A 56,073-nucleotide genomic window follows, 5' to 3' on the forward strand; every position below is an offset into this window, starting at 1 on the left:
GCGGGATCATCGCCTTCCGCGACCGCTGGGTCGAACAGCTCTACGTGCTTCCGGTCGCACAAGGCCGCGGCGTCGGCACGGACCTCCTCGACATCGCCAAAGGCGCTTGCGATCGGCTGGAGCTCTGGGCCTTCCAGCGCAACGCGCCGGCGCGACGCTTCTATGAGGCGCGCGGGTTCAAGCTGGTCGAGGAAACCGACGGGGCGCGGAATGAGGAGCTTGAGCCCGACGCCCGCTACCTCTGGACGCGCCAGTAGGCGTTCACTCCACCCCATACCAGCGCACCAGACGTGGTGCGGCCCAATCGGTCACAACCGACTCGATCAGCCATCGCCCGGGCGCGGTCGCTGCAAACGCGATGCGCTGGGTCTGGCCGGGCTCGATCGCGAGCGTGTCGAGCCAATAGGGCTTCCAGCCGTCGTCGAGCGTGTCGAGCAGGCGGAAATGGTGGCCGTGCAGATTGAAGATGGTGGCGATCGGACCGGCGTTCTTCAGCGTCAGCACGACGGTGCGGCCGGTCTTGGCGGGGAAGATGGGGGCGGAGGCCGTGGAGAAATTCGCGGGCCGCGTCCAGGCGGCGTCGGCCGCGCCAAGCGCGACATCGAACCGCAGGGCGCCTCTCAGATCGAGCTTCTCGGGAAGGTCGTTTGAAGGCAGCGGCTGCGGCGGCAACAGCGGCGCGCGCTCCAGCTTCCCGGAGATGGCGAGGCTTCCGACCTGGCGCGCCTCCTTGCCGTCATGGAGCAGGAATGGGGCCGATGTCGCCGCATCCACGAATGCGTCGGCTCGCGCCCCCGGGGCCAGCACCAGGGCGCCATTGCGGGCGGGGAACGGCTCGGCCGGCTGGCCGTCCAGGGCCATCACGCGGACCTCGTGGCTTCCCAATTTGATTGCCAGAACAGTACGTTGGGAGCCATTGATGAAGCGTAGCCGCAGCCGCTCATTGGCCGCGGCTGAGAGTTCGAATGAAGTTCTGCCATTGACCGTGTAGAGCGGCGTCGCGTCCTTCGGGGCCTGGCCCGGCGGGACCGCGGTGCCATCCGGCCGCAGACGCCATTCTTCGATCAACAGGACCTCGTCACGGTCGGCGGCAACCCGGCCGGTCTCGGCCACGATGATCGGGAGCGGGCGGGCAGGCTGCTTCAGGCTGCCCTCGAAGAGACGGAAGTCCGCCAGTAGGGTTCCCGCGTTTGGCGTTGAAATAATTGATGTTTCGGTCGTGTCGGGTGCGGCGGGCGCGCGCCCTCGCAGCGGGTCTGCGGCAGTCGGGCCATTGAGGCCGTACCAGACCGGCGCAAGTGGCACAGGCAGGTCGTTGCGAAACACCACTTCGCAGCGGTCGCCGCGCTTGAGACGGACGGTCCCGAGATGGCTTATGGCGGCCAGCTCCCAGATTGCTGTAGCTGGCTGTCCCGCCGTCGAAGCCAGGGTTGCCGGCCTTGCCTGAAGCGCAAGCTGCGCGGTCACATGCGGCCCTGCGCCGCCGGACATCAACCCGGCCGCCGAGGCCCCGAGACCGGCCAAAACCTCACGTCGGGTCGGGTCGAGAATCCGCGGTTTCATGGGTCGATCCGGATCATGCCGCGCTGGATAAGTCCAGCCATCGTGCCTACTTGAAGCATGCCTCCAACCAGCCATTTTTTTGCTGCGAACAGTCAGGCACATGCTATAAGCCCGGCCGCCCGCGGCATCGCGGCCGGTCTTGATGCAAATTCACGCGGGCGTGGCGGAACTGGTAGACGCGCTGGATTTAGGTTCCAGTGACGAAAGTTGTGGGGGTTCGAGTCCCTCCGCCCGCACCAAGCGCTTATCGCGTTTGCACGGATTACGAGACCTGCTCCTCGCGGATGATCATCCGTCTGGAGCCGGTCCGATGAACACCGGTGGTGAGGCGTTTGCCTCGCGCCGGATCGATTAATGACAGCGTCCCGACGCGCGACGTGCCGGGACCGAACGAGAAGAAGATTGGACGCCATGCAGGTCACAGAAACCCTCTCGGAAGGCTTGAAGCACGAGTTCAAGATCAGCGTTCCCGCGTCCGATCTCGATGCCAAGGCCGGCGCCAAGCTCGTCGACCTCAAGGACAAGGTCCGCATCAACGGCTTCCGTCCGGGCAAGGTGCCGGTTGCGCACCTGAAGAAGGTCTATGGCCGCTCCGTGATGGCCGAAACCATCGACCAGACCATTCGCGACACCAACACGCAGCTGTTCTCCGAACGCGGCTTCCGTCTCGCGACCGAGCCGAAGATCACCATGCCGACGGAGCAGAAGGATGTCGAGGAGCTGCTGAGCGGCAAGACCGATCTGACCTACACGGTCGCGATCGAAGTGGTGCCGGCGATCGCGCTCGCTGACTTCAAGACCTTCCAGGTCGAGAAGCCGGTCGCCGACGTCACCGACACCGATGTCGATGAAGCGATCAAGCGCATCGCCGATTCCAACCGCACCTTTGCCGACAAGGGCGAGGGTGCCAAGGCTGCCTCGGGCGACCGCGTCACCATCAACTTCAAGGGCAGCATCAACGGCGAAGTCTTCGAGGGCGGTACCGGCGAAGGCATCCAGGTCGTGATCGGCTCCAACACCTTCATCCCGGGCTTCGAGGAGCAGCTGATCGGCATCGGCGCGAACGAGACCCGCACGCTGAAGGTGTCGTTCCCCAAGAACTACATGAACGACAAGCTCGCCGGCCAGCCGGCCGAGTTCGAGACCACCGCGACCCTGATCGAGGCGCCGCAGGACCTTGCGATCGACGACGAATTCGCCAAGTCGCTCGGCCTGGAATCGCTGGACAAGCTCAAGGAAGCCGCGCGCGAGCGCCTTTCCGCCGAGTTCGCGACGGCGACGCGCCAGCGCGTCAAGCGCGCGCTGCTCGACCGTCTCGACGAGGCGCATCGCTTCGAGGCGCCGCCCTCGCTGATCGACGAGGAGTTCAATCTGATGTGGAACTCGGTCAAGGCCGAGATGGATTCCGCCGGCAAGACCTTCGCCGACGAGGACACCACGGAGGACGCCGCCAAGGAGGAGTACCGCAAGATCGCCGATCGCCGCGTGCGGCTTGGCCTCGTGCTCTCCGAGATCGGCGAGAAGAACAAGATCACCGTGACCGACGACGAGGTCGGCCGCGCCGTGATCGAGCGCGCGCGCTCGATGCCCGGCCGCGAGAAGGAGGTCTGGGACTATTATCGCAACAACGCCCAGGCGCTGGCCCAGCTTCGTGCCCCGATCTACGAGGACAAGGTCGTCGACTTCATCCTCGAGCTCGCCAACGTGACCGAGAAGAAGGTCTCGCGCGAGGACCTCTACAAGGACGACGACGCGGAAAAGACCGCAGCCTGAGGGGTTTGAGGCAGCCATCTATTAATGATGATCAACGAAGAGGCCCAGCTAGCCAGGTGGCCGGCTGGGCCTCTTTGTGCGAATCAGCTTCAACTGCCCCTACGGATTAAGCCTTAATGCGCTGCGCACTTGTCAGAAGCGAAATGGGCTATATCTGTCGCTACGCCTTCTACTTCTTACCAAGTTCCTGCATCACAGGACGTCCATTCGCCTCCCGGCAAATCCAGCCAAACTTTGGCAAGCCTGCCCGGCGATGTCCGTCTCCGAAACACTAGGTGACTCATGCGCGATCCGGTTGAAACCTACATGAACCTCGTGCCCATGGTGGTTGAGCAGACCAACCGTGGCGAGCGCGCCTACGACATCTTCTCGCGCCTCCTGAAGGAGCGGATCATCTTCGTGACCGGCCCGGTCGAGGACGGCATGTCGACGCTGATCGTCGCACAGCTCCTGTTCCTCGAGGCGGAAAATCCGAAGAAGGAAATCTCGATGTACATCAATTCGCCGGGCGGCGTGGTGACGTCGGGCCTTGCGATCTACGACACCATGCAGTTCATCCGCCCGCCGGTCTCGACGCTGTGCACCGGGCAGGCGGCTTCGATGGGCTCGCTGCTGCTCTGCGCCGGCGAGAAGGACATGCGCTTCTCGCTGCCGAACGCGCGCATCATGGTGCACCAGCCCTCCGGCGGCTTCCAGGGCCAGGCGACCGACATCATGCTGCACGCCCAGGAGATCCTGAACCTGAAGAAGCGGCTCAACGAGATTTACGTGAAGCACACCGGACAGACCTACAAGTCGATCGAGGATGCGCTGGAACGCGACAAGTTCCTGACCGCGAACGACGCCAAGGAGTTCGGCCTTGTCGACAAGGTCATCGACAAGCGCGCCGAGGAGCCGGCGCAGGCAAAGACTCCGTAGCACTACGGGGTCGTCACGGCGGTCCCTCAGATCGCCGTGGACCCGTCGGGGTGCGTCCACGTTAGGTGCGGGTGCGCGCGGCGCAAAACGGGGTTTTGCGCGCTGCGACATGCAGAAAGTTCCGCTTTCGTGCTCTTTTCGTGGCAATCCAGCAACGCCGGGGTGATTTCGATCACTTCGTCCGTGCCAAGACCGGAAATCACGGTATTGTCACGGGTAGCCGGCGGCGTCCGATTAGCGAATTCTTGATAGTCGGGTGACAGCATGGTTGGCTACGACTGATCGGCTATGATCGCGGGAGAATCGAGTGACCGTGATTCGCACGGGATGTAATGCGTAGGGTCTTTTTTGGTACGGAATTTGCTCTACTTAAGCTTCATGCCGGCCATCGTGTCGGAATGGAGCGATCGAGCGGAACGGGATCGAACCGCGGACGGAGACAGGAATGAGTAAGGTCGGCACGAGCGACTCCAAGAACACGCTATATTGCTCGTTCTGCGGCAAGAGCCAGCACGAAGTCCGCAAACTGATCGCGGGTCCCACGGTCTTCATCTGCGACGAGTGCGTCGAGCTCTGCATGGACATCATCCGCGAGGAGAACAAGTCCTCGCTGGTCAAGTCGCGCGACGGGATTCCGACGCCGAAGGAAATCTGCAAGGTGCTGGACGATTACGTGATCGGCCAGAGCCATGCGAAGAAGGTCCTGTCGGTCGCGGTGCACAACCACTACAAGCGCCTCAACCATCAGACCAAGCACAACGACGTCGAGCTCGCGAAGTCGAACATCCTGCTGATCGGTCCGACCGGCTCGGGCAAGACGCTGCTCGCGCAGACGCTCGCCCGCATCCTGGACGTGCCGTTCACGATGGCGGATGCGACGACATTGACCGAAGCCGGCTATGTCGGCGAGGACGTCGAGAATATCATCCTGAAGCTGCTCCAGGCCGCCGACTATAATGTCGAGCGCGCCCAGCGCGGCATCGTCTATATCGACGAAATCGACAAGATCAGCCGCAAGTCCGACAATCCCTCGATCACGCGCGATGTGTCGGGTGAGGGCGTGCAGCAGGCGCTGCTCAAGATCATGGAAGGCACGGTGGCTTCGGTCCCGCCGCAGGGCGGCCGTAAGCATCCGCAGCAGGAGTTCCTGCAAGTGGATACCACCAACATCCTCTTCATCTGCGGCGGCGCTTTCGCCGGCCTTGAGAAGATCATCTCGGCACGCGGACGGTCGACCTCGATCGGCTTCGGTGCCCAGGTGCTGGCGCCGGAGGATCGCCGTACCGGCGAGATCTTCCGTCACGTCGAGCCTGAGGACCTCCTGAAGTACGGCCTCATCCCCGAGTTCGTCGGCCGTCTGCCGGTCGTGGCGACGCTCGAGGACCTCGACGAGACCTCGCTGAAGAAGATCCTGACCGAGCCGAAGAACGCGCTGGTGAAACAATACCAGCGGCTGTTCGAGATGGAGAACATCGAGCTGACCTTCGCCGACGAGGCGCTTGGCGCGGTTGCCCGCAAGGCGATCGAGCGCAAGACCGGCGCGCGTGGGTTGCGCTCGATCCTCGAGGCGATCCTGCTCGAGACCATGTTCGACCTGCCGGGCCTGGAAGGTGTGGAAGAAGTCGTGATTTCCCGCGAAGTGGTGGAAGGAACGGCGCGTCCGCTCTACATCTATGCCGATCGATCCGATCGCGCCGTCGAGAACGCCAGCGCCTGATCTGGCGGCGCTGGAGCGCTCCAATCCTCCCCTCAAGATGGGCTGCGGAACTGTATCTCCGCAGCCGGTGTTGCGTCGCTTGTTTGCGTGCGTAAGCGCCTGATGGCGCGCGTTTTTCAATGACTTGACACCCCCCGGGTCGATAGCCACCTAATGTCGGCGGCGAGCGAAAATTCTCTTCAAGATTCGCCTCAGTCCATCCGGCGAGCCGGTCCAACTCGTAGAGGACCGATCGGTTCTGCGGATCACCTCGGCACCTTGTGGCGGTTGCGCATCATCAGCGGGCTGCGTGCAAGGGGGCAAAGCAAAAGGAAAAGGCCATGACCAATCCCAAACCCCGGCCAACCATCGTCCATGGCGAAACGCACGCCTATCCCGTGCTGCCGCTGCGCGACATCGTCGTCTTCCCGCACATGATCGTGCCGCTCTTCGTCGGCCGCGAGAAGTCGATCCGCGCGCTCGAAGAGGTCATGAAGAACGATGCGCTGATCATGCTCGCGACGCAGAAGAACGCGTCCGACGATGATCCGGCGCCGGATGCCATCTACGAGACCGGGACGCTTGCCAGCGTGCTCCAGCTCTTGAAGCTTCCGGACGGCACCGTGAAGGTGCTGGTCGAAGGGCTCGAGCGTGCGCGCGTGGCGAAGTACACCGATCGCGCCGACTATTACGAGGCGACCGCGGTCGCGCTCGCCGACACCGATGCGAAGTCGGTCGAGGCGGAAGCGCTGGCGCGCTCGGTCGTGTCCGATTTCGAGAGCTATGTGAAGCTCAACAAGAAGATCTCGGCCGAGGTCGTCGGCGTCGTGCAGGCGATCACCGACTTCGCCAAGCTCGCCGACACCGTTGCCTCGCATCTCGCAGTCAAGATCGCCGACCGCCAGGGCATCCTGGAGACGCTGTCCGTCACCACGCGCCTGGAGAAGGTGCTGGGCCTGATGGAGAGCGAGATCTCGGTGCTGCAGGTCGAGAAGCGCATCCGCTCGCGCGTCAAGCGCCAGATGGAGAAGACCCAGCGCGAGTATTATCTCAACGAGCAGATGAAGGCGATCCAGAAGGAACTCGGCGACGACGATGGTCGCGACGAGCTCGCCGATCTCGAAGAGAAGATCTCCAAGACCAAGCTCTCCAAGGAAGCGCGCGAGCGGGCGCAGCATGAATTGAAGAAGCTGCGCCAGATGTCGCCGATGTCCGCGGAAGCGACCGTCGTGCGCAACTATCTGGATTGGCTGCTGTCGATTCCGTGGAACAAGAAGTCCAAGGTGAAGAAGGACCTGGAGGCTGCGCAGGCCATCCTGGATTCGGATCACTATGGGCTCGAGAAGGTCAAGGAACGCATCGTCGAGTATCTCGCGGTGCAGTCGCGCGCCAACAAGCTGACGGGCCCGATCCTGTGCCTCGTCGGACCTCCCGGCGTCGGCAAGACCTCGCTCGGCAAGTCGATCGCGAAGGCGACTGGGCGCGAATTCGTGCGCGTCTCGCTCGGCGGCGTGCGCGACGAGGCCGAGATCCGCGGTCACCGCCGCACCTATATCGGCTCGATGCCCGGCAAGATCATCCAGTCGATGCGCAAGGCGAAGTCGTCAAATCCGCTGTTCCTGCTGGACGAGATCGACAAGATGGGTGCCGATTTCCGCGGCGATCCGTCCTCGGCCTTGCTCGAGGTGCTCGACCCCGAGCAGAACGCGACGTTCAACGACCACTATCTCGAGGTCGACTACGATCTGTCCAACGTGATGTTCATCACGACCGCGAATACGCTGAATATTCCCGGCCCGCTGATGGACCGCATGGAGATCATCCGGATCGCGGGCTACACCGAGAACGAGAAGGTCGAGATCGCGCGCAAGCACCTTATCCCGAACGCGGTGTCCAAGCATGGCCTGGACTCCAAGGAGTTCTCGATCGACGACGACGCGCTGCTGCTTCTGATCCGCCGCTACACCCGCGAAGCGGGCGTGCGCAACCTGGAGCGTGAGCTCTCGACACTCGCCCGCAAGGCGGTGAAGGAGCTGATGATCTCCAAGAAGAAGTCGGTCAAGGTCACCGAGAAGACTCTGGAAGAGCTGCTCGGCGTGCCGAAGTACCGCTTCGGCGAGATCGAGAGCGAGCCGCAGGTCGGCATCGTCACCGGCCTTGCCTGGACCGATGTCGGCGGCGAGCTGCTGACGATCGAAGGCGTCATGATGCCCGGCAAAGGCAAGATGACGGTCACGGGCAATCTGCGTGACGTGATGAAGGAGTCGATCTCGGCGGCGGCGTCCTACGTCCGCTCGCGCGCGATCAACTACGGCGTCGAGCCGCCTCTGTTCGACCGGCGCGACATCCACGTGCACGTGCCGGAGGGCGCGACGCCGAAGGACGGCCCGTCCGCCGGTGTCGCCATGGCCACCGCGATCATCTCGGTCATGACCGGCATTCCGGTCCGCCACGATGTCGCGATGACCGGCGAGATCACGCTGCGCGGTCGCGTGCTGCCGATCGGCGGCCTGAAGGAGAAGCTGCTGGCGGCGGCCCGCGGCGGCATCAAGACGGTGCTGATCCCCGAGGACAACGCCAAGGATCTCACGGAGATTTCCGATGCGATCAAGGGCGGCATGGAGATCATCCCGGTCTCGCGCCTCGACGACGTCATCGCCAAGGCGCTGGTGAGGAAGCCCGTGCCGATCGTCTGGGAAGAGGACACCAAGGTGACGGTGAAGTCGGACGGCGACGAGGCCGCCGGCGGCCTGACCGCGCACTGAGGTTCGGCGAAAGATGATAAAACGGCGCCTTCGGGCGCCGTTTTTGTTTTGGGGGAAGGGGAGGAGACGATGCACATCGACGGGCAATGCCATTGCGGGCAGATCACCTTTGAAGCCGAGATCGACCCCGAGACCGTCTCGGTCTGCCATTGCCGGGACTGTCAGACGCTGACGGGCTCGCCGTTCCGGGTCACCGCGATCTGTTCCGCGGCCGATGTCCGCCTGACCGCCGGCACGCCAAAGATCTACGGCAAGCGCGGCGACAACGGCCGGATGCGCTTCCAGCACTTCTGCGCCGACTGCGGTTCCCCGCTGTTCACGAGCGGCGAGGGCGACCAGGCCGACGATTGGGGCATCCGCTGGGGCTCAATCCGCCAGCGCGACCAATTGCGCCCCGCCCGGCAGATCTGGTGCCAGTCGGCGGCGGTGTGGATCGACGCCGTGCCAATGCTGCCGGGAAGGCCGGGGGATTGAGGTCGGGCTTGCCGAGCCGTAGCAGCGGACGAAGAGGGAAGCCTGGTGGGCGGTCACGGATTCGAACCGCGGACCCTCTCGGTGTAAACGAGATGCTCTAACCAGCTGAGCTAACCGCCCCACGGCGCCTCTTTAGCCTTGCCACGGGTGTTGGAGCAAGGGGGCGGTGACATTGCGCCCCGACCTCAGTTGACCGCCTGACCTGTTTCCGGCGTGGTATGACCTCGCAGCGCAGCGATGGAGGCCCCCAATGCAACAGCCTAGCGGACACGAGCAAAACGCCGACCAGATCGCCTATTGGAACGGGCCGAGCGGGCAGCGCTGGGCCGACCGCCATGCGGCGCAGGAGAACCTGCTCGGCCCCATTGCCGACGTGCTGATCGACCGCGCCAGGCCGAGGCCCGGCGAGCGCGTTCTCGACGTCGGCTGCGGCGCCGGCGCGACGACTTTTGCCTTCGCGAAGGCGGTGGCGCCCGATGGCTTTGCGCTCGGCCTCGACGTGTCCGAACCGATGCTGTCGCAGGCGCGTGCGTTTGCGCCGAAGGGCCTGCCGCTCGATTTCGTGCTGGCGGATGCGACCGTCTATCCGTTCGAGCCCGCGAGCTTCGATCTGCTCGCGTCGCGCTTCGGCGTGATGTTCTTCGCCGATCCCATTGCGTCCTTCGCCAATCTCCGCCGTGCGCTGAAGCCATCCGGGCGGCTCGCCTTCGCCTGCTGGCGCGAGCCCAAGGAGAATCCCTGGATGATGGCGCCGCTGATGGCGGTCTACAAGCACGTGCCGAAAATGCCGCCGGTCGGGCCGGAGGAGCCGGGCCCGTTCGCCTTCGCCTCGGAGGAGCGCGTGATGCGCATCCTGAAAGGCGCAGGCTTCGTGGACGTGGCGATGGAGCCGCACAATTTCGCAATGGACATTGCGATCGGCGGCGGCCTCGACGCGGCGGTCGACGGCTCGCTCCAGATCGGGCCCGCCAGCCGTGCACTCCAGGGCCATCCGCCGGAGACCTATGAGGCCGCCAAGGCGTCGATCCGCGAGATGCTGACGCCGTTCCTGAAGGGGCAGAGCGTGGCATTGCAGGGCTCGATCTGGATCGTGACGGCGAAGGCGGGGTAGCGAATTCGCTGCTCCGTGACGTTGTGGCGTGCACTGTTGCCGCAAACTCGGCGTCGTCCCCGCGCAGCGCCGATCCGGGGCGACAGCGGAGACTGGAGCGGCCACGCATCCCTCTACACCACATCATCCGGCGCCAGAGCGCAGCCGTTGTCGGGATGCGTCTCGACCTGGAGCGTGGTGTGGCCGATGCGGAAGGAGGCCTTCAAGAGCTGCGCCGTCTCCATCAGGAATGCGTCGCCGCTGCCTGCGGGCATGACGAGGTGGCAGGTCAGCGCCGTCTCGGTGGTCGAGATCGGCCAGACGTGGAGATCGTGGATTGCGGACACGCCCGGCCGCGCGAGCAGGAACGCCCTGATCGCGGCGAGGTCGGTGCCTTTGGGCGCTGCCGCCATCGACATGTCGATGGAGCCGCGCAGCAGGCTCGTCGTGCTCCAGAGGATGGTCGCGCAGATGACGAGGCTGGTGATGGGATCGAGCCAGAGCCAGCCCGTCCAGATGATCAGCGCCGCCGAGACCACGACGCCGAGCGAGACGGCGGCGTCGGCCGCCATGTGCAGATACGCGCCTTCGATGTTGATGTCGTCCTTGCGTCCGCCCGCGAACAGCAGGGCGGTGAACCCGTTGATGAGGATGCCGATGCCGGCGACCACCATCACCGTAACGCCTGCGACGGGCTCCGGCTGCTGCAGGCGCAGGATCGCTTCCCAGCCGATCGCGCCGGTTGCGACCAGCAGGAATACCGCGTTCGCAAGGGCCGCGAGAATCGTGGAGGCGCGCAGGCCGTAAGTGAAGCGGCCGCTCGGGGCGCGTCGCGCTGCGATCGAGGCGCCCCAGGCCACCACCAGGCCGAGCACGTCGGAAAGATTGTGACCGGCGTCAGCGAGCAGTGCGGTGGAATTGCCGACATAGCCGTAGATCGCCTCGGCCACGACCAGCGCGGTGTTGAGCGAAATGCCGATCGCGAACGCCTTGCCGAAGCTGGCGGGCGCATGGACATGCGCATGGCCAAGACCATGATCATGGGCGTGGCCGGCATGGTCATGGTGGTGATGACCGTGATGGTCGTGGCTTCCCACCTCTAGCGCTCCCCGGAAGCTGCCATGTCGGGCCCCATTGTAGGCGCTTCCCGCGCTACGTCACGACGGAACAGCACATAGAGCGCGGGCAGCACCAAGAGGGTGAGCATGGTGGAGGAGATGATGCCGCCGATCACCACGGTCGCGAGCGGTCGCTGCACCTCGGCGCCGGCACCGGTGGCGAGCGCCATCGGCACGAAGCCGAGGGAGGCGACGAGGGCCGTCATCAGCACCGGCCGCAGCCGCGTCAGTGCGCCCTCGCGCACGGCCTCCGCAACGGATCGTCCCTCGCTGCGCAGACGCTCGATGAAGGCGATGATCACGAGCCCGTTGAGAACGGCGACGCCCGACAGCGCGATGAAGCCGACGCCGGCGCTGATGGACAAGGGAATGTCGCGGAGCAGCAGCGCCGCGACGCCGCCGGTCAGCGCCAGCGGCACGCCTGAAAACACCAGCGCCGCATCCGCCGCCGATCCCATGCCCATGAACAGCAGCAGAAACACCAGCAGCAACGCCACCGGCACGACGATGGTGAGCCGCTTGGTCGCGGAGACCAGCTGCTCGAACTGTCCGCCCCAGCCGATGAAGTAGCCCGGCGGCAGCTTGACCTTCTCGGCCACGGCCGCCTCGGCCTCGGCCACGAAGGAGCCGAGGTCGCGCGCGCGGACATTTGCGGTGACGACGATCCGCCGCTTGCCGTTTTCGCGGCTGATCTGGTTGGGGCCGGGCGTCGCATCGACGGTTGCGACCGACGACAGCGGCACATAGCGCATCTGGGTGAGGGAAGAGGCGGACAATGCTGTGCGGAGCGGCGCGTTGACCGTGGCCTCCTCACCGGGCGGCAGTGGGATCGGAATCGCCCGGATCGCCTCGAGATTGCCGCGCAGATGCTCGGGCAGGCGAACCACGATGTCGAAGCGGCGGTCGCCCTCGAACAGCTTGCCGGCCGACTTGCCGCCGACCGCGATCTCGACGATGCCCTGCACCTCGGCAACGCTGAGGCCGTAGCGGGCCAGCGCCTGGCGGTCGAGCCGCACGGTGAGGATCGGCAGGCCCGCGACCTGCTCGATCTTGACGTCGCTGGCGCCGCGGATGCCGCGGATCGCGGCCTCCACCTGTCTTGCAGCGCCTTGCAGGATGTCGAGGTCATCACCGAAGACCTTGATGCCGACATCGCTGCGCACGCCGGAAATCAGCTCGTTGACACGGAACTGGATCGGCTGGGAGATCTCATAGGCGCTACCCGGAATCTCGTCAGCAGCATGGTCGATCGCCTCGATCACCTCGGCTTTCGGCTTGTCCGGGTCGGGCCATTCGGCGCGCGGTTTGAGCATGATGTAGCCGTCGGTTTGCGCCGGCGACATCGGGTCGGTCGCGATCTCCGCGGTGCCGATGCGGGTGAAGAACTCCTTCACCTCCGGGATCTGCTTGATGCGCTTCTCCAAGGCCTTCTGCAGGTCCAGCGACTGGGTGAGGCTGGTGCCGGGAATCCGGATCGACGCCAGCGCGACGTCGCCTTCGTCCAGGCTCGGAATGAACTCGCCACCCATGCGCGCGGCGGCGATGCCGCTCGCAACCACGATGACCACGGCCATGACGGCGACCGCGGCCCGGTTGTCGATGGCAAAGCGGAGCAGGGGGAGATAAGCGCGCTTGGCGACCCGCATGAACAGGTTTTCGTGTTCGGACACCTTGCCGGTGACGAAGATGGCAACGGCTGCCGGCACGAAGGTGATGGAGAACAGCACGGCGGCGCCGAGCGCCATCAGCACGGTCAGCGCCATCGGCGTGAACATCTTGCCTTCGACGCCGGTCAGCGTCAGCACGGGCAGGTAGACCACGGCGATGATCAGTGTTCCGAACAGGCTAGGCTTGATGACCTCGCTCGACCCGCGCTGGATCGCCCGCAGCCGCTCCGGGAGCGTGAGCAGGCGGCCTTTCTCGCGCTGGGCCTCGGCCAGCATGCGCAGGCAATTCTCGACAATGATGACGGCGCCGTCGACGATGATGCCGAAGTCGATCGCACCCAGGCTCATCAGGTTCGCGCTGACCTTGGTCTCGACCATGCCGGTGATCGTCATCGCCATCGAGAGCGGAATGACACAGGCGGTGACCAGTGCGGCGCGGATGTTTCCGAGGATCAGGAACAGCACGGCCACCACCAGCGCCGCGCCTTCCAGCAGATTGTTCCTGACCGTGCGGATGGTGGCCTCGACGAGATCGGTGCGATCGTAGACAGTCCGCGTCACGACGCCTTCGGGCAGCGATTTGGCGATGTCCTCGATGCGGGCTGCGACCCGGCGGGCGACGCTGCGGCTGTTCTCGCCGATCAGCAGCATGGCGGTGCCGAGCACGGTTTCCTCGCCGTCTCGCGTCGCCGCGCCCGTGCGCAGATCGCGGCCCTCGACGACGGTCGCGACGTCCCTGATCCTGACGGGATTGCCGCCGCGCGAGCCGATCACGATGTCCTGGATTTCGGCGATGTTGCCGACCTGCCCCGGCGAGCGCACCAGATATTGCTCGCCATTGCGCTCGATATAGCCGGCACCGACATTGGCATTGTTGGCGGCCAGCGCCGTCATGACGTCGCGAAAGCCGAGCCGGTAGGCCATCAGCTTGCCGGGGTCCGGCAGCACGTGGAATTGCCGCTCGAAGCCGCCGATGGTGTTCACCTCGACCACGCCCGGCACGTTGCGGAGCTGCGGCCGGATGATCCAGTCCTGCACGGTGCGCAAATCGGTCAGAGAATAGTCGTGGCCGCCTTGCGTCCTGGCGCCCGCCTTGGCCTCGACGGTGTACATGAAGATTTCGCCGAGGCCGGTCGAGACCGGCCCCATCGCGACCTCGACGCCCGCCGGGAGCTGGTCCTTCACCTGCTGGATGCGTTCGCCGACGAGCTGGCGGGCGAAATAGATGTCGGTGCCGTCCTTGAAGACGATCGTCACCTGGCTGAGGCCGTAGCGCGACAGCGAGCGGGTATAATCGAGCTTCGGCAGCCCGCTCATGGCGGTCTCGACCGGGAAGGTGATGCGCTGTTCAGTCTCGAGCGGTGAATAGCCGGGCGCGCGGGTGTTGATCTGGACCTGGACGTTGGTGATGTCGGGCACGGCGTCGATCGGCAGGCGCTGGAAATTCCAGGCGCCGAAGGCGACGGCGCCGAGCGCGAGCAGGAGGACCAGCCAGCGCTGATGCAGCGAGGCGGCGATGAGACGCTCAATCATGCTCGGCCTCGCCCTTGCCCATCTCCGCCTTCACGACGAAGCTGTTCTCCGCGACGTAGTGCTCGCCGGCCGCGAGCCCGGCCTTGATCTCGACGAACCTCGGATCGGAATCCCCTGTTTCGACCGGGCGCGCCTCGATCTTGTCGCCGTCCTCGCGGACGAACACGATGGTCCTGTTCTCCAGCGTCTGGATCGCGCTGCGGCGCACGGCAACGGCGACGTTGCGGGCCGCGAGGATCAGCCGCGCCGTGACGAACAGGCCGGGACGCAGGCGCCCGTCCGGATTTTGCAGCACCACGCGCGCCAGCGCGGTCTGGGTCTCGCTGCTGCCGATCGGCGCCATGTAGGAGATCGTGCCCTTGATCTCGCCGCGGCCGTCGTCGGGATCGATCAGCACCTCGTCGTTGATGCGGACGCGCCTCAAGTCCTGCCGGTAGATCGACAGATCGACCCAGATGGTGGAGAGGTCGGCGACGACGAAGGCCGGCTTCTGCTCGGAGGCGTATTCGCCGAGCGAGATCTGCCGCTCGATGATGGTGCCGGCGAACGGCGCTTTCAGCTCATAGACGGTGAGACTCTGGTTGCTCTCGATCGTGGCGAGCAGATCGTCCTTGGCGACCTTGTCGCCGATGCGCTTCAGGATGGATTTGACGACGCCCGGAAAGCGCGGCGTCACCTGCACCACGGCTTCCTGGTTGGCGCGCAGGATGCCGTTGAAGGCGAGGGTGTCGGTCAGCGTGGCGCCCGCGGCTTCGGCCAGCGTGACGCCCGCGGCCGCGAGCTTGACGTCGGAGATCCGGATGCGGTCGGCGCCGTGCTCGTCCTGCTCGACATGGTCGTTCGGCTTCTTTTCGGAATGCTCGGCATGCTCGGAGTGTGCGAGCTTGGCCGGGGCGAGCAGGGAATAGCCGTAAGCACCGAGCGCGGCGGCAACGATGGCGACGAGAAGGGTGGAGAAGGTCCTCATCGTGCGCTCTCCCGCGCCAGCGTGAAGGGATTGCCGACGAGGCCCTCGATGATCGCAACGCCGGCATGGAAATTCTGCAGCGCCTCCTGCTCGCGCAGCCGCGCCTGGGTGACGCTGGCCTGGGCGTCGAGCACCTCGAGCAGGGTGAAGCGGCCCTGGCCGTAACCCTGCGAGATCGCCTCGGACGCCTCGACGGCCTTGGGGATCGCGGTCTCACGCAGCACGGCGAGCTCGCGCAGCGAGCCTTGGACCGAGTCATAGGCGCGGCCGGCAATCACGATAAGCGTGTTGCGGTTGGCCTCGCGCTCGGCCCTGGTCTTGGCGAGGCTTTCCTGCGCCGAGAGGATGTTGCCCTGGTTCCGGTCGAACACGGGGATCGGCACGGAGACGGTCAGGCGCGCCGCATCGTCGCCCGTTTCGTTGAAGTGGCGCCAGCCGGCGGCGATCCGCACGTCGGGATAGGGTTTGAGCCGCGCCAGCAGCAGCTCGGCATTGCGCTGCGCGTAAACGGCGGTCCAGCGTACCAGTTGCGGATTGGCATCGATGGCGGCAACCACCGCCTGGAAGGTGGGCGGCCGTCCCGTGGTGTCGAGCCGGCCGGACACCTCGCCGAATTTCGCGGCTGGATCGCCCATCAGCACCGCAAGCTCGCGCCGGGCGCTGGCCAGCGTCGCCTTGAGGCGCTCGCGATCGGCTTTCACCAGAGCGGAGGCGACCTCGGCACGGCCGGTCTCGGCGGGCGAGGAGGCGCCGGCCTCGACGCGGCGGCGCAGCAGCGGCGTCAGGCGGTCGATGGCGGCAATCTGCTCGTCGAGGATCTGAATGCGCCGCTGCGCGCCGAGCACGCTGAGGAAGGCGATCGCGGTCTCCGACAGCACCTCCAGCCTGACGGCCTTGCGCTGGATCGCGGCCACTTCGACGCCGGCGACGCCTGCGGCAATCCGCGCATCGCGCTTGCCGAACAGCTCGAAGGCCTGGCTGATCTGCAGCGTGGTCTCGGCCGATCGCGTCCCGCGATATCTGCCGGAGCCGAAGGAATCGTCCTGTTCGTAGGACAGTTCCGGGTTGAAGAGGGCGCCTGCCTGGATGCGCTGTCCCGTGGCGATGCCGACGTCGCGCTCGGCCGCCGTCAGGCGCGGGCTTGCGGCCAGTGCGCGCGACAACGCGCTCCGCATCGTCAAAGTCTGGGCGTGAGACGGCGCAATTGCGAGTCCGGCAATCAGACACGCCGCCGCGCACGCCAGACGCGCGGCCATTCCTCTGAAAAACATCAAGCCGACCTGTGAAGGATGAACCCAATGGGCGCGGGACGCCCGACCAATCCGTTCAGGCCATATGTTTGGGAGGCGGCGAGTCGGTGTCGAGGACAATTCCGGCGAGCCGGGGTGCACGTTGCGGGCTCGCTGCAGAAACAAGCGCGACCGATGCGGTCGACGGTGCCGGCTGTGTCACCGTGAGCGAAAAGCAGCCATGACAGTGATGGCTTCCGATGACCTTGTGGTCGCTGTGGCCTGCGGGGCAATCAAGGGCCGCCACGATCTCCGAGCCGCCGCCGGGTGTGGTGACGTCGATGTCATGCGAGCCGTGCAGCGCGCTCGCCAGCAGATAGACGGCCGCGATCAGCACGGACAGCAGCCCGCGCCAGTTGCGCGGGCGGCAGTATCCTGAGGGCTGGCGGTTTGCGAGCACGACGTCTCTCTGGTTGCGGTCTGTGCCCGGCCTAGCATGGGCGCGGGAACAGTGTCGACCCGCAACATTGTTACGTCACTGGAACAATTGCCGCAGCGGCCCTTACGTCGCCGGCTATTGGCGGGTCACGACGCGCGGATGCGGGACCATGGCTTGGGGGGCCGCCTCCGGAACGTCGTCTGCCGCCATGGTCGTGACGGCGTGACAGCTCGCTTCCATCGCCCGTTCCAACCATTTGATGGCTTCGTCGATCCATTGGTCGTGGTGCTCGGGATCGGCGAGAGCCTTCTCCCGGAATGCATTCGCCTGATGCAGGCACGCGGTTCTGCGATCCACGCGGTGCTCCTGATCTGGAGGGTCCGCCCCGATCGCATCTTTGATGATCCCGGCTCCTTCGTCGTTAACATAGGACAGGCACGGGCAAGCTGGTTGCAACGCGAAAAGGCCCCAGCCCGAACGGGCTGAGGCCTCGTGTGCTCACAATCTCTATCCTTGGGACTTGAGCCGATAACCATCAATTCCGCAGTTCGTTCCCGCCGCTCTGTCCAATTAGGAACGTTCCTCACACCTCGCGATTAGCGACCGGAAGAAACCGAGGAGGACCAACAATGGACGGACTGATTTACTTGATCGGCTTGATCGTGGTCATCATGGCGATCCTGTCGTTCTTCGGCTTGCGCTGAGAGCGCCGCGATGACGGTCGAAACTCTTGTGCGCGAAGAGATCATGGAAGGCGGGCTGGAGGGCGAGGCTCCCCGAACCATCCAGTGGAGCTCGGTGTTCGCAGGTGCGCTTGCGGCGGGCGCAATGTCGTTCATCCTGCTGAGCTTTGGTGTTGCCATCGGCCTTGGTGTCAGTTCGGCCTCGCCGACTTGGCGCGATGCCTCCGCTGCGCTGGCGCTGCTCTCCGGACTGTATCTGATGATCCAGGCGATCGTCAGCTTCGGCTTCGGCGGCTACATCGCCGGACGAACCACGCGGCCGGCACCCGCGCTGGCGACCATCGAGGACGACGGCGAGCGGCGGGATGGGCTACATGGGCTGACGTCCTGGGCGCTCGCCGTACTGCTCGGAGCGGCTCTGCTCGCGCTGCTCGGCGCATCGGTGGTTGACCGTTCGCCGTTGCGCAGCTCGGCCGGTAACACGTCCGCGGCCGAGCCCCTGTTGAGCTACGAGCTCGACAAGCTGTTCCGCGCCCCGCGTCGCCCGCCCAACACGGACCTTCGTGAACCGCGCGCCGAAGCGGGACGCATCCTGATGACGTCGTCCAGCCACAGCGGCGTCACCACCGACGACAGGGCCTATCTCGTGCAGCAGGTGGCCGCGCTCACGGGTCTTGCGGCGCCCGATTCCGAAAAACGGGTCGATGCGCTGATCGCGGAGTCCAGGACGGCCATCAACCGGGCGCGGCGCAACTCGATCATCGTCGCGTTCTCGGTCGCAGCCGCGACCCTGATCGGAGCGGTGGTGGCTTGGGCGGCGGCCGCCGCCGGTGGGCGGCATCGCGACGGCGCACCGTTGCCGAACTGGATGGCGAGTTCAAGTCGCTTCCACCGCAATCCGCGCGCGATGCCGGTGCCGTAGTCTCAAAGCAAATGGCCGGGCGTGAGCCCGGCCATTTCAATATTGACGACGGTGAGGGGCCCTAGGCCCGTTCCTCCCAGATCATGGCGAGGTGGACGATGGTCTGCACCGCCTTTTCCATGTCCTGCCGGCTGACCCATTCGAGCCGCGAATGAAACGCGTGCTCGCCGGCGAAGATGTTGGGGCAGGGCAGGCCCATGAAGGACAGGCGGGAGCCGTCGGTGCCGCCGCGGATAGCGGTGCGCATCGGACGCAGGCCGGCGCGGCGGATGGCCTCGACGGCGTATTCGACAACGTGCGGGTGACGATCAATCACCTGCTTCATGTTGCGGTACTGCTCCTTGACCTCGAACTTGTAGGTCGAGCGCGGATAGTCCTTCATCACGTCCCTGACGATGCCCTCGAGCAGGGCCTCCTTCTCCTTCAGTCCTTCCTCGGTGAAGTCGCGGACGATGAAGGAGAGCGTCGCCTGTTCCAGCGCGCCCTCGATGCTGATCGGATGCAGGAAGCCCTGCTTGCCCGAGGTCGTCTCCGGTGAGCAGCCTTCCTTCGGCAGCCGCTCGACGATGGCGGCGGCGATCTTGATCGCGTGCTCCATCTTGCCCTTGGCGTAGCCGGGATGGGCGCTGACGCCGTTGATGGTGATGGTGGCGCCGTCAGCCGAGAAGGTCTCATCCTCGACGCAGCCGGCGCTTTCGCCATCCATGGTGTAGCCGAAATCGGCGGCCAGCTTCTTCATGTCGACATTGTCGACGCCGCGGCCGATCTCCTCGTCCGGCGTGAACAGGATCCTGATGGTGCCGTGTTTCACATCGGGGTTGTTGAGGAAGAAATGCGCGGCATCCATGATCTCGGCGACACCGGCCTTGTTGTCTGCCCCCAGCAGCGTGGTGCCGTCGGTAGTGATGATGTCGTTGCCGATCTGGTTCTTCAGCGCCGGGTGCTCGGCAAGGCGGATCACCTGGCTGGTGTCGCCGGGCAGCACGATGTCGCCGCCGCGATAGTTCTTCACCATTTGCGGTTTGACGTCCTTGCCGGTGACGTCGGGCGATGTGTCCATGTGCGAGCAGAAGCAGATCACCGGCAACTTTTTGTCGGTGTTGGCCGGAATGGTGCCGTAGACATAGCCGTAATCGTCGAGATGAGCGTCCTCGACGCCCATGGCCTTCAACTCGGCGGCGAGCACGCGGCCGAGATCCTTCTGCTTCTCGGTCGAGGGGGAGCTGGGGGATTCCGGATCGGATTGGGTGTCGATGGTGACGTAGCGCAGGAAGCGCTCGGTCACGGTGTGCGAAAAGGTGAGGGAGGACATTTCTGGTCGAACCGCCGAACGTGAGGGAAGCAGGCGGTATATCAGAAAAGCCGGCCACGATGCGGCCGAACGAGCTCCGATCAGGCCTAATGAATCGTAAGCGCTAGATCGCCTCTTTCAGTTCCTTCACCGGGCGGAACGCGACCTTCCGGCTGGCCTTGATGTGGATCGCTTGGCCGGTGCCGGGATTGCGGCCGGTGCGGGCGGCGCGCTTGCGGACCTGGAGGATGCCAAGGCCCACGATACGGACACGGTCGCCCTTCTTGAGGTGCTTGGTGATCAGGTCGACCATATCGGTCAGGACGGCTTCGGCGTGCTTTTTCGAGAGGTCCTGGCGCTCCGCGATGTCGGCGGCGAGGTGCTTGAGCGTGATGGTCGCGGGAGCGGCTGCCTTCTTCGCCGAATCCTTCTTAGCCATGACTGGCCTCCTCGATTCCACAGGAAGCCCCGGAAAAGCCGGAAATGCGCGGGGATCCCTCTAAGTCTCGGAAGGCGTAGACGATTCGGACGTGGGCTGACTATGCCGGGAGTTCCCGCCGAACGCCGGCAGACGCGACAGGCGTGGAGAAATTCGGGCTAAGGCTATGAAGGAATTGCCAAAATGGCGCGAGAGACGGGGCTCGAACCCGCGACCTCCGGCGTGACAGGCCGGCGCTCTAACCAACTGAGCTACTCCCGCGTGGTTCGCTCGACGCGCGCGGAACGAGGGGGGACTTAAAGGGGGGACATGGTGAAGTCAAGGACGTTGCGCTTTACCGGCCTGTCTCGGCTAAGCATTGCCCTGGAAAACAAAAAGGCCGCCCGGGGGGCGGCCATTGGTCAGCCCGGAAGAGGGACGTATCAGCGAATCTCCGAGCTCGCCGCACTCGTGACCGCCACCGGCTTGCCGGCCTTGATCACAGGCGTCGACTGGGCCGTCTGGCCGTAATCGGCATGGGTGCGGGCTGCGATCCCGAAGCCGGCCACGACGATACCGGCCACCAGCGCCACCACCACGATTTTCAGGTGGGTCGCACGATCAGCGGAGTGAATTGAGTGGTTCATCTGAGCCTCCCGACGGGCTTTGCCGCCGTCTATGGCTTTGTCTTAAGGACGATCTGTTTCCGGATCGTTTCGCGGGTTCCGCAAAATGGTTTCATCTCTCGGGCCGGCCGGTTTCGTCCGGGGACAGACGCGGGCCCGGACGATCAGCGGCGTCGAGGCCGTCGGCCAGGGCAGGGACAGATCAGCCCAACGTTCGCAGATCCTTGTCGCGCAAGCTGATCGTGAAATCCGAAGTCCGAAGTTGCAGCGAGAGTCTGACCTCCCTGATCGCGGTGGCCTCAGCGCGGCCGAGCTACTTGCAGTGCTGCGACAGGCGGTGAGCTCGCGGTGATCGCCGCCGGGATGTTCGAGAGCGAACAGAAATGCGCGCTGATCTCGCTGCAACAACGAGAAATGTTGGAGCGCTTCTAAGAGTTTCTCTAAGAAGCTTTCAATTAGGGATTCCGCGCGCTCTCACATAAGCGTCACCGCAAGCGCATGCCGTTTCGGGACAGGCGGCATGTTGCATCACACATGCAGCTTTGGGGTGGCGCGTTGAACAGTCTTGGAATGCTGCGGTCTGCCGTGTTGGCGACCGCATCCGCTTGGGTCTTGATGCCGCAGGCATCGCTCGCACAATCTTCCTCGCAGAGTGGCGCGCAGAACCTGCCGGCAGTGACCGTCACCGCGCCGGAAGCGCGTCGCCGTGCGGCCACAACTCCTCAGCGCCGTCTGCCGCGGGCGTCGGAACAGGTCGCCACTCGAAACAGACCACAGCAGCCGCAGCGCAATGTCGGCTTCGTCGAGACGCCGCGCGGCCCGGTGAACGGCTACGTCGCCGGCCGCAGTTCGTCCGGCACCAAGACCAACACGCCGATCATGGAAACACCGCAGTCCGTGTCGGTGATCAGCGCCGAGCAGATCCGCGACCAGAAGCCGATGAAGCTCGACGAAACCTTGCGCTACACCGCCGGCGTGCGGGCAGGGACATTCGGCGCGGACACCCGCAACGACTGGTGGCTGATCCGCGGCTTCAAGTCCGACGACATCGGGCTGTTCCTCGACGGCCTGCAACTGTTCTACACGTCCTATGCGAGCTGGCGGCTGCCGCCGTCCAACATGGAGCGCGTCGAGGTGCTGCGCGGTCCGTCCGCCGTGCTCTATGGCGGATCGAGCCCGAGCGGCATCGTCAACGTCATCAGCAAGATGCCGCCGGCCGAGCCGATCCGTTACATCGAGACCGGCGTCAACAATTTCGGCAACGCCTATGTCGGCTTCGATGTCGGCGGCCCTGTGGCAACGCAGCCCCAGGACGGCAAGCTGTTCTACCGCGTCGTCGGCGAGGTCAGGAACGGCGGCACGCAGGTCGACTTCACGCCTGATAACAACTATTTCATCGCACCGTCATTCACCTGGAAGCCTGATGCCGATACGACCTTCACGGTTCTCGCGTCGGCGTCGAAGACGGACACCCGCGGCATCAACTTCCTGCCCTACCAGGGCACGGTGACCAACGCGCCGTTCGGAAAGATTCCGACCAGCTTCTTCGTCGGGGATCCCAGCGTGGACAAGTTCACGCGCGAGCAGGAGATGCTCGGTTACCAGTTCGAGCGCAATCTCACTGACGATCTCACCTTCCGGCAGAATGCGCGATTTGCGCATATCGACCTGACCTATCGCGGTTACATCGGCAACGGTTGGGACAACGTCAACACGGCGACGATGGGCCGCTATAACTGGTATGCGAAAAACACCGCGAACCAGGCCAATCTCGACAACCAGCTGGAGTATCGTTTCAACACCGGTGCCGTCAGGCACACGATGCTGTTTGGTGTGGATCTCAAGGGCTATCAGATCGACGACTACCAGAGCTTCAATTTTGGCACCGTCCCTTCGATCAATGTGTTCAATCCCGTCTATGGTCTGAACATTCCGCTCACGGGCGCCCCGTTCCGCAACTACCAGATCACGCAGAAGCAGGCGGGCACCTATCTTCAGGACCAGATGAAGCTTGGAAACTTCACGCTGGTGCTGAGCGGTCGCAATGACTGGGTCGAGACGACGCAGGCCGCCCGCGATACCGGCGCGACGCTCGCCAGCCGCGACGATAGCAGGTTCAGCGGACGGGCCGGGCTGATCTACAATTTCGACAACGGCATCGCGCCCTATGTCTCCTATGCAACCAGCTACAATCCGGTCATTGGCCTCAACGCGCAAAATCAGCTGTTCCTGCCGGAAACCGGCCGACAGGTCGAGGTCGGCGTGAAGGTCGCGCCGAAGGGATTTGACGGCTACTTTACCGCCTCGGTGTTCGATCTGAAGCGCCAGAATGTGCCGACCACCGATCCGGTGATCACCACGCTGCAGAACCAGACGGGCGAAGTGACCTCGCGCGGCATCGAGCTCGAAGCGGTGGCCAACGCCACCAAGGAGCTGAAGCTGATCGGCTCCTTTGCAGCCTATCATCTCTTCAACAGCAAGGACCTCGATCCGGCGCTCGTCGGCAAGACGCCGACCAACACGCCTGAACTCCTGGTGTCGGGCTGGGCGGACTACACCTTCAGGGACGGGCCGCTCGCGGGGTTCGGCTTCGGCGGTGGCGTGCGCTACGTCGGCTCGTCCTGGGCGGACACAGCCAATACGCTCGAGGTTCCCGCAGTCGTCCTCGGCGACCTCGCGCTCCACTATGAATGGCAGAACTGGCGCACGGCGCTCAACGTGGTCAACCTGACCGACAAGATCTATGTCGCGAGCTGTGCATCGTCCACGTCCTGCTTCTACGGCGATCGCCGGCGCATCACCGCCAGCGTCTCCTACAAGTGGTGAGGTCAGGCGGGGGCGGGACGTCGTGGCGGCAGGCTCGGAGAATTGGACCAGCCGATCGCGATCGTCCTTCTGCTCCGCCTAGCCGTCCGATCGCCGATCTTCCGTCCCGAGATCGATGAGCCTGCGGGCTATGCCCCCCAGCCCGAAGCTCATCCGGGCGCGGCGCGAGCGACCGACCGGGTCGCCGCCGCCGCGCTCGCGGCCAGTCCGGGACGGGGGCGCGGGCCGACGCATTCGCCAGACGAGACCCGGCCTCGTCGTGACGCATGGCTCTTCCGATCGCGCGCAGCTGTGGATAGTATCTCTGCAGCACCTGTCCTGATCGCGGCGGGCGCCATGATTGGCCCCCTTGATTGGCTCCCTTGGCTGTGCTGCTCGGGAGACCGTTGGCAAAATCTGCCGCTGCGGTGGCAGGAGGGGCGCTGCGGCAGTCATTGCCGGGGTTTGAGTGTACTGCCGCACCAGGAAAACCGAGCGTTTTGGTCGTCAGCGCATCGCGCATGGCTGTCCCGGCCCGAGCGCCGCAATCTCAGAACTGCTGACCTGCGAAACCGTGACTGCCCTTGCTGGGTCAGGCGATCTGCTCCATACCAGCCGCGGGGTGATTCCGGGATTTTCACCGTTCTGGGAGCGGCAAAGGGCCTGAAAAGAGCGTGTCTTGCGCCCATTGGTGCACTGCGCTAAGGCTCAGAATAATTCCAAATCGGACGAATCCGTGGCTGTCCCGAGGCTACGGGAAAAAGGGCTCGTCAATGAGCGGCATTCTTCAGAACTATCTACCACTCGTCGTCTTTATAGGGGTAGCGGGCCTCATTGGCCTGGTGCTGCTGATCGCGCCCTTCATCGTGGCGTTTCAGCAGCCGGACCCGGAAAAGCTGTCGGCGTATGAGTGCGGTTTCAACGCCTTCGACGACGCCCGCATGAAGTTCGACGTCCGCTTCTATCTGGTCGCCATCCTCTTCATCATCTTCGACCTCGAGGTGGCGTTCCTGTTTCCCTGGGCGGTGGCGTTCGGCAAGCTTGGCGCGACCGGCTTCTGGTCCATGGTGGTGTTCCTCGCCGTGCTGACGGTCGGGTTCGCCTATGAGTGGAAGAAGGGAGCACTGGAATGGGATTGAACCCTGCACCGTCCGCCGGTCCGGTTGTTGCGCCGGCCCCGAAAGGCATCCTGGATCCGTCGACCGGCAAGCCGGTCGGGGCCAATGATCCGTTCTTCCTCGAGGTCAATTCCGAGCTGTCCGACAAGGGCTTCTTCGTGGCCGCGACCGACGACCTCATCACCTGGGCGCGCACCGGCTCCCTGATGTGGATGACCTTCGGCCTTGCCTGCTGCGCGGTCGAGATGATGCAAGTGTCGATGCCGCGCTACGACGTCGAGCGCTTCGGCTTCGCGCCGCGCGCTTCGCCGCGCCAGTCCGATGTGATGATCGTCGCGGGAACCCTGACGAACAAGATGGCGCCGGCGCTGCGCAAGGTCTACGACCAGATGCCCGAGCCGCGCTACGTCATCTCGATGGGCTCGTGCGCCAATGGCGGCGGCTACTATCACTATTCTTACTCGGTCGTGCGCGGCTGCGACCGCATCGTGCCGATCGACATCTATGTGCCGGGCTGCCCGCCCACGGCGGAAGCGCTGCTCTACGGCGTGCTGCTGCTGCAGAAGAAGATCCGGCGCACCGGCACCATCGAACGCTAAGGTTTTACGTCATGGACGACGCCAAGCTCGACGCCCTGGGGCAGACGATCGTTAGCGCGCTTCCGGGCGCCGCCACCGGTCATTCGGTGGCCTTCAACCAGCTCACGGTTGATGTCGAGGCCGTCAAGATCGTCGAGGTGGTCAAGTACCTCCGCGACGATCCGAACTGCCGTTTCGTCAACATCACTGACATCACGGCGGTGGACTATCCCGATCGTGAGAAGCGTTTCGACGTGATCTATCACTTCCTGTCGCCGACGCTGAACACGCGGATCAGGCTCCGTGCCCAGGCGGACGAGACCACGCAGGTGCCGTCGCTGATCGACGTATTCCCGGGCGCGGACTGGTTCGAGCGCGAGGCCTACGACCTCTATGGCGTGTTCTTCGTCGGTCATCCCGACATGCGCCGCCTCCTCACCGACTACGGCTTCGAGGGGCATCCGCTGCGCAAGGACTTCCCGCTCACCGGTTTCGTCGAGGTCCGCTACGACGACCAGGAGAAGCGCGTGGTCTACGAGCCCGTGCGGCTCAACCAGGAATTCCGCAAGTTCGATTTCCTCTCGCCGTGGGAAGGCGCGGACTATCCGCTTCCCGGTGACGAGAAGGCGGGACCAAAGGTCTGATCATGACTGAGCAACCTGAAAATCTCCGCAACTTCACCATCAATTTTGGACCGCAGCATCCTGCGGCCCATGGCGTGCTGCGTCTCGTGCTGGAGCTGGACGGCGAGGTGGTCGAGCGCGTCGACCCGCATATCGGCCTGCTTCATCGCGGCACCGAGAAGCTGATCGAGCAGAAGACCTATCTGCAAGCGATCCCGTATTTCGACCGGCTCGACTACGTCGCGCCGATGAACCAGGAGCACGCCTTCTGCCTCGCGGCCGAAAAGCTGCTCGGCATCGAGGTGCCGCGCCGCGGCCAGCTGATCCGCGTGCTCTATTGCGAGATCGGCCGCATCCTGTCGCATCTGCTCAACGTCACCACGCAGGCGATGGACGTTGGCGCGCTGACCCCGCCGCTGTGGGGCTTCGAAGAGCGCGAGAAGCTGATGGTGTTCTACGAGCGGGCCTCGGGCAGCCGCATGCACGCAGCCTTCTTCCGCGTCGGCGGCGTGCACCAGGACCTGCCGCAGAAGCTGGTCGACGACATCGAGGCCTGGTGCGATCCGTTCCTGAAAGTGGTCGACGACCTCGACCGGCTGCTCACCGCCAACCGCATCTTCAAGCAGCGCAACGTCGACATCGGCGTGGTGCCGCTCAAGGAGGCCTGGGAGTGGGGCTTTTCCGGCGTGATGGTGCGCGGCTCCGGCGCGGCGTGGGACCTGCGCAAGTCGCAGCCCTACGAGTGCTACGCCGAGATGGATTTCGACATTCCGATCGGCAAGAACGGCGACTGCTACGACCGCTATCTGATCCGCATGGAAGAGATGCGCCAGTCGGTGCGCATCATGAAGCAGTGCATCCAGAAGCTGAACGCGCCTGAGGGCAAGGGCCCCGTCGTCGTCGAGGACAACAAGGTCGCGCCGCCGCGCCGTGGTGAGATGAAGCGCTCGATGGAGGCGCTGATCCACCACTTCAAGCTCTACACCGAGGGCGTCCACGTGCCGGCCGGCGAAGTCTACGCCGCGGTTGAGGCGCCGAAGGGCGAGTTCGGCGTCTATCTCGTCGCCGATGGCACCAACAAGCCCTATAAGTGCAAGATCCGCGCGCCGGGCTTTGCCCATCTCCAGGCGATGCATCACATCTGCCGCGGCCATCTGCTCGCCGACGTCTCGGCCATTCTCGGCTCGCTCGACATCGTGTTCGGAGAGGTCGATCGGTGATGGGGCAGCAGGCGCCAATCCAGTTTGACCGCGCCTCGGGGGCCCTGGAAGGGGCCAACCTGTGGGAGCGGACGGCTGCCTTGGCGCTGGTGACGGGATCGAAGATCTCCTCGCATTTCTCGCACATGGGCTACATCGCCTGCGCGAATCTGCTGCGCAGGACGCTGCCGGAGCGCAACATCGCGATCAGGCTCAATCCTGACGCCGTGTTCGAATTCCCCTACGGCGACGGCTATTGGAGCAAGCTGCTCAACCGCTCCTACAATTACGAGGACGAGCTCGAGCTGCTGTTCGCCGACTCCATCGACGTCGACTACACGCTGCTCGATTGCGGCGCCAATTACGGCTACTGGTCGGTGCTGGTGTCGAGCAAGCCCTTTGGTTCGCACAAGGCGATCGCGATCGAGCCGTCGGGGCAGAACTATCCGAAGCTCGCCAACAACGCCCGCGTCAACGGCAACCGCTTCGAGACGATGAAATGCGCCATCGGCGCGGCCCGCGGCACCGCGCGGCTGTCCGGCACCAAGCACGAGGCCTTCAGCATTGCCGGCGATCCGTCGGCGGGCGGTGAAGAAGTGTCCGTGATCGCGCTCGACAACCTCATCGACGACGGCAAGGTCGCGGCCACCGGCAAATACCTGATCAAGCTCGACGTCGAGGGCGTCGAGATCGAGGCGATCAAGGGCGGCGCCCGGCTGCTCGAGGCCGACAGCGTCATCATGTGCGAGGAGCACGGCAGCGACCGCTCTCACGCGGTGTCGCGCTTCATCCTCGAACAGACCCCGCTGAAGCTGATCGTGTTCGATCCGCGCAGCAACCGGATGGAGACCGTGACCGAGCTGTCGATCCTCGACCGCATCAAGGTCTCGACCCACGTCGGCTACAACGTTTTCGGCACCGCAAGCGCATTCTGGCAGGACAGGATCGATGCCCTGAATGCGAAAACCGCGCGCCGTATGCAGTGAGAGATGAGAGATGTCCGTTCGCCGACTAGCACCGAAGGAAGTCCAGCCCGCGAGCTTCGCGTTCACGGAGGAGAACCTCGCATTCGCCAGGCAGCAGATCGCGAAATATCCGGCCGGGCGCCAGGCCTCCGCCGTCATCGCCATCCTCTGGCGCGCGCAGGAGCAGAATGACGGCTGGGTGTCGGAAGCCGCGATCCGCGTCATCGCCGACATGCTCGACATGCCCTATATCCGCGTGCTGGAGGTCGCAACCTTCTACACGATGTTCCAGCTCGCCCCCGTCGGCAAGAAAGCCCATGTCCAGGTCTGCGGCACCACGCCGTGCCGCCTGCGTGGCGCCGAAGATCTGATCCACGTCTGCGAGCACCGCATCCATCACGAGCCCTTCCATCTCTCCAAGGACGGCAATTTCAGCTGGGAAGAGGTGGAGTGCCTGGGCGCCTGCGTGAATGCGCCGATGGTGCTGATCGGCAAGGATACTTACGAGGACCTGACCAAGGAAAGCTTCGGCAAGGTGCTCGACGGTTTTGCTTCGGGCAACCCGCCCAAGCCGGGTCCGCAGAACGGCCGCCAGTACTCGGCGCCGATCACCGGGCCGACCACGCTGAAGGAGATCACCTGATGCGTGACCTCTCGTCGCCGGCAATGCAGGGGAGCGGTGCCATGAAGAAGTGGGGCTTCATCGCGATGCACGCCGTCGTGGCGGCCGCTTTCATCTTCCTGCTTCAGCGCTTCGGCCTGAACGCTTCGCTGGAATCCAGTCTGCTCTGGGCGCTGACGTTTGGTATCTGCGCCGCCGGACTTGCCTACAAGCAGTCCAATCGTTGATCGGAAAGCACTGATATGCTCGAGGACAAGGACCGCATCTTCAAGAACCTCTACGGCCTCCACGATTGGGGGCTCGAGGGCGCGCGGCGCCGCGGCGCCTGGGACGGCACGAAGAACATCATCGACAAGGGCCGCGACTGGATCATCAACGAGATGAAGGCCTCGGGGCTCCGCGGCCGCGGCGGCGCGGGCTTCCCGACCGGTCTGAAATGGTCCTTCATGCCGAAGGAATCGACCGACGGCCGGCCGAGCTATCTCGTCGTCAACGCCGACGAGTCCGAGCCCGGCACCTGCAAGGATCGCGAGATCATGCGGCACGATCCGCATCTCCTGATCGAGGGCTGCCTGATCGCCAGCTGCGCGATGAATGCGCACGCCTGCTACATCTATGTCCGCGGCGAGTTCATCCGCGAGCGTGAGCATCTCCAGGCCGCCATCGACCAGGCCTACGAGGCCAAGCTGGTCGGCAAGGACAACGTCAACGGTTGGCCGTTCGACATCTACGTCGCCCACGGCGCCGGCGCCTATATCTGCGGCGAGGAGACCGCGCTGCTCGAGAGCCTCGAAGGCAAGAAGGGCCAGCCGCGGCTGAAGCCGCCGTTCCCGGCGAACGTCGGTCTGTTCGGCTGCCCGACCACCGTCAACAACGTCGAGTCGATCGCCGTTGCGCCGGACATCCTGCGCCGCGGCGCGGCGTGGTTCGCCGGCATCGGCCGTCCGAACAATGTCGGCACCAAGCTGTTCTGCATCTCCGGCCATGTCGAGCGGCCCTGCAACGTCGAAGAAGCCATGGGCATTCCGTTCCGTGAGCTGATCGAGAAGCATTGCGGCGGCATCCGCGGCGGCTGGGACAACCTCAAGGCCGTGATCCCCGGCGGCTCGTCGGTGCGCATGGTGCCGGCGGAGCAGATCATCGACACGCCGATGGATTTCGATTCCTTGAGCAAGCTGCGCTCGGGCCTCGGCACCGCGGCCGTGATCGTGATGGACAAGTCCACCGATCTGATCCGCGCCATCGCCCGCATCTCCTATTTCTACAAGCACGAGAGCTGCGGCCAGTGCACGCCGTGCCGCGAGGGCACCGGCTGGATGTGGCGGGTCCTGACCCGCATGGCCGAGGGCCGCGCCCACAAGCGCGAGATCGACATGCTGCTTGAAGTGACGAAGCAGGTCGAAGGCCACACCATCTGCGCGCTCGGCGACGCGGCGGCCTGGCCGATCCAGGGCCTGATCACGCATTTCCGTCACGAGATCGAAGCGCGCATCGACCAGTATTCGCACAAGGCCGACATCGACGATATCGGCGTGCGCGATCCCGTGAACATGGTCGCGGCGGAGTAAGAGACATGACCAAGCTCATCATCGACGGCAAGGAGATCGATGTCCCCGCCGAATACACGCTGCTCCAGGCGTGCGAGGCGGCCGGTGCCGAGATTCCGCGCTTCTGCTATCACGAGCGGCTGTCGATCGCCGGCAATTGCCGGATGTGCCTCGTCGAGGTGAAGGGCGGCCCGAAGCCGGTCGCCAGCTGTGCCTGGGGCGTGCGCGACTGCCGTCCGGGTCCCAAGGGCGAGCCGCCGGAGATCTCCACCCGTTCGCCGATGGTGAAGAAGGCGCGTGAAGGCGTGATGGAGTTCCTTCTCATCAACCATCCGCTGGACTGCCCGATCTGCGACCAGGGCGGTGAGTGCGACCTCCAGGACCAGGCGATGGGCTATGGTGTCGACACCAGCCGCTTCGCCGAGAACAAGCGTGCGGTCGAGGACAAATATCTCGGCGCGCTGGTCAAGACCTCGATGAACCGTTGCATCCAGTGCACGCGCTGCGTCCGCTTCTCGGCGGAAGTCGCCGGCGCCCCCGAGATGGGCGCGACCGGCCGCGGCGAGGACATGGAGATCACGACCTATCTCGAGCACGCGCTGACGTCGGAACTGCAGGGCAACCTCGTCGACATCTGCCCGGTCGGCGCGCTGACCTCGAAGCCCTACGCCTTCGCGGCGCGTCCGTGGGAGCTCGGCAAGACCCAGTCGATCGACGTCATGGACGGCCTGGGATCGGCGATCCGTGTCGATACGCGCGGCCGTGAGGTGATGCGCATCCTTCCGCGCATCAACGAGGCCGTGAACGAGGAGTGGATCTCCGACAAGACCCGCCACGTGGTCGACGGCCTGCGCACCCAGCGGCTCGACCGGCCCTATATCCGCGAGGCCGGCAAACTGCGCGCAGCGAGCTGGACCGAGGCCTTCGCCGCGATCGCCGCCAAGGCGGCGCGCACCGACGGCAAGCGCATCGGCGCGATCGCCGGCGACCTCGCCGGTGTCGAGGAGATGTTCGCGCTGAAGGATCTGCTCGCCAGGTTCGGCTCGAGCAATCTGGCGGTGCAGGGGGGCGATGCGTTCGATCCCTCGCTCGGCCGCGGCTCCTACATCTTCAACCCGACGCTCGCGGGCGTGGAGCAGGCGGATGCGCTGCTCATCATCGGCGCCAACCCGCGGAAAGAGGCGGCCGTGTTCAATGCCCGCATCCGCAAGCGCTGGCGTGCCGGCGGCTTCAAGGTCGGTGTGATCGGCGCCAAGGCCGACCTCACTTACGACTACGACCATCTCGGCGCGGGCACCGAGACGCTCGGCGAGCTCGCGGCCGGCAAGCACTCCTTCACGGACGTGCTGAAGAACGCCAAGAATCCGATCATTCTGGTCGGTGCGGGCGCGGCCGCCCGTCACGACGGCGCTGCCATCCTCGCCGCCGCCGCCAAGCTCGCGCTCAATGTCGGCGCGGTCAAGGACGGCTGGAACGGTTTTGGCGTGCTACATGAGACCGCCTCGCGCGTCGGTGCGCTCGACATCGGTTTCTCCGCAGCTGCGGGTGGGCTGAACGCGGCGCAGATGACGACGTTCGGTACGCTCGACTTGCTGTTCCTGCTGGGGGCCGACGAGATCAAGGCGCCGGACGGCACCTTCGTCGTCTATATCGGCACCCATGGCGACCGCGGTGCACATCGTGCCGACGTCATCCTGCCGGCGGCGGCCTACACCGAGAAGTCCGCGATCTACGTCAACACCGAGGGCCGCGTGCAGATGACCGGCCGCGCCGCGTTCCCGCCAGGCGAAGCCCGCGAGGACTGGGCGATCATCCGCGCATTGTCGGAAGCGCTCGGCAAGAAGCTCGGCTACGACTCGCTTGCGCAGCTGCGCCAAGCGATGTTCAAGGCCGTGCCGCATCTGATGCGTCTCGACCAGATCGAGGCTGGCTCCGCCGACCAGGTCAAGAAGCTGGCCGGGAAGGGCGGCTCGCCCGAGAAGGCACCGTTCAAGCCTCTGGTCGAGGACTTCTACCTGACCAACCCAATCGCGCGTGCGTCCGCCGTGATGGCGGAATGCTCGCGCCTCGCCTCCGGGCAGATGCTGACCGCAGCGGAGTGAGCGTGATCTGATGGAATTCTTCGAAAGCGCATTCTGGACCGGGTTCCTCTGGCCGCTGATCATCATGGTCGCGCAGAGCGTCCTGGTGCTCGTCGTCCTCCTGATCGCGATCGCCTACATCCTGCTCGCCGACCGCAAGATCTGGGCGGCGGTGCAGATCCGCCGCGGCCCGAACGTGGTCGGCCCGTGGGGCCTGCTGCAATCCTTCGCCGACCTCTTGAAGTTCGTGCTGAAGGAGCCGATCATTCCGGCCGGCGCCAACAAGGGCGTGTTCCTGCTGGCGCCGCTGGTGTCCTGCGTGCTCGCGCTCGCCGCCTGGGCGGTGATCCCGACCAATCTCGGCTGGGTGATCGCCGACATCAATGTCGGCGTCCTCTTCATCTTCGCGATCTCGTCGCTGTCGATCTACGGCATCATCATGGCCGGCTGGTCGTCGAATTCGAAGTACCCGTTCCTGGCCGCGCTGCGCTCGGCGGCGCAGATGGTGTCCTACGAAGTCTCGATCGGCTTCGTCATCATCACGGTGCTGCTCTGTGCCGGCACGCTGAACCTGTCGGCCGTGGTCGAGGCGCAGCACGCGCGCGGCCTCGCCAGCCTGATCGGGCTGCCGCAGCTCACCATCCTGAACTGGTACGTCTGGCCGCTGTTCCCGATGTTCGTCGTGTTCTACGTCTCGGCGCTGGCGGAAACCAACCGTCCGCCCTTCGACCTCGTCGAGGCCGAATCCGAGCTCGTCGCCGGCTTCATGGTCGAATACGGCTCGACGCCGTACCTGCTGTTCATGCTCGGCGAGTATGTCGCGATCGTCACGATGTGCGCGCTGGCGACGATCCTGTTCCTCGGAGGCTGGCTGCCGCCGGTGGACCTGCCGCCCTTCAACTGGGTGCCGGGGATCATCTGGTTCTCGCTGAAACTGTTCTTCATGTTCTTCCTGTTCGCGATGGCGAAGGCGATCGTGCCCCGCTACCGCTACGATCAACTGATGCGCCTCGGCTGGAAGGTGTTCCTGCCGCTGTCGCTGGTGATGGTGATCGTGGTGGCCGGCGTGCTGCATTTCGCCGGCATCGCGCCGAAGTGAGGGCCGTCATGGGTATCAACGTCAACGCCACTGCACGCTCGCTTCTGCTGTCGGAGTTCGTCTCGGCGTTCTTCCTCGCCATGCGCTATTTCTTCCAGCCGAAGCCGACGCTGAACTATCCGTTCGAGAAGGGCCCGATCTCGCCGCGCTTCCGCGGCGAGCACGCGCTGCGCCGCTATCCGAACGGCGAGGAGCGCTGCATCGCCTGCAAGCTGTGCGAAGCGGTCTGCCCGGCGCAGGCCATCACCATCGAGGCCGGGCCGCGCCGCAACGACGGCACCCGCCGCACCGTGCGCTACGACATCGACATGGTGAAGTGCATCTATTGCGGCCTCTGCCAGGAGGCCTGTCCTGTGGACGCCATCGTCGAAGGCCCGAACTTCGAGTTCGCGACCGAGACCCGCGAGGAACTGTTCTATGACAAGGCCAAGCTGCTCGCCAACGGCGACCGCTGGGAACGCGAGATCGCGAAAGCGATCGAGCTCGACGCGCCGTACCGGTGAGGTGAGGGCATGATCCTTCCCGCCATATCCTCGTCATTCCGGGGCGCGCGAAGCGCGAACCCGGAATCTCGCGCCACAACCTCCAGATTCCGGGTTCGCGGGCTTTGCCCGCGTCCCGGAATGACGGGGAATGCCTGATGATCCTTCCCGCGCTGTTCTTCTATCTGTTCGCCGGCATCTGCGTCGCCTCGGCGGTGATGGTGATTGTCTCGCGCAATCCCGTGCACTCCGTGCTGTACCTGATCCTGGCCTTCGTCAACGCCTCCGGCCTGTTCGTGCTGATGGGCGCCGAGTTCCTCGGCATGATGCTGATCGTCGTCTATGTCGGCGCGGTCGCGGTGCTGTTCCTGTTCGTGATCATGATGCTCGACGTCGACTTCCTCGAGCTACGCGAGGGCTTCATCGAGTACCTGCCGGTCGGCCTCGTGATCGGCGGCATCTTCCTGTTCGAGCTGCTGCTCACCGTCGGCTTCTGGGTCATCAACCCCGGCGTCTCCAAGACGATCACGGCGGCGATCCCGGCCAATGTCAGCAACACCGAGGCGCTCGGCCTCGTGCTCTACACGAAGTACATCCACTACTTCCAGCTCTCGGGCATGGTGCTGCTGGTCGCCATGATCGGCGCCATCGTACTGACGCTCCGGCACAAGGCGAGCGTGAAGCGGCAGGACATCAACGTTCAGAACGCACGCACGCCCGAGATGGCGATGGCGATGCGCAAGGTGGCGCCGGGGCAGGGGCTCTCGGACGCCGATGCGGCGGAGTGGGTGAAATGACGATCGGGCTCGGACATTATCTGGCGGTCGGCGCGATCCTGTTCACGCTCGGCATCCTCGGCATCTTCCTGAACCGCAAGAACATCATCGTCATCCTGATGTCGATCGAGCTGATCCTGCTCTCGGTCAACATCAACCTCGTGGCGTTCTCGACCTTCCTCGGCGACATCGTCGGCCAGGTCTTCGCGTTGCTGGTGCTGACGGTTGCGGCTGCTGAAGCTGCGATCGGTCTCGCCATCCTGGTGGTCTATTTCCGCAACCGCGGCTCGATCGCGGTTGAGGACGTCAATCTGATGAAGGGCTGATCGCATGATCCGGAAAAGTGGGTACCGGTTTTCCGACCAGATCATGCGGAAAGAGTAAGAGCAAATGGTTCAGGCAATCGTTTTCCTGCCTCTGCTGGGCGCCATTCTGGCCGGCCTCATCGCGCTCGTCGGCGCGCATGCCCGCAACCCCTCGGGCGACGAGGTCGAGCATCACGGCGACCACGGGCATGGCCACGGCGGCGCTCATGCGTCGACCGCCCATGATGACCATGGTCATGACGATCACGGCCACGACGATCACGGCCATGGTCCGGTCGAGCCGCCGGCGGCGGGCTCGCGCGCTGCCGAGCTGATCACCACGGCGCTGCTGTTCGTCTCGGCGGCCTTGTCCTGGATGACGCTGGTCGACGTCGGCTTCATGCACCACGACTACCGGATCCAGCTGCTGCCCTGGATCTTCTCCGGCGACCTCCAGGTCTGGTGGACGCTGCGCGTCGATACGCTCACCGCCGTGATGCTGGTGGTGGTGACCACCGTGTCCTCGCTCGTGCACCTCTATTCCATCGGCTACATGGACGAGGACCCGAACCGGCCGCGCTTCTTCGGCTATCTCAGCCTGTTCACCTTCGCCATGCTGATGCTGGTGACGGCGGATAACCTCGTGCAGCTGTTCTTCGGCTGGGAAGGCGTGGGCCTGGCGAGCTACCTGCTGATCGGCTTCTGGTACCAGAAGCCGTCGGCGAACGCGGCCGCGATCAAGGCCTTCGTGGTCAACCGCGTCGGCGATTTCGGTTTCGCGCTCGGCATCTTCGCGATCTTCATGCTGGTCGGCTCGACCGATTTCGAGACCATCTTCCACGCTGCGCCCGGCCTCACCGGCAAGACCGTCAACTTCCTCGGCTGGCACGCCGACGCGCTGACCCTGACCTGTCTCCTCCTGTTCATGGGCGCGATGGGCAAGTCGGCGCAGTTCCTGCTGCACACCTGGTTGCCGGACGCGATGGAAGGCCCGACCCCGGTCTCGGCGCTGATCCACGCCGCGACCATGGTCACCGCCGGCGTGTTCATGGTGGCGCGGCTGTCGCCGCTGTTCGAGCTCGCCCCGAATGCCCAGGCCGTCGTGATGTTCTTCGGCGCGACCACCGCGTTCTTTGCCGCGACCATCGGCCTCGTCCAGAACGACATCAAGCGCATCGTCGCCTATTCGACCTGTTCGCAGCTCGGCTACATGTTCGTCGCGATGGGGGCGGGGGCCTATTCGGTCGGCATGTTCCACCTGTTCACGCACGCCTTCTTCAAGGCGCTGCTGTTCCTGGGCTCCGGCTCGGTGATCTACGCGATGCACCACGAGCAGGACATCCGCAACATGGGCGGCCTCTGGAAGAAGATCCCTTACACCTATGCGGTGATGGTGGTCGGCACCCTGGCGCTCACCGGCTTCCCGCTCACCGCCGGCTACTTCTCCAAGGACGCGATCATCGAGTCCGCCTACGCCTCGCACAATCCGTTCGGGGTCTACGGCTTCCTGATGACGATCGTGGCCGCCGGCCTGACCTCGTTCTATTCCTGGCGCCTGATCTTCAAGACCTTCCACGGCGAGCCGCATGACGAGCATCACTACGAGGCCGCGCATGAGGCTCCGCTCTGGATCCTGATCCCGATCGGCGTGCTCGCGGTCGGCTCGTTCGTCGCGGGCCTGCCGTTCAAGGAGCTGTTCGCCGGTCACGGCGTGGAGGAGTTCTTCCGCGAGTCCGTGAAAATGAACCCGCACATCATCGAGGAGATGCACCACATCCCCCAGACCATCGCCTTCCTGCCGACGGTCATGATGGTGCTGGGCTTCCTCGTCTCGTACCTGTTCTACATCCGCCGGCCTTATCTGCCGGTCGAGCTCGCGAAGACGCAGCCGATGCTGTACCAGTTCCTGCTCAACAAATGGTACTTCGACGAGCTCTACGACCTCACCTTCGTCCGTCCGGCGAAGTGGATCGGCTACCAGCTCTGGAAGAAGGGCGACGGCTTCATCATCGACGGCTTCGGCCCCGACGGCGTCTCGGCCCGCGTGCTGGACGTCACCCGCAACGTCGTGAAGATCCAGACCGGCTATCTCTACCACTACGCATTCGCCATGCTGATCGGCGCCGCCGGCCTGATCACCTGGTTCATGTTCGGCTTTGGAGGCCAGTAAATGACAACCTGGCCCATACTTTCAGTCACGACGTTCCTGCCGCTGGTCGGCGCGCTGATCGTCTATCTCAGCCGCGGCGACGACGAGGCTAGCAGGCGCAACTCGCGCTGGATCGCGCTGTGGACCACGCTGATCACCTTCGCGGTGTCGGTGATCCTGGTCATGCGCTTCGACCCCAGCAACCCCGACTTCCAGTTCGTCGAGAAGGCGAACTGGCTCGCCACCGGCATCACCTATCACATGGGCGTCGATGGCATCTCGCTGCCGCTGGTGATCCTCACCACCGCCGTGATGCCGTTCTGCATCATCGCGAGCTGGAAGGCGATCACGAGCCGGGTCCGCGAATACATGATGGCGTTCCTGATCCTGGAAACGCTGATGATCGGCACCTTCTCGGCGCTCGATCTCGTGCTGTTCTACCTGTTCTTCGAGGGCGGCCTGATCCCGATGTTCCTGATCATCGGCGTCTGGGGCGGTCCGCGCCGGGTCTACGCCTCGTTCAAGTTCTTCCTCTACACGCTGCTCGGCTCGGTCCTGATGCTGCTCGCCATCATGGCGCTGTACTGGAACGGCGGCACCACCGACATTCCGACCCTGATGCACACGGCCGTGCCGCGGTCCCTGCAGACCTGGGCGTGGCTCGCCTTCTTCGCCTCCTTTGCGGTGAAGATGCCGATGTGGCCGGTCCACACCTGGCTTCCCGACGCGCATGTCGAGGCGCCGACCGCGGGCTCCGTGGTCCTCGCCGCGATCCTCCTGAAGATGGGCGGCTACGGCTTCCTGCGCTTCTCGCTGCCGATGTTCCCGCTGGCCTCGCACGACTTCGCGCCGCTGGTGTTCACGCTCTCGGCCATCGCCATCATCTACACCTCGCTGGTGGCGCTGATGCAGGAGGACATGAAGAAGCTGATCGCCTACTCGTCGGTGGCGCATATGGGCTTCGTCACCATGGGCATCTTCGCCGGCACCATGCAGGGTGTCGCCGGCGGCGTGTTCCAGATGATCTCGCACGGCATCGTCTCCGGCGCCCTGTTCCTCTGCGTCGGCATCGTCTACGACCGCCTGCACACCCGCGAGATCGCGGCCTATGGCGGCCTCGTCAACCGGATGCCGCTCTATGCGATGACCTTCATGGTCTTCACCATGGCCAATGTCGGCCTGCCCGGAACGAGCGGCTTCGTCGGCGAGTTCATGACGCTGCTCGGCACCTTCAAGGTCTCGATCCCGACCGCGTTCTTCGCCAGTTTCGGCGTGATCCTGTCGGCGGCCTATGCGCTGTGGCTCTACCGCAAGGTGGTGTTCGGGGCCCTGGTCAAGCCGTCGCTGATGAGCATGAAGGATCTCACCTTCCGGGAGTGCCTGACGCTGTTCCCGATGATCGCGCTGACGATCCTGTTCGGCGTCTATCCGAAGCCGGTGCTCGACATGTCGGCCGCCTCGGTCCAGCAACTCGTCAACAACTACAACACCGCTGTGACGGCCATGAAGGCCGCCGCACTGCTCCAGTGATCGGGCAGGTCAGGATATCGCCATGAGCTTTGAGACTGCAGGTTATCAACTGGCGCCGGTGCTGCCCGAGCTCGTGCTCGCGGTCGGCGCGATGGCGCTTCTGATGTTGGGAGCCTATCGCGGGCAGGAGACGACCAGGACGGTCACGTCGCTGTCGGTGGTGCTCCTGATCGTGGTCGGCGCGCTCGTCTACATGCAGCCTGCGGGCAAGCAGGTGACCTTCGGCGGCAGCTTCATCGTCGACGACTTCGCCCGTTTCATGAAGATCCTGGCCCTGATCGGCTCGGCGGTGACGCTGGTCCTGTCGACCGAGTTCCTGTCCGACCCGTCGCGCCGCATCTTCGAATATTCGATCCTGGTGCTGCTCTCGACGCTCGGCATGATGGTGCTGATCTCGGCGGGCGATCTGATCTCGCTCTATCTCGGCCTCGAGCTGATGTCGCTGGCGCTCTACGTCGTCGCCGCCTCGAACCGCGACAACGCCAAGTCGACCGAAGCCGGCCTGAAGTATTTCGTGCTCGGCGCGCTGTCCTCGGGCATGCTGCTCTACGGCTCCTCGCTGGTCTATGGCTTCACCGGCACGGTGAGCTTTACCGGCATCGCCGCGACCGCCACGGTCTCGAATGTCGGCCTTCTGTTCGGCCTCGTTTTCCTGCTCGTCGGCCTCTGCTTCAAGGTCTCGGCCGTGCCGTTCCACATGTGGACGCCCGACGTCTATGAGGGCGCGCCGACCCCGGTCACCGCCTTCTTCGCCTCGGCGCCGAAGGTGGCCGCGCTCGCCGTCTTCACCCGCGTGACGCTGACCGCATTCCCCGGCATCGTCTCGCAGTGGCAGCAGATCCTGGTGTTCGTGTCGATCGCCTCGATGGCGCTCGGCTCCTTCGCCGCGATCGGCCAGAGCAACATCAAGCGCCTGATGGCCTATTCGTCGATCGGCCACATGGGCTTCGCGCTGGTCGGCCTCGCCTCCGGCACGGTCGAGGGCGCGCAGGGCGTCCTGATGTACATCGTGATCTATGTCGCGATGACGCTCGGCTCGTTCTCGATCATCCTCGCCATGAGGCGCAACGGCCAGGCGGTGGAGCAGATCAGCGATTTCGCCGGCCTGTCGCGGACCAATCCGCTGCTCGCCTTCATGTTCGCGATGCTGCTGTTCTCGCTCGCCGGCATCCCGCCGCTCGCCGGCTTCTTCGCCAAATGGTACGTCTTCGTCGCCGCCATCAAGGCGAACCTGTTCACGCTCGCCGTCATCGGCGTGCTGACCAGCGTGGTGGGCGCCTATTACTACCTCGCCATCGTCAAGACGATGTACTTCGACGAGCCGGCCGGCCAGGTCGATCCGGTGCGCATCGAAGTGCGGACGGTGCTGGCGGTCGCAGGCCTGTTCAACATCCTGTTCGCGCTGTTCGCAGGTCCCGTGGTGAGCGTCGCCTCCGCCGCGGCAAAGTCGCTGTTCTAGGATGGCTTTCACGCTCGGTCCTCGCGCACTGTCGGCGGGCTACAAGCTCGCAGCTTTCGAGCGGACCGGCTCGACCAATACCGAGGCGATCGAGCATGCCAGGGCCGGCGAGCGTGGCCCGATGTGGTTCGTGACGTCGGAACAGACCGCCGGCCGCGGCCGGCGCCAGCGCGCCTGGATTGCGCCGCGCGGCAATCTCGCCGCCAGCATCCTCGAAGTCATGGACGTTACCCCGGCGGTCGCCGCCACGCTCGGCTTTGCCGCCGGGCTGGCGGAGGAGGCTGCGCTGGAGAAGGTGAGCCTCGAGGCCGCGCTCCGCCTCGGCGAGGGCCGCCCCCGCTACGCCCTGAAATGGCCGAACGACGTGCTCGCCGGCGGCAAGAAGCTGGTCGGCATTGGGCTTGAGGCCGAGGCCGTCGGCAACGGTCTCGCAATCGTCGTCGGCATCGGCACCAACGTGGTTGCAGCGCCCGAGGGCACCCCGACGCCTGCGGTGTCGCTGGCCGCGCTCGGCGTCCAGATCAGCGCCGAGGAGCTGTTCTCGGCCCTCTCGGATGCCTGGGTCGAGTTCCGCGGCATCTGGGACAATGGCCGCGGCTTTGCCGAGATCCGGAAGCTCTGGCTCGAGCGCGCTGCCGGCCTCGGGGAGAAGGTCGCGATCCACACGGGAGCGATGACGCTGGAAGGCATTTTTGACACCATCGACGACGCCGGCTGCCTGATCGTCCGCACCGCGGAGGGCCGCCTTGTGCCGGTGGCTGCGGGCGAGGTGTTCTTCGGCCCCGTCGCCTCCGTGGGAGCTGCGTGATGGCAAGGCCCGACGAACTCGTGTTTGCACCCCTCGGCGGCGTCGGCGAGATCGGCATGAACCTGTCGATCTACGGCCTCGGCAACCGCCATCAGCGCGCCTGGCTGGCGGTCGATCTCGGCGTCTCCTTCGGCGACGAGGAGCATCTGCCGGGCATCGACCTGATCATGCCCGACATCAGCTTCCTGGAGAAGGAGCGCAAGAACCTGATGGGCTTGGTGCTGACCCACGCCCATGAGGACCATTTCGGCGCCATCATCGATCTCTGGCCGAAACTGAAATGCCCGATCTACGCCACCAAATTCAGCGCGGCACTGTTCGAGGCCAAATGCGCAGCCGAGCGCAATGCGCCTGAGATCCCCGTCACCGTGGTCCCGTCCGGCGGCCGCGTCGATATCGGCCCGTTCAACGTCGAGTTCATTCCCGTCGCGCATTCGATTCCGGAAGCGCATGCGCTCGCGATCCACACCGAAGCCGGCATCGTGCTGCATACCGGCGACTGGAAGATCGACCCGACTCCGACCCTTGGAGCGCCGACCGACGAGAAGCGGCTGCGCGAATTGGGCGAGCAGGGCGTGCTGGCCTTGATCGGCGATTCCACCAACGCGGTGCGCGACGGCCGCTCGCCGTCGGAAGCCGAGGTCGCCCGGACCATCATCGAGCTCGTCAAGTCAGCCAAGGGCCGTGTCGCGGTGACGACGTTCGCCTCCAACGTCGCCCGGATCAAGGCCGTGGCCGAGGCCGCAAAAGCAGCCGACCGCGAGGTCGTCGTGGTCGGCCGCGCCATGGAGCGCGTGGTGCAGGTTGCCCGCGAGACCGGCTATCTCGACGGCGTGCAGAATTTCCGTTCGCCCGAGGTCTACGGCCACCTGCCGCAGGACAAGGTGCTGGCCCTGTGCACCGGCAGCCAGGGCGAGTCGCGTGCGGCGCTGGCGCGCATCGCCAACGACGACCATCCCGAGATCACGCTCAACCGCGGCGACTGCGTCATCTTCTCCTCGCGCACCATTCCAGGCAACGAGAAGGCTGTCAGCTCGATCGTCAACAATCTCGTGCTCCAGGGCATCGAGATCATCACCGACCGCGACGCTCTGGTCCACGTCTCCGGCCATCCCCGCCGCGACGAGCTGCGCGATCTGATCTCCTGGGTGAAGCCGCACCTCCTGATCCCGGTCCATGGCGAGGCCCTGCATCTGCACGAGCACGCAAAGCTGGCGCGCGCCGCCGGCGTGCCGCGCGTGCTGGTCTGCCGCGACGGTGACCTCGTCAAGCTCGGGCCCGGCGATCCCGGCATCGTCGGCGAGGTGCCGTCGGGACGTCTCTACAAGGACGGGACGATTCTGGAGGACTCCAAGTCCCGCGCAGTGATCGAGCGGCGCCGCATGGCCTTTTCCGGCTGCGCCTTCGTCGCCATCGCCATGACCGCGCAGGGCGAGCTGGCCGACGATCCGGAAGTCGATCTGGTCGGCGTCCCCGAGAAGAACAGGGCCGGCGAGCTCTTCGACGACATCGTCTTCGACGCCGTGATGTCCACCATCGAAGGCCTGCCGAAGGCGCGACGCCGCGATCCCGACGCCTTGGGCGAGTCGGTGCGACGCGCCGTCCGGGCCGTGATCAACGAACATTGGGGCAAAAAGCCTCCCTGTCTGGTACACGTACTGACAGTGTAATTGTGTCAGCATCTCCGGGGAGGCGGCCCGCCGCTTGTCCGGATCACGCGCTGAGGGAGAAGAACCATGCTGGGTCGCCTCAACCATGTCGCGATCGCGACCAGGGACGCGGTCAAGGCCGCCAAGATCTACGGTGCGGCGTTCGGGGCCGAGATCTCGGAAGCCGTTCCGCTGCCGGAGCACGGCGTCACCACCGTGTTCGCAACCTTGCCCAACACCAAGATCGAGTTCATCGAGCCGCTTGGCGAGGCCTCGCCGATTGCGAAGTTCCTCGAACGCAACGCCGACGGCGGCATCCACCATGTCTGCTACGAGGTCGTCGACATCATCGCCTCGCGCGACACGCTGGTGAAGGAAGGCGCGCGGGTGCTCGGCGACGGCGTGCCGAAAATCGGCGCCCACGGCAAGCCGGTGCTGTTCCTGCACCCGAAGGACTTCTCCGGCGCGCTTGTCGAGATCGAGCAGGCGTAAGGCCGTGGCCATCCAGATATCGACCGCGCTTGCGATCTACTTCGTCATCTGGTGGGTCGCGCTGTTCCTGACGCTGCCGTTCGGCGTGCGCAGCCAGCACGAGGATGGCGTCGGTGCACCCGGCACCGACCCCGGCGCGCCGATCCTGACGCGGATGGGCCGCAAGCTGATCTGGACCACGATCATCTCGGCGGTGATCTACGGCCTCGGCTTGGCCGCCTATCATGCCGGCTATCTCTCTATCGAGCGCCTGTCGAAATTGATGGGAATGCCGTTCTAAAGCATGATCCGGAAAAGTGCGCAGCGGTTTTCCGAAAAGATCATGCCTAAACAACAACCTAAAGCGCGATGACGATTCATCCTAATCGCATCGCGCCTTAGAGCTTAAGAGACGAAGGATATCAATCAAGCTCGTCTGCGAGCGAAGCGAAGCAATCCAGTATCCCTCCGCGGAAAGATTCTGGATTGTTTCGCTACGCTCGCAATGACGCCGGAGATGGTTCGTATAGTTGAGGGGAAAATGACTTTTCAGCGTATCGTCGTCGCGCTTCTGGTGCTGATCGTCGCCGGGCTTGGCGCCATCGGCTATTTCGAATGGAGGATGGCCGTGCAGGTCCGCACCCTGAAGGCGTTCGTCGAGGGCTCTGTCTTCAACGAGGCGGTGATGGCCTGCGAGCAGGCCAAGAGCTCGACGCCGTTCAGGTGGAACGGAGGCAAGAGCACCTCGGTGATCGGCCTGAGCTCGGTCAAGCTCGACAAATACACCGTCAGCGCCAGCTACACGCTGGTGGCGGACGGCGTCTATTGTGATTTCGATCCGATCAAAAGGAAGGCCGATATCGGCTCCAGCTTCCTGGAGCGGGAGACCTTCTAAAGCGCGATGCGATTGGGATGAATCGTCATCGCGCTTTAGGTTATTGTTTGAGCATGATCTTTTCGGAAAACCGCTGCACACTTTTCCGGATCATGCTCTAGTCGCGAGCGAAGCGCGTGAGCTCTCGAATGGCACCGGACGCCGCCGACCACATCATCGATCTCTATCAGCGCAAGGCATCGGACTGGATCGAGAGCCGTGCACGGAGCGGACTGTTCGAACAGGCCTGGCTCGACCGTTTCCGTGCGCTGCTGCCGCCTGCCGGCTCCGTCCTCGATCTCGGCTGCGGCTCGGCAGAGCCGATGGCGGCATACCTGATCGGGCTCGATCATCCTGTGACGGGGGTGGATTCCTCGCCGGCCATGATCAATGCGTGCGAACAGCGCTTCCCGAAGCAGGAATGGATCGTCGCCGATATGCGCCGGGTCGCGTTGGGACGGCAATTTTGCGGCATTCTTGCCTGGGACAGCTTCTTCCACCTCTGCTTTGACGACCAGCGCCGCATGTTCCCGATCTTTCGCGACCATGCGAGGCCGGATGCGGCGCTGATGTTCACGAGTGGCCCGGCGCAGGGCGAGGCGATCGGAGCGTTCGGCGGCGAGCCGCTGTATCATGCCAGCCTGGATCCGGCCGAATATCGTTCACTGCTGGATCGGCATGGATTCCGCGTCGTGTCGCATGTGGTCGAGGACCCCGATTGCGGTGGGCACACCATCTGGCTGGCGCAGCGCCTTTGAGACGCTGCGGCAAGTCGCGGCAAGAGTCGCGCTAGCCGCCGGTCGCGCCTTATGGATAAGATGGCGGTCAAAGAACAGGCCGGCTTGAGTTCCTGAAACGGGAGTGGACAACTACTCCAGCGCCGGCACGGGGGGACCGGCATGAGTTCAGCGCACCGACCATTGGCTGATCCGGGGCAGGGGGACTATCGAATTCTCCATGAACCCGACCTGCGGGATTACGTCGCCCGGGTTTCCGTGCTTGCGGCCGGGCTTGGTGGTGAACCGTCCTCCTGGGCGATCACCGAGGTCGGCGACGGCAATCTCAATCTCGTCTTCATCGTGAAGGGGACGCGCGGCGGCATCGCGGTGAAGCAGGCACTGCCCTATGTCCGTCTCGTCGGTGAAAGCTGGCCGCTGCCGCTGTCCCGCGCTCATTACGAATACCTCGCACTGACGCGGCAGGCTGAACTGGCGCCCGGCCTCGTGCCGGCCGTGCTGCATCACAACGACAGGCTGGCTCTGACGGTGATGGAGCTGCTCGAACCTCACATCATCATGCGCAAGGGGCTGGTCGCCGGAACGCAATATCCGCGCTTCGTGGACGACATCACCACGTTCATGGCAAGGACCTTGTTCTTCACATCCGATCTCGCGCTCTCCGCCGCCGAGAAGAAGGAGGGCATCGCGGCCTTTGCCGGCAACCACGCCCTGTGCAAGATCACGGAGGATCTGATCTTCACAGATCCCTACCGCATCGCGGAGCAGAACCGCTGGACCGAGCCATATCTCGATGGTCTGGCTGCGGCCTTGCGCGAGGACCTTGACCTGCACGTCGCGATCTCCCGGCTGAAGCTGAAATTCATGGCGGGCCCCGAGGCGCTGATCCACGGCGACCTCCACACCGGCTCGATCATGGTGACGGAGAGCCAGACGCGGGTGATCGACCCGGAGTTTGCTTTCTACGGTCCGATGGGATTCGACGTCGGCGCGGTGCTGGCGAACCTCTTGATGGCCTATTTCGCCTCCGCCGGTCATGAGCGCGCACCGGGCGAGCGGCAGGCATTCGAAGGCTGGATGCTGGAGACGGTCGAGCAGGTCTGGAACGAGTTCGCGCGCAAATTCCTCGACCTCTGGCGCGGTGGGGCCGCCGGCGATGCCTATCCCATCTCCCTCTTCGCCGGTGAGCAGGGCGCCGCATGTCTCGAGGCCGAGCGCCACGCCTACATGCAACGCCTGTTCGCCGATACGGTCGGCTTCGCCGCCGCCAAGATCGTCCGCCGCATCTTCGGCCTCGCCCACAACATCGACTTCGAGCTAATTGAGGACCTGCGAAGGCGCGCAATGAGCGAGGCGCGCGCGGTGCGGCTCGCGCGGGCGATGATGGTGGAGACGGCTGCGTTTCCGACGATCGCCGACGTCACCGGCGCCGCGCGAAAACTGCGGGACTGGATGCCGGAGCTGTCGGGCTGAGAGAGCTCAACGTCCGCTGACGCCGACCAGGCGAGGACGACGCTGGCTTGCGTGCAGGATGTCGGCCCGCAGAGGGCGCAGCCATTCGCGGAAGCTGACGACCTCCAGACAATCCGCGGTGCCCTCGGGCGCAACCAGCCAATCACCGAGGCCCGTTCCTTCATTGAGCCGATTGCAGCGATACCCCGGATGGTGGCCAGGAGGGCGACCGATCAGCAGATCGACCTTGCCCTCCACCAGTTCGCGCACTCGTCGAACCTTCCGACAGCGTCAGCATCGCCGCGACTTAACTGATGCGGGTCCCGTTTCGCGCCCTGCTCAGTCCTCGTCCTGCCACCTGCGCAGATCCGTCTGGTCGTGATAGGCCATGCGGTCCGGCGTGGTGATGAATTCCATCGTCGTGCCCCACGGCATGCGGCAGTAGCAGACCTTGTTTCCAGGACCTTTCTCGGTTGCATAGGGAATAGCGCGCGGCGCGGTGAGGGGTGTGCCTCCCGCCTTCTTGAAGCGCTCGACCGATGCGTCGATGTCGTCGGTGTAGAGAGCGAAGTGCGTGATGCCGAAGTCGCTCGCCCGGATCGGCTTGGCTTGCTCGGGACCGTGCATTTCGAAGAGTTCGATATCAGGTCCGGTTCCGATCTTGACCATCGCCTGCGCCCGCACGACCGTTCCGGGACAAGCGCCGACGGCCCGCTCGAATTCGGGTCCCTGCCGCGGCGGATCCTGCGGTCCGAAGGACTGGTAGATCACCTGGCCGCCGAAAGCTTCCACCAGGAACGATTTTGCTGATTCGATGTCGGGCACCGTGATGCCGATATGGTTGACGCCGCGAATGACGGGTGCGGTCATGACTGTCTCCTTTGCTGTTGATTCGATCCATCGCGTTTCCGCAGCGCAATTCGCCCGCAGCCTCGCGATCCGCCCGGCCCACGACGGCGCGGGCGCCGAGTTTCAATTGGCCTTGAGGAACTCGATCAGGGCGGCCGCGACTTCATCCGGCCGCTCGTCCGCGACATAGTGGCTGCACCGCGCGATCGAGCCGCCCATCACATTGGTGGCGAACTCCTTGAGCATCGGCACCATCTGCGCACCGAACCGCTGGTCCCCACCGAGGCCAAGCACCGGTATCTCGAGCGGTTGCTTCTTGTACGCGAGCGCAGTCGCATGATCGGCGGCGAGAGTGCGGTACCATTCCATGCCGCCACGCGTGCGGCCAGGAAGCGCCATCGCCTTGGCGTAGATCTCGATGTCCGCCGGATTGAAGGTGCTGTGATCGTAGAACCGCTCTGCCATGAAGGTCGAAACGTAGTCATATTCACGGCCATGAATCAGGCGCTCGGGCAGGTCCCGGTTCATATGGAAGCTGAAGTGCCAGAGCCTTGCGGTCGTCGCCTCCCATCCGGTCCAGCCGGGAAGCGGAACGTCGAGGACGGCCAGGTGGGTAACAGCCTCCCGATAGATGGCGGCCTGCGGCAAGGCGACCATTCCGCCGATGTCGTGTCCGCACACGGCGTAGCGTTCATGCCCAAGGGCAACCATCACGTCATGCGCGTCGCGCGCCATCGTCGCCTTGTCATAGCCCTCGAGCGGGCAGTCGGAAAAGCCCGCGCCGCGCAGATCCATGGCCACCACGCTGAAATGCTCAGCCAGCAGCGGCATCACATGGTGCCATTCCCACCATGTTTCCGGCCAGCCGTGAAGCAGAAGGATGGGCGGGCCTGAACCTCCCGTGACGGCGTTGATCTTGATGCCATTCACCGGCACCAGCTGCTGGGTAAACCCATTCAAAGTTGCGATCATGATCGCTTTCCAGTCAGAAATTGACGTTCAAACAGAGCTCGTGGCCAGCGCTCAGGGCTGGTCGAAATCGGTGGCGATCGTGATGTCGCGCCAGGCGTCGATATCGCTGCGGAAGGCGGCCAGCTTTCGCTCGGCGATCGCGTGCGCGACCGGGCCGAGCGGCATATGAAGCGGGGCGTCATCGGCGTCGACGGCCTGCAGGATCACCGCGATCGCCTTGTCGGGATCGCCCGCCTGATTGCCGTTGTTGGTTTCGCGATAGGGCTTGCGCGAGCTCGCGGCGTATTCCGGCATCTCGTTGGCCGCCATCGTGATCGAACGGCCAAGGAAATCGGTGCGAAACGGCCCGGGTTCGACGATCAGCACGCGAATGCCGAACGGCTCCAGTTCGCCGGCGAGCGCTTCGGAAATCCCTTCCACGGCAAACTTGGCGGCGTTGTAATAACCTCCGCCGCCGCTGCCCGCGATGCCCGCGCCGGACGACATGTTGACGATCGTTCCGCCCGAACGTCGCAGGACGGGCAGGGCGGCTCTGGTGGTTTCGATCAGACCGAAGACGTTCACCTCGAACATCGGCCGATATTCCTCGGGCGTGCCCTCCTCGATCGCCCCGAACAGTCCGTAGCCGGCATTGTTCACGAGCACGTCAAAGCCGCCGAAGGTCTCAACCGCCTTTGCGACCGCTGCCTTGGCTGCCGCCGCATCGGTCACGTCGAGTGGCAAAGTGATCATGCGGCCGCCGAAAGGCTCGGCCATTGCCTCGATCGTCCTGACATTGCGGGCCGTCGCGATGACCCGATCGCCGCGCTGTGCTGCAGCGATCGCGAGCCGCTGGCCGAAGCCGCTTGAGCAGCCTGTGATGAGCCAAGTTTTCATGACGTCTTCTCCGGTTGTTTTCTGGGGCACCAGCATCGTGATCATCATCGAAGTCCTCATTTGCGAGCATCGGGGCGGGCCGCCGCGTTCTGCCACCGCTCCGGAAAATCTCTCTGCTCAGTCCGGACGAGCTTCCCTTGGGTTCCACAGCCAGGTCACCGAAGCGGCCGCCCTCACGGGGGAATCCACAGAAGGACGAATCTCCAGACGATGGCGGGGATCTAGGTGCTTAGATTTGTTCTTTAACTGACGCGATTGTACTCTCGGCGTTCAGTTTTGTGCGGGGGTTGCGATGGAATGGAGTGACGTAAGGATCTTCCTCGCTGTTGTGCGATCCGGCACGCTCGGCGGTGCCGCGCGTTCGCTTCGGACAAGCCATCCGACCGTCGGGAGGCGCCTTCGCGCACTCGAGCAGGCAATCGGTCACACGCTCTTCCAGCGCACAGCGGACGGTCTTGTTCTGACCGATGAGGGCCACGGAATCATCGCGCTGGCCGAGCAAATGGAAGAAGGCGCGCTGGCCATGGAGCGCCGGCTTGCGGGGCGGGAGCAGAATCTCAAAGGCAGTCTGCGCATTTCGTCAACGGACTGGTTCGGGGCCTATGTCCTCCCTCCTATCCTGGCGGATTTCTCGAAAGCCTATCCGAACGTCGACGTCGAGATCCTGACCGGCACGCGCCGATTCAGCCTCGCCCAGCGGGAGGCTGAAGTCGCTTTTCGTGCCGTTCCGTTCGACACTGCCGATGTCATTCAGCGGCGGCTTTTCACGCTCGAATACGGCGTCTACATCGCAGAGGAGGCGGCTGATCCCAAATATGGCGATGGGACTGGTTTCCGGCTGATCACGCCATCCACGCCCCACTTTCCCGACATCGCATGGCTCATCGAGAGTTTCCCCAACGCAAAACCGGTCCTGCGATCGAACAACCGCAACGTCCAGGCGCGCATGTGCAGGCAAGGCGTCGGCATCGCTGTCCTGCCCCGCGTGGTCGGCAACCAGATCCCTGGTATCCGCAGACTGGACCTGCCGACGCTGCCGCCGGCGCGAGACATTTGGATGGGATACCACCGAGACCTACGGCGTCTTGGGCGTCTTCGCGCGTTCATTTCGACGGTATCGGACCATCTCGTGAAAGCGACCGCATGATGTGCGGCCCGGAAATGACTCAAGGCTCCCGGAGAAACGCCAAGATCGCTAGGGTCGTTCGCCGGTCATTTTCACCATCGCACCACCCCAGCCGTCCACGCCGCGTAGATGTACCCGCGATGCGGATAGCTCTCGTCAGGCTTCCAGCTGTCGAACGCGACGTTCAAGTCCTGGAGCCTTCAAAGCCAAGCTCGACCTACCCGGCATAAATTTGATCGTCGCCTAACTGTCGCCGAACTCCGAACCCGAAATCACGACTCTCGCAGGGATTGAACTAACTGCGATCTGCTGCTTATGATGCATCATCAATCGCTTTATTTGTGGGAACGCAAATCAACTGGACATGCTGGCATAGCAGAGGAGCAGAACATGGTCGTGGTCCTCACGCGAAAGCGCCTCGTTTCGAAGCAATTCAAGGACAATCAGAAGCTCCAGCGATGCCTGCTTTCGCCAGCCGATCATGTTCTGCCAGGCTCACGCGGAGAGCACGTCGGTCTGATCCAAGAAGCACTGACGAAGCTCGGCATGGGAGTAATCGGAGCAAGTGAGATATCTACCGAGCTGTACGGGCAATCGACCCAGCAAGCCGTGCTTCGTTACAAGGGGCCTCCCCGCAACATCATCAACACGGATTACCAAAGAACGCCGGACAACATCGTCGGCCAAATGACGATCGATCGTCTCGATGCCGATATGGTGGAATTCGAAAAGGTACCTGAGAGCTTGCTGGTTACGCTAACTGAGGCAGGGCCGAAACACGACCACTCGAAATGTCCAACTCTGCAAAGTGGAGGCCATAAGGGTACACCGATCAACCCACTCCCGTTCGGCAAAAGGATCAACATTTACGGGACCCATGAGACTGATTATCTAGGATTTGACGACTATGCGCCAAATCCGAACTTCGCAGGGAGAGGTCAAGGTGATCCGAGTCCTCCACGATTTCTGACCAATGCTCCGCCGCATCTCCACGGGCTCGAAGCTAAGAGCGTTAGCAATATCGCAATCCGAAGCAGTCCCATTTTTGCGAACCATGTCCATAGCAACCCGAATGAAGTGGAGGAGATCCTCCGGGTTGCGATGCCGGGTTGCAGGGTCACCTATGCTGGCACCGACGAGAACTTCAGTACCTTTGGCCCTACCGTTCTGCGGTTCGGTCCAGTGATTGAACGGCATGTCCTCACCACCCGGGACCCGGGCACGACGGCTGACTCGCATTTCCATGTGATCGTGCTCGTAATTCTTGATCCGGATACCGTTCTTCGAAGTTTCCAGCTGCCACCGTTCCTCTAGGCGTTTGGTGCGTGGCCGCAGTCCGCCCGTGGTTCCCAAACTGAACCGCCGTCATTCCATAGATCTTGGAAAACGTGGCCGGCAGCGCGAGCCACTGCAATTTCCGCTTCTCGCGGCTGCCGCCGGACCGGGCGATCTAAGCAGCATTCCGCACGTTGTTCAGCCCTGCCGCTGCCGCGTCGTCATTGCGAGCGTAGCGAAGCAATCCAGGAATGTACCCGCGGAGAGATTCTGGATTGCTTCGTGGAGCCTGTCATCGGGCCGCGCTCTGCGCGGACCCGTTGGCTCGCAATGACGGGGGAAGCGGCGACCGATCGAAGCCGCCGCCATCATGCCACCATACCCCTGTTTTGCCCGACGAGTCAAAATTCACTTCGCAAAATCCGTAATTTTGCGAGGTCCCGAGCAAGCCATTGATTTCGCTGGCCCCGGCTACTGTGCATGGGGTTGTTTTCGCACTTTTGCTTTAGCGGCCGTCTACTCCGCCGCTTTTTCCCTCAAGCGCTGCGCGTAGACGTTGATGACCAGCGCTGCCAGCAGGATCAGGCCGCGGATCAGGATCTTCAGGAAGCTGTCGATGTTGACGTGGTCCAGCCCGTTGTTGAGGACGCCGAGCACGAACAGGCCGACGATGGTGTTGCCGATGCCGCCGCGGCCGCCGAACAGGCTGGTGCCGCCGACGACGACGGCGGCGATGGAGTCGAGCAGGTAGGTGTCGAACTCGTTCTGCTGCGCGCTGCCGAAATGGGCGACGCCGAGCATGCCGCCGATGCCGGAGCAGACAGCGGAGATCACCATGACCGCGCCGAGGATGAGCTTGACGTTGAGGCCGGAATATTCGGCCGCCTCGCGATTGCCCCCGACCATGTAGACGTAGCGGCCGAAGCGCGTGTAGGTCAGCACCAGGTGCCCGCCGAGCAGCATGATGGCGGCGACGATGACGATCCAGGGGACGCCACCGATCGATCCCGAGCCGAGCGTCGTGATCAGGCTCGGCACCTTGTAGGCGATCTGGCCGCGCACCAGCAGCGCGGAGATGCCGGCCGCGATCTGCATCATCGCCAGCGTCATGATGAAGGAGGGGATGCCGATCGCGGTCAGGCCCAGCGCGTTGACGAGGCCGAGCAGGGCGCAGAGCAGGATCGACAGGATGATCGCGACCGCGCCGGGCAGGGGGACGTTGGCGATGTTGACGTAGGATTCCTGCAGCGTGAAGTAGGCGACCGCGATGCCCGTGACGTTGGCGATGGCGGCGATCGACAGGTCGATCTCGGCGCACAGGATCACGAAGGTGAGCCCGACGGCGATGATGCCTGTGACCGACACCTGGGTCAGGATGTTGCCGAGATTGTCGAGCGTCGCGAAGGAGGGGCTGGCGAAGGCGAAGAAGGCGGTCAGGAAGATCAGCGTCAGGAAGGGGGCGATGTTGCGCATCTGCGAGCGCAGGAAGGGTGCGAGGCCCCGCGCCCTCCGTCCCGCCGCCAAAGCCGTCTCGCTGCTCATGTGCTTCTCCGTCACGCCGCTTCCAGCAGGCGGTCCTTGCTGACTGGCTCGTTCTTGAACTCCCGCACCAATGCGCCGCGCTTGAGCACGAGGATGCGGTCGGCCAGCGACAGCACCGTCTCCGGCTCGGTCGACAGCACGATGATGGCGAGCCCCCTGGCGCGGAGGTCGCGGACGATGTTGATGACGTCGTTCTTGGCGCCGACATCCATGCCGCGGGTCGGCTCGCACAGCACCAGAAGCTTGGGCGGATAGGTCAGCCATTTTGCGAGGGCGACCTTCTGCTGGTTGCCGCCCGAGAGCATGCCGAGATCGAGGCCGACCACCGGCGGCCGGATCTGCAATTGCTCGACCTGGCGCTTGGCGATGTCGCGCTCCCGCGCCGGCTTGAGCAGCAGGGCCGAGATGCGATCGAGAATGCTGATCGAGATGTTCTTGTACACCGGCTCCTGGTGAAACAGCATGTCGCGCCGGCTCTCCGGCACCAGCGCCACGCCGGCGCGCCGCGCCGCCGCCGTGCTGGCGAAGGACTTGGGCGTGCCCTCGACGGCAAGCGTGCCGCCGTCCGGCTTCAGCTTGCCGAACAGGATGCGCGACAGCTCCTGCTGGCCGCAGCCCATGAAGCCGTAGATGCCGAGCACTTCGCCGGCGCGCGCCTCGAACGAGATGTCCTGAAGGCTGCGGGACAGCGACAGCTGATCGACCTTGAGAACGACCTTCCTGTCGCTCGGTTGCGGCAGCATCAGATCGTCGGTGTAGCTGTGCTCGAGCGCCTCGCCGCCGCGGCCGATCATGGCCTCGATCAGCGCGCCCTTGCTGGTTGCCGCGCTCGCCGTCTCCGCGACCTTCCGCCCGTTGCGGAACACGGTTACCGTGTCGGAGACGCGCAGGATGTCCTCGATGAAATGCGAGATGAAGACGATCGCAGTGCCTTCCTGGCGCAGCCGCCGCAGCGTTGCGAACAGCCGCTCGACCTCGGGCGGGGAGAGGGCGGACGTCGGCTCGTCCAGGATGACGATGCGGGCGCCGGAGAACAGCACGCGCGCGATCTCGATCAGCTGCTGCAGCCCGATCGGGAGGTCGCCGAGCCTGCTCATGGGATCGACGTCGATGCCGAAGCGGGCGAGCTGCTCGCCCGCCTCGCGCGCCATCCGCCGCCATTGCACGAGGCCGAGCCGATTGGTCGGCTGATTGCCCAGGAAGACGTTCTCCGCGACGGTGAGATCGGGCGCAACGCTGAGCTCCTGATGCACCATGGCGATGCCGGCGGCGTGCGCATCGCGGGCCGAACGGAAATGCATCTCCTTCCCGTCGACCAGGAAGCGGCCGGAGAATTCGGTGTGCACGCCGGCGATGATTTTCATCAGCGTGCTTTTCCCGGCGCCGTTCTCGCCGACGAGACCATGGATCTCGCCGGGATAGAGCGCGAAGTCGACACCACGAAGCGCTTCGACTCCGCCGAAGCTCTTCGTGATGCCCTGCAGTTCCAGGATGGGCTGTTGTCCCTCAGGCATGAAAGTTCAGATCTTGGAGGCTCAGATCAGGAAGTGATCCTGCATCCACTGCATCCCGGCGGCGTTGGCCTTGGTGACGACCGGGCCGTCGGTGACGACGTTCTTCGGGATTCCCTGTCCGCTCTTCTCGCCGCCGACCACCGCCGACACGCCTGCGATGATGGCGCCGCCATGGATGCGGCAGGAGGGATTGCGCACCGTGGCGAACATGCGGCCTTCGCTCACCGCCTGGATCGCCGGCGGCATGGCGTCGACGCCGCCGATCAGGATGTTGGTGCGGCCCCGCGCCTTCATGATGTTGGCGGCGGCGAGCGCCATGTCGTCATTGTGGAAGAACGCGGCGTCGATCTGCGGGTATTTCGTCAGGTAGGTTTCCCAGAGACGGGCGGTCTTGGAGACGTCCCAGTCGGCCGGCTGGGTGTCGAGCACCTCGATGCCGGGGAATTGCTTGACCACCGAGTTGAAGCCCTTGGCCCGTCCTTGCGCGCCGGTATGCCCGAGCGCGCCCTGCGTCATGATGATCTTGCCCTTGCCGCCCATGGCGTTGCACAGCGCCTGCGTCACCGAGGCGCCCATGAACTCGTTGTCGGGGGCGAGGAAGGAGTGGACGTTGATCTGATCGAGCGGCGCGATCAGCGTGTCCATGTCGATCACGGGCGTGCCGGCATCGATCATCTTCTGCACCGGCTGGGTGAGGGTGCCGATGCCGAAGGCCTGGATCGCGACGAAATCCCATTTCTGCGAGGCCATGTTGTCGATCGCCGCGCGTTGCTTCACCGCGTCGAGCTGGCCGTCGAACCAGGTGACTTCGACGTTGAACAGCTTGCCCCAGAATTCCGCGGCCTGCTTGCCTTGCGCGCACCAGGTCGCCTGCAGGCCCGCATTGGAGAACGCCGCCTTCAGCGGCTTCTCGCTGCGTCCGACTGCGGCTGCAAGTGCTGGGTTAATGCCCATGCTGCCGAGGAGGGCAGCTCCGGCGCCGGCGGTCGCTGCCGCCTGAAGAAGATCGCGCCTCGTCGTCGAGAAATCTTTCGTCCCGGACATCGCTCGCTCCCATGTATTTTGTCGTCGGCGCGTCATTGCTTGCGCGACCGATCTCCGAAAGTCTCTCACAAGAGTTGTTGGCACTCAATCTGCAATCAACCGCGAGATCGCCGCAGCCAGTGTTGGTGCAGCGCAAAGCGTCGGGCCGGAGCGACGGCGCATGCGTCGATATCCGCAAGCAATGTATCCCAGGCCTGCGCGATCTCCGGCGTCCATTTACGTCAAGCTGATCGCGGAGCGTATCCCTGACGACGCGGCGTGCCGTAAGCATCGCGCGAGGCGACCTCGCAGGCGATCAGCCGGAAATGTCCGCGGCGCTCACCGGTGAAGTCGAGGATTGTCGATGCGAGCGTCGATCCCTCGCCAACTCGCTG

The 56,073-nt window shown here is 64.4% G+C and carries 52 protein-coding genes and 3 tRNA genes (1 of these 55 running past the window's edge); 35 read left to right on the plus strand and 20 right to left on the minus strand.

Going from position 1 to position 56,073, the window contains the following annotated elements; translation table 11 throughout:
- Nucleotides 1–257 carry the 3' portion of a GNAT family N-acetyltransferase gene (locus XH96_RS18310; RefSeq protein ID WP_194393678.1) on the plus strand. It extends 181 nt beyond the left edge of the window, so the window shows 257 of its 438 coding nt (coding positions 182–438); its start codon lies off the left edge, out of view; it ends in the stop codon at nucleotides 255–257.
- A gap of 4 nt (nucleotides 258–261) precedes the next feature.
- On the opposite strand, the gene XH96_RS18315 is transcribed toward XH96_RS18310, so the two are convergent.
- A complete protein-coding gene (locus tag XH96_RS18315) occupies nucleotides 262–1,563 on the minus strand; it encodes a multicopper oxidase family protein (RefSeq protein ID WP_194393679.1) in 1,302 nt (433 codons plus the stop codon).
- 154 nt (nucleotides 1,564–1,717) lie between these two features.
- On the opposite strand from XH96_RS18315, the gene XH96_RS18320 reads away from it, so the two are divergent.
- The 3 genes from XH96_RS18320 (at nucleotide 1,718) to XH96_RS18330 (ending at nucleotide 4,254) form a co-directional block, all read left to right on the plus strand.
- A tRNA-Leu gene (locus tag XH96_RS18320) sits at nucleotides 1,718–1,802 on the plus strand.
- 172 nt (nucleotides 1,803–1,974) lie between these two features.
- The gene (gene tig / locus XH96_RS18325; RefSeq protein ID WP_194393680.1) at nucleotides 1,975–3,336 is read left to right on the plus strand and encodes a trigger factor; all 1,362 of its coding nucleotides are present in this window, start codon (nucleotides 1,975–1,977) and stop codon (nucleotides 3,334–3,336) included.
- 282 nt (nucleotides 3,337–3,618) lie between these two features.
- A complete protein-coding gene (locus XH96_RS18330) occupies nucleotides 3,619–4,254 on the plus strand; it encodes an ATP-dependent Clp protease proteolytic subunit (protein ID WP_194393681.1) in 636 nt (211 codons plus the stop codon).
- Between the two features lie 26 nt (nucleotides 4,255–4,280).
- Here the strand turns inward: XH96_RS18330 and XH96_RS18335 are convergent, their stop codons facing one another.
- The gene (locus XH96_RS18335; protein ID WP_194393682.1) at nucleotides 4,281–4,520 is read right to left on the minus strand and encodes a hypothetical protein; all 240 of its coding nucleotides are present in this window, start codon (nucleotides 4,518–4,520) and stop codon (nucleotides 4,281–4,283) included.
- A 179-nt stretch (nucleotides 4,521–4,699) separates the two neighbouring features.
- Here XH96_RS18335 and clpX point away from each other — a divergent pair, with 179 nt between their 5' ends.
- From clpX to XH96_RS18350, 3 genes are all read left to right on the plus strand, one after another.
- Nucleotides 4,700–5,971, plus strand: coding sequence for an ATP-dependent Clp protease ATP-binding subunit ClpX (clpX, locus tag XH96_RS18340; protein WP_008547851.1), 1,272 nt, complete (start codon nucleotides 4,700–4,702; stop codon nucleotides 5,969–5,971).
- Nucleotides 5,972–6,291: 320 nt separating this feature from the next.
- A complete protein-coding gene (lon, locus tag XH96_RS18345; RefSeq protein ID WP_194393683.1) occupies nucleotides 6,292–8,715 on the plus strand; it encodes an endopeptidase La in 2,424 nt (807 codons plus the stop codon).
- A gap of 69 nt (nucleotides 8,716–8,784) precedes the next feature.
- Nucleotides 8,785–9,189, plus strand: a complete 405-nt coding sequence (locus XH96_RS18350; RefSeq protein WP_194393684.1) for a GFA family protein — start codon at nucleotides 8,785–8,787, stop codon at nucleotides 9,187–9,189.
- Between the two features lie 43 nt (nucleotides 9,190–9,232).
- On the opposite strand, the gene XH96_RS18355 is transcribed toward XH96_RS18350, so the two are convergent.
- A tRNA-Val gene (locus XH96_RS18355) sits at nucleotides 9,233–9,309 on the minus strand.
- A 130-nt stretch (nucleotides 9,310–9,439) separates the two neighbouring features.
- Here XH96_RS18355 and XH96_RS18360 point away from each other — a divergent pair.
- Nucleotides 9,440–10,300, plus strand: coding sequence for a class I SAM-dependent methyltransferase (locus tag XH96_RS18360; RefSeq protein ID WP_194393685.1), 861 nt, complete (start codon nucleotides 9,440–9,442; stop codon nucleotides 10,298–10,300).
- Nucleotides 10,301–10,413: 113 nt separating this feature from the next.
- On the opposite strand, the gene XH96_RS18365 is transcribed toward XH96_RS18360, so the two are convergent.
- The 6 genes from XH96_RS18365 to XH96_RS18390 all read right to left on the minus strand — a co-directional run bounded on the left by XH96_RS18365 (nucleotide 10,414) and on the right by XH96_RS18390 (nucleotide 17,589).
- Entirely contained in the window at nucleotides 10,414–11,376 is a 963-nt protein-coding gene (locus XH96_RS18365; protein WP_194393686.1) for a cation diffusion facilitator family transporter, read from the minus strand.
- A 2-nt stretch (nucleotides 11,377–11,378) separates the two neighbouring features.
- Nucleotides 11,379–14,597 carry an efflux RND transporter permease subunit gene (locus XH96_RS18370; protein ID WP_194393687.1) on the minus strand — a complete coding sequence of 1,073 codons (3,219 nt, stop codon included), beginning with the start codon at nucleotides 14,595–14,597 and terminating at the stop codon, nucleotides 11,379–11,381.
- Nucleotides 14,590–15,564 carry a divalent metal ion exporter adaptor subunit IhpB gene (ihpB, locus tag XH96_RS18375; RefSeq protein ID WP_194393688.1) on the minus strand — a complete coding sequence of 325 codons (975 nt, stop codon included), beginning with the start codon at nucleotides 15,562–15,564 and terminating at the stop codon, nucleotides 14,590–14,592. The genes XH96_RS18370 and ihpB overlap by 8 nt, the downstream gene beginning before the upstream one ends.
- Entirely contained in the window at nucleotides 15,561–16,835 is a 1,275-nt protein-coding gene (gene ihpA, locus XH96_RS18380) for a divalent metal ion exporter subunit IhpA (protein WP_194393689.1), read from the minus strand. Before ihpA ends, ihpB begins: the two co-directional genes overlap by 4 nt.
- A gap of 55 nt (nucleotides 16,836–16,890) precedes the next feature.
- Complete coding sequence (locus tag XH96_RS18385) at nucleotides 16,891–17,253, minus strand: hypothetical protein (RefSeq protein ID WP_194393690.1); 363 nt, start codon at nucleotides 17,251–17,253, stop codon at nucleotides 16,891–16,893.
- 114 nt (nucleotides 17,254–17,367) lie between these two features.
- Nucleotides 17,368–17,589 carry a hypothetical protein gene (locus XH96_RS18390; RefSeq protein ID WP_194393691.1) on the minus strand — a complete coding sequence of 74 codons (222 nt, stop codon included), beginning with the start codon at nucleotides 17,587–17,589 and terminating at the stop codon, nucleotides 17,368–17,370.
- A 357-nt stretch (nucleotides 17,590–17,946) separates the two neighbouring features.
- On the opposite strand from XH96_RS18390, the gene XH96_RS18395 reads away from it, so the two are divergent.
- The gene (locus XH96_RS18395; protein ID WP_194393692.1) at nucleotides 17,947–18,837 is read left to right on the plus strand and encodes a phage holin family protein; all 891 of its coding nucleotides are present in this window, start codon (nucleotides 17,947–17,949) and stop codon (nucleotides 18,835–18,837) included.
- Between the two features lie 61 nt (nucleotides 18,838–18,898).
- Here the strand turns inward: XH96_RS18395 and pepT are convergent, their stop codons facing one another.
- The 4 genes from pepT to XH96_RS18415 form a co-directional block, all read right to left on the minus strand.
- On the minus strand, nucleotides 18,899–20,149 hold the full coding sequence (gene pepT / locus XH96_RS18400; protein WP_194393693.1) for a peptidase T: 1,251 nt from the start codon (nucleotides 20,147–20,149) through the stop codon (nucleotides 18,899–18,901).
- Between the two features lie 103 nt (nucleotides 20,150–20,252).
- A complete protein-coding gene (locus tag XH96_RS18405; RefSeq protein ID WP_194393694.1) occupies nucleotides 20,253–20,567 on the minus strand; it encodes an HU family DNA-binding protein in 315 nt (104 codons plus the stop codon).
- 184 nt (nucleotides 20,568–20,751) lie between these two features.
- Nucleotides 20,752–20,828, minus strand: a tRNA-Asp gene (locus tag XH96_RS18410).
- Between the two features lie 161 nt (nucleotides 20,829–20,989).
- On the minus strand, nucleotides 20,990–21,193 hold the full coding sequence (locus XH96_RS18415) for a hypothetical protein (protein WP_194393695.1): 204 nt from the start codon (nucleotides 21,191–21,193) through the stop codon (nucleotides 20,990–20,992).
- Nucleotides 21,194–21,742: 549 nt separating this feature from the next.
- On the opposite strand from XH96_RS18415, the gene XH96_RS18420 reads away from it, so the two are divergent.
- The 24 genes from XH96_RS18420 to mtnK all read left to right on the plus strand — a co-directional run bounded on the left by XH96_RS18420 (nucleotide 21,743) and on the right by mtnK (nucleotide 46,522).
- Nucleotides 21,743–23,998, plus strand: a complete 2,256-nt coding sequence (locus tag XH96_RS18420) for a TonB-dependent siderophore receptor (RefSeq protein ID WP_194393696.1) — start codon at nucleotides 21,743–21,745, stop codon at nucleotides 23,996–23,998.
- A gap of 752 nt (nucleotides 23,999–24,750) precedes the next feature.
- Nucleotides 24,751–25,116, plus strand: a complete 366-nt coding sequence (locus XH96_RS18425) for an NADH-quinone oxidoreductase subunit A (protein ID WP_008136158.1) — start codon at nucleotides 24,751–24,753, stop codon at nucleotides 25,114–25,116.
- Nucleotides 25,113–25,694 (plus strand): NADH-quinone oxidoreductase subunit B family protein, encoded by a 582-nt coding sequence (locus tag XH96_RS18430; RefSeq protein WP_371740171.1) that lies wholly within the window; start codon nucleotides 25,113–25,115, stop codon nucleotides 25,692–25,694. Before XH96_RS18425 ends, XH96_RS18430 begins: the two co-directional genes overlap by 4 nt.
- 11 nt (nucleotides 25,695–25,705) lie before the next feature.
- Nucleotides 25,706–26,317 (plus strand): NADH-quinone oxidoreductase subunit C, encoded by a 612-nt coding sequence (locus tag XH96_RS18435; protein WP_194393697.1) that lies wholly within the window; start codon nucleotides 25,706–25,708, stop codon nucleotides 26,315–26,317.
- 2 nt (nucleotides 26,318–26,319) lie between these two features.
- Nucleotides 26,320–27,516, plus strand: a complete 1,197-nt coding sequence (locus XH96_RS18440) for an NADH-quinone oxidoreductase subunit D (protein WP_194393698.1) — start codon at nucleotides 26,320–26,322, stop codon at nucleotides 27,514–27,516.
- Nucleotides 27,516–28,481, plus strand: coding sequence for an FkbM family methyltransferase (locus XH96_RS18445; protein WP_194394173.1), 966 nt, complete (start codon nucleotides 27,516–27,518; stop codon nucleotides 28,479–28,481). The genes XH96_RS18440 and XH96_RS18445 overlap by 1 nt, the downstream gene beginning before the upstream one ends.
- Before the next feature lie 10 nt (nucleotides 28,482–28,491).
- The gene (gene nuoE, locus XH96_RS18450) at nucleotides 28,492–29,103 is read left to right on the plus strand and encodes an NADH-quinone oxidoreductase subunit NuoE (RefSeq protein WP_194393699.1); all 612 of its coding nucleotides are present in this window, start codon (nucleotides 28,492–28,494) and stop codon (nucleotides 29,101–29,103) included.
- A complete protein-coding gene (locus XH96_RS18455; protein ID WP_194393700.1) occupies nucleotides 29,103–29,309 on the plus strand; it encodes a hypothetical protein in 207 nt (68 codons plus the stop codon). The genes nuoE and XH96_RS18455 overlap by 1 nt, the downstream gene beginning before the upstream one ends.
- A 15-nt stretch (nucleotides 29,310–29,324) precedes the next feature.
- A complete protein-coding gene (gene nuoF, locus XH96_RS18460) occupies nucleotides 29,325–30,650 on the plus strand; it encodes an NADH-quinone oxidoreductase subunit NuoF (RefSeq protein ID WP_028178209.1) in 1,326 nt (441 codons plus the stop codon).
- 5 nt (nucleotides 30,651–30,655) lie between these two features.
- The gene (nuoG, locus tag XH96_RS18465) at nucleotides 30,656–32,731 is read left to right on the plus strand and encodes an NADH-quinone oxidoreductase subunit NuoG (RefSeq protein ID WP_194393701.1); all 2,076 of its coding nucleotides are present in this window, start codon (nucleotides 30,656–30,658) and stop codon (nucleotides 32,729–32,731) included.
- Nucleotides 32,732–32,741: 10 nt separating this feature from the next.
- Nucleotides 32,742–33,809: an NADH-quinone oxidoreductase subunit NuoH gene (gene nuoH, locus XH96_RS18470; protein ID WP_194393702.1), complete on the plus strand. Its 1,068-nt coding sequence runs from the start codon at nucleotides 32,742–32,744 to the stop codon at nucleotides 33,807–33,809.
- Between the two features lie 8 nt (nucleotides 33,810–33,817).
- Entirely contained in the window at nucleotides 33,818–34,312 is a 495-nt protein-coding gene (nuoI, locus tag XH96_RS18475; protein ID WP_191093171.1) for an NADH-quinone oxidoreductase subunit NuoI, read from the plus strand.
- Nucleotides 34,313–34,449: 137 nt separating this feature from the next.
- Nucleotides 34,450–35,088: an NADH-quinone oxidoreductase subunit J gene (locus XH96_RS18480; protein ID WP_028136073.1), complete on the plus strand. Its 639-nt coding sequence runs from the start codon at nucleotides 34,450–34,452 to the stop codon at nucleotides 35,086–35,088.
- Nucleotides 35,085–35,393 carry an NADH-quinone oxidoreductase subunit NuoK gene (gene nuoK / locus XH96_RS18485; protein ID WP_008547737.1) on the plus strand — a complete coding sequence of 103 codons (309 nt, stop codon included), beginning with the start codon at nucleotides 35,085–35,087 and terminating at the stop codon, nucleotides 35,391–35,393. The genes XH96_RS18480 and nuoK overlap by 4 nt, the downstream gene beginning before the upstream one ends.
- Before the next feature lie 64 nt (nucleotides 35,394–35,457).
- Nucleotides 35,458–37,542, plus strand: a complete 2,085-nt coding sequence (nuoL, locus tag XH96_RS18490; protein ID WP_194393703.1) for an NADH-quinone oxidoreductase subunit L — start codon at nucleotides 35,458–35,460, stop codon at nucleotides 37,540–37,542.
- Nucleotides 37,543–39,051, plus strand: coding sequence for an NADH-quinone oxidoreductase subunit M (locus tag XH96_RS18495; RefSeq protein WP_194393704.1), 1,509 nt, complete (start codon nucleotides 37,543–37,545; stop codon nucleotides 39,049–39,051).
- 22 nt (nucleotides 39,052–39,073) lie between these two features.
- The gene (gene nuoN, locus XH96_RS18500; RefSeq protein ID WP_194393705.1) at nucleotides 39,074–40,510 is read left to right on the plus strand and encodes an NADH-quinone oxidoreductase subunit NuoN; all 1,437 of its coding nucleotides are present in this window, start codon (nucleotides 39,074–39,076) and stop codon (nucleotides 40,508–40,510) included.
- Between the two features lies 1 nt (nucleotide 40,511).
- Nucleotides 40,512–41,318 carry a biotin--[acetyl-CoA-carboxylase] ligase gene (locus XH96_RS18505; protein ID WP_194393706.1) on the plus strand — a complete coding sequence of 269 codons (807 nt, stop codon included), beginning with the start codon at nucleotides 40,512–40,514 and terminating at the stop codon, nucleotides 41,316–41,318.
- On the plus strand, nucleotides 41,318–42,988 hold the full coding sequence (locus XH96_RS18510) for a ribonuclease J (protein ID WP_194393707.1): 1,671 nt from the start codon (nucleotides 41,318–41,320) through the stop codon (nucleotides 42,986–42,988). Before XH96_RS18505 ends, XH96_RS18510 begins: the two co-directional genes overlap by 1 nt.
- Before the next feature lie 66 nt (nucleotides 42,989–43,054).
- Entirely contained in the window at nucleotides 43,055–43,459 is a 405-nt protein-coding gene (mce, locus tag XH96_RS18515) for a methylmalonyl-CoA epimerase (protein WP_131868161.1), read from the plus strand.
- Between the two features lie 4 nt (nucleotides 43,460–43,463).
- A complete protein-coding gene (locus XH96_RS18520; RefSeq protein WP_194393708.1) occupies nucleotides 43,464–43,739 on the plus strand; it encodes a DUF1467 family protein in 276 nt (91 codons plus the stop codon).
- A 240-nt stretch (nucleotides 43,740–43,979) separates the two neighbouring features.
- Nucleotides 43,980–44,333 carry a hypothetical protein gene (locus tag XH96_RS18525; protein WP_194393709.1) on the plus strand — a complete coding sequence of 118 codons (354 nt, stop codon included), beginning with the start codon at nucleotides 43,980–43,982 and terminating at the stop codon, nucleotides 44,331–44,333.
- 128 nt (nucleotides 44,334–44,461) lie between these two features.
- The gene (locus XH96_RS18530) at nucleotides 44,462–45,070 is read left to right on the plus strand and encodes a class I SAM-dependent methyltransferase (protein WP_194393710.1); all 609 of its coding nucleotides are present in this window, start codon (nucleotides 44,462–44,464) and stop codon (nucleotides 45,068–45,070) included.
- Between the two features lie 141 nt (nucleotides 45,071–45,211).
- On the plus strand, nucleotides 45,212–46,522 hold the full coding sequence (gene mtnK, locus XH96_RS18535; RefSeq protein ID WP_194393711.1) for an S-methyl-5-thioribose kinase: 1,311 nt from the start codon (nucleotides 45,212–45,214) through the stop codon (nucleotides 46,520–46,522).
- Nucleotides 46,523–46,528: 6 nt separating this feature from the next.
- Here mtnK and XH96_RS18540 read toward each other — a convergent pair whose 3' ends face one another.
- From XH96_RS18540 to XH96_RS18555, 4 genes are all read right to left on the minus strand, one after another.
- Nucleotides 46,529–46,771, minus strand: a complete 243-nt coding sequence (locus XH96_RS18540) for a hypothetical protein (RefSeq protein WP_371740133.1) — start codon at nucleotides 46,769–46,771, stop codon at nucleotides 46,529–46,531.
- 69 nt (nucleotides 46,772–46,840) lie between these two features.
- On the minus strand, nucleotides 46,841–47,371 hold the full coding sequence (locus XH96_RS18545) for a VOC family protein (protein ID WP_194393712.1): 531 nt from the start codon (nucleotides 47,369–47,371) through the stop codon (nucleotides 46,841–46,843).
- A gap of 102 nt (nucleotides 47,372–47,473) precedes the next feature.
- Complete coding sequence (locus tag XH96_RS18550; protein ID WP_194393713.1) at nucleotides 47,474–48,322, minus strand: alpha/beta fold hydrolase; 849 nt, start codon at nucleotides 48,320–48,322, stop codon at nucleotides 47,474–47,476.
- Nucleotides 48,323–48,373: 51 nt separating this feature from the next.
- Nucleotides 48,374–49,198, minus strand: coding sequence for an oxidoreductase (locus XH96_RS18555; RefSeq protein ID WP_194393714.1), 825 nt, complete (start codon nucleotides 49,196–49,198; stop codon nucleotides 48,374–48,376).
- A 292-nt stretch (nucleotides 49,199–49,490) separates the two neighbouring features.
- Here XH96_RS18555 and XH96_RS18560 point away from each other — a divergent pair, with 292 nt between their 5' ends.
- Nucleotides 49,491–50,345 (plus strand): LysR family transcriptional regulator, encoded by an 855-nt coding sequence (locus XH96_RS18560; RefSeq protein WP_194393715.1) that lies wholly within the window; start codon nucleotides 49,491–49,493, stop codon nucleotides 50,343–50,345.
- A 369-nt stretch (nucleotides 50,346–50,714) separates the two neighbouring features.
- Nucleotides 50,715–51,638, plus strand: coding sequence for a hypothetical protein (locus XH96_RS18565; RefSeq protein WP_194393716.1), 924 nt, complete (start codon nucleotides 50,715–50,717; stop codon nucleotides 51,636–51,638).
- 477 nt (nucleotides 51,639–52,115) lie between these two features.
- Here the strand turns inward: XH96_RS18565 and XH96_RS18570 are convergent, their stop codons facing one another.
- Genes XH96_RS18570 through XH96_RS18580 form a run of 3 tightly spaced genes read right to left on the minus strand, consistent with a single transcriptional unit; the run spans nucleotide 52,116 to nucleotide 55,699 of the window.
- A complete protein-coding gene (locus XH96_RS18570) occupies nucleotides 52,116–53,141 on the minus strand; it encodes an ABC transporter permease (RefSeq protein ID WP_194393717.1) in 1,026 nt (341 codons plus the stop codon).
- Between the two features lie 11 nt (nucleotides 53,142–53,152).
- Nucleotides 53,153–54,655 carry a sugar ABC transporter ATP-binding protein gene (locus XH96_RS18575; RefSeq protein WP_194393718.1) on the minus strand — a complete coding sequence of 501 codons (1,503 nt, stop codon included), beginning with the start codon at nucleotides 54,653–54,655 and terminating at the stop codon, nucleotides 53,153–53,155.
- A gap of 21 nt (nucleotides 54,656–54,676) precedes the next feature.
- Nucleotides 54,677–55,699: a sugar ABC transporter substrate-binding protein gene (locus XH96_RS18580; RefSeq protein ID WP_194393719.1), complete on the minus strand. Its 1,023-nt coding sequence runs from the start codon at nucleotides 55,697–55,699 to the stop codon at nucleotides 54,677–54,679.
- Nucleotides 55,700–56,073 lie beyond the last annotated feature (374 nt).

Source organism: Bradyrhizobium sp. CCBAU 51765 (genome assembly GCF_015291725.1).
GTDB lineage: Bacteria > Pseudomonadota > Alphaproteobacteria > Rhizobiales > Xanthobacteraceae > Bradyrhizobium > Bradyrhizobium liaoningense.

What these genes read in the sequence shown, in the direction of transcription:
- XH96_RS18315 (WP_194393679.1), bottom strand. Translation starts at nt 1,563, where the DNA reads ATGAAACCGCGGATTCTCGACCCGACCCGACGTGAGGTTTTGGCCGGT.
- tig (WP_194393680.1), top strand. Translation starts at nt 1,975, where the DNA reads ATGCAGGTCACAGAAACCCTCTCGGAAGGCTTGAAGCACGAGTTCAAG.
- XH96_RS18330 (WP_194393681.1), top strand. Translation starts at nt 3,619, where the DNA reads ATGCGCGATCCGGTTGAAACCTACATGAACCTCGTGCCCATGGTGGTT.
- XH96_RS18335 (WP_194393682.1), bottom strand. Translation starts at nt 4,520, where the DNA reads ATGCTGTCACCCGACTATCAAGAATTCGCTAATCGGACGCCGCCGGCT.
- clpX (WP_008547851.1), top strand. Translation starts at nt 4,700, where the DNA reads ATGAGTAAGGTCGGCACGAGCGACTCCAAGAACACGCTATATTGCTCG.
- lon (WP_194393683.1), top strand. Translation starts at nt 6,292, where the DNA reads ATGACCAATCCCAAACCCCGGCCAACCATCGTCCATGGCGAAACGCAC.
- XH96_RS18350 (WP_194393684.1), top strand. Translation starts at nt 8,785, where the DNA reads ATGCACATCGACGGGCAATGCCATTGCGGGCAGATCACCTTTGAAGCC.
- XH96_RS18360 (WP_194393685.1), top strand. Translation starts at nt 9,440, where the DNA reads ATGCAACAGCCTAGCGGACACGAGCAAAACGCCGACCAGATCGCCTAT.
- XH96_RS18370 (WP_194393687.1), bottom strand. Translation starts at nt 14,597, where the DNA reads ATGATTGAGCGTCTCATCGCCGCCTCGCTGCATCAGCGCTGGCTGGTC.
- ihpB (WP_194393688.1), bottom strand. Translation starts at nt 15,564, where the DNA reads ATGAGGACCTTCTCCACCCTTCTCGTCGCCATCGTTGCCGCCGCGCTC.
- ihpA (WP_194393689.1), bottom strand. Translation starts at nt 16,835, where the DNA reads ATGTTTTTCAGAGGAATGGCCGCGCGTCTGGCGTGCGCGGCGGCGTGT.
- XH96_RS18395 (WP_194393692.1), top strand. Translation starts at nt 17,947, where the DNA reads ATGACGGTCGAAACTCTTGTGCGCGAAGAGATCATGGAAGGCGGGCTG.
- pepT (WP_194393693.1), bottom strand. Translation starts at nt 20,149, where the DNA reads ATGTCCTCCCTCACCTTTTCGCACACCGTGACCGAGCGCTTCCTGCGC.
- XH96_RS18405 (WP_194393694.1), bottom strand. Translation starts at nt 20,567, where the DNA reads ATGGCTAAGAAGGATTCGGCGAAGAAGGCAGCCGCTCCCGCGACCATC.
- XH96_RS18415 (WP_194393695.1), bottom strand. Translation starts at nt 21,193, where the DNA reads ATGAACCACTCAATTCACTCCGCTGATCGTGCGACCCACCTGAAAATC.
- XH96_RS18420 (WP_194393696.1), top strand. Translation starts at nt 21,743, where the DNA reads ATGCTGCGGTCTGCCGTGTTGGCGACCGCATCCGCTTGGGTCTTGATG.
- XH96_RS18425 (WP_008136158.1), top strand. Translation starts at nt 24,751, where the DNA reads ATGAGCGGCATTCTTCAGAACTATCTACCACTCGTCGTCTTTATAGGG.
- XH96_RS18435 (WP_194393697.1), top strand. Translation starts at nt 25,706, where the DNA reads ATGGACGACGCCAAGCTCGACGCCCTGGGGCAGACGATCGTTAGCGCG.
- XH96_RS18440 (WP_194393698.1), top strand. Translation starts at nt 26,320, where the DNA reads ATGACTGAGCAACCTGAAAATCTCCGCAACTTCACCATCAATTTTGGA.
- XH96_RS18445 (WP_194394173.1), top strand. Translation starts at nt 27,516, where the DNA reads ATGGGGCAGCAGGCGCCAATCCAGTTTGACCGCGCCTCGGGGGCCCTG.
- nuoE (WP_194393699.1), top strand. Translation starts at nt 28,492, where the DNA reads ATGTCCGTTCGCCGACTAGCACCGAAGGAAGTCCAGCCCGCGAGCTTC.
- XH96_RS18455 (WP_194393700.1), top strand. Translation starts at nt 29,103, where the DNA reads ATGCGTGACCTCTCGTCGCCGGCAATGCAGGGGAGCGGTGCCATGAAG.
- nuoF (WP_028178209.1), top strand. Translation starts at nt 29,325, where the DNA reads ATGCTCGAGGACAAGGACCGCATCTTCAAGAACCTCTACGGCCTCCAC.
- nuoG (WP_194393701.1), top strand. Translation starts at nt 30,656, where the DNA reads ATGACCAAGCTCATCATCGACGGCAAGGAGATCGATGTCCCCGCCGAA.
- nuoH (WP_194393702.1), top strand. Translation starts at nt 32,742, where the DNA reads ATGGAATTCTTCGAAAGCGCATTCTGGACCGGGTTCCTCTGGCCGCTG.
- nuoI (WP_191093171.1), top strand. Translation starts at nt 33,818, where the DNA reads ATGGGTATCAACGTCAACGCCACTGCACGCTCGCTTCTGCTGTCGGAG.
- XH96_RS18480 (WP_028136073.1), top strand. Translation starts at nt 34,450, where the DNA reads ATGATCCTTCCCGCGCTGTTCTTCTATCTGTTCGCCGGCATCTGCGTC.
- nuoK (WP_008547737.1), top strand. Translation starts at nt 35,085, where the DNA reads ATGACGATCGGGCTCGGACATTATCTGGCGGTCGGCGCGATCCTGTTC.
- nuoL (WP_194393703.1), top strand. Translation starts at nt 35,458, where the DNA reads ATGGTTCAGGCAATCGTTTTCCTGCCTCTGCTGGGCGCCATTCTGGCC.
- XH96_RS18495 (WP_194393704.1), top strand. Translation starts at nt 37,543, where the DNA reads ATGACAACCTGGCCCATACTTTCAGTCACGACGTTCCTGCCGCTGGTC.
- nuoN (WP_194393705.1), top strand. Translation starts at nt 39,074, where the DNA reads ATGAGCTTTGAGACTGCAGGTTATCAACTGGCGCCGGTGCTGCCCGAG.
- XH96_RS18505 (WP_194393706.1), top strand. Translation starts at nt 40,512, where the DNA reads ATGGCTTTCACGCTCGGTCCTCGCGCACTGTCGGCGGGCTACAAGCTC.
- XH96_RS18510 (WP_194393707.1), top strand. Translation starts at nt 41,318, where the DNA reads ATGGCAAGGCCCGACGAACTCGTGTTTGCACCCCTCGGCGGCGTCGGC.
- mce (WP_131868161.1), top strand. Translation starts at nt 43,055, where the DNA reads ATGCTGGGTCGCCTCAACCATGTCGCGATCGCGACCAGGGACGCGGTC.
- XH96_RS18525 (WP_194393709.1), top strand. Translation starts at nt 43,980, where the DNA reads ATGACTTTTCAGCGTATCGTCGTCGCGCTTCTGGTGCTGATCGTCGCC.
- XH96_RS18530 (WP_194393710.1), top strand. Translation starts at nt 44,462, where the DNA reads ATGGCACCGGACGCCGCCGACCACATCATCGATCTCTATCAGCGCAAG.
- mtnK (WP_194393711.1), top strand. Translation starts at nt 45,212, where the DNA reads ATGAGTTCAGCGCACCGACCATTGGCTGATCCGGGGCAGGGGGACTAT.
- XH96_RS18545 (WP_194393712.1), bottom strand. Translation starts at nt 47,371, where the DNA reads ATGACCGCACCCGTCATTCGCGGCGTCAACCATATCGGCATCACGGTG.
- XH96_RS18550 (WP_194393713.1), bottom strand. Translation starts at nt 48,322, where the DNA reads ATGATCGCAACTTTGAATGGGTTTACCCAGCAGCTGGTGCCGGTGAAT.
- XH96_RS18555 (WP_194393714.1), bottom strand. Translation starts at nt 49,198, where the DNA reads ATGAAAACTTGGCTCATCACAGGCTGCTCAAGCGGCTTCGGCCAGCGG.
- XH96_RS18560 (WP_194393715.1), top strand. Translation starts at nt 49,491, where the DNA reads ATGGAATGGAGTGACGTAAGGATCTTCCTCGCTGTTGTGCGATCCGGC.
- XH96_RS18565 (WP_194393716.1), top strand. Translation starts at nt 50,715, where the DNA reads ATGGTCGTGGTCCTCACGCGAAAGCGCCTCGTTTCGAAGCAATTCAAG.
- XH96_RS18570 (WP_194393717.1), bottom strand. Translation starts at nt 53,141, where the DNA reads ATGAGCAGCGAGACGGCTTTGGCGGCGGGACGGAGGGCGCGGGGCCTC.
- XH96_RS18575 (WP_194393718.1), bottom strand. Translation starts at nt 54,655, where the DNA reads ATGCCTGAGGGACAACAGCCCATCCTGGAACTGCAGGGCATCACGAAG.
- XH96_RS18580 (WP_194393719.1), bottom strand. Translation starts at nt 55,699, where the DNA reads ATGTCCGGGACGAAAGATTTCTCGACGACGAGGCGCGATCTTCTTCAG.